The following is a 45,048-nucleotide window of genomic DNA, read 5'->3' as shown; positions in this document are numbered from 1 at the left end:
GATCGCGAAAAGCAATCCAAGTTGACCAAATCACAATCGGATTAATAGTAGGCGCAGCTAATAAAAAGCCAATGGCCACAGAAATCGGTACTCGCTCTAAGAGTAAACGTCTGGCAACGGGAACGTTTCCACATTCACAAACGGGAAAAAGAAATCCCACTAAGCTTCCCATTAAAGCTCCTAAAACTGGATTTTTAGGCAGAACATGAATCAGTTTAGCTTCATCAATAAAGAGGAGTAAAAGACTAGATAGAATCACCCCCATTAATAAAAAAGGAAAGGCTTCAACAATTAAGCTCAGAAAAAGAGTTACACTATTGCCTAACTGATTCATAACGATTTTGCTCTTTCTGGTTTCGTACTATTTTGACTGAACCGTTGTTTAATCGGTTGCGCTGGATTCCCGGCATAAATCGTCATGGGTGCAAGGGATTTTCCCGTGACACTCCCTAATCCCAACACTGCTCCCCGACCAACCGTGACATTTGGTCCAATGATTGCCCCAGCAGCGATCCAACTCCCTTCTTCCAGAGTAATGGCAGCGGTAATTAATGAAAAGTTAGGGTCACTCCAGTCGTGATTACCGGTACACAAATAGACGCCTTGAGAAACGCAAACATGATTTTCAATGATAATCGGAGCAAGATTATCTAACCAAGCCTTTTCACCCAACCAAACATAATCACCAAGGGTGAGTCGCCAAGGAAATTTAATCCGAACACCGGGCTTAATTCGGACCTGGGAACCAACTTTTGCACCAAATGCGATTAATAAACGGACTTTCAATGCAGAGAAAGGGATCCAGTAACTTTCGAGCAGCGGGCTTCCCAAAAAATACCATAGAAGTTGCTTCCAATAGGGAGCACCAGGCGTGTAGGAACCAGTCGTATAGTGATTCAGTTGCATGATCGTCTCCTTTTGAGGTAGCCCATCTCAACTATTTATCTCGTACCATTCATCTCGATCAAGATTTGACTTAGATTGATGATGATTGGTATTTGACTTTAAATGATAAAGCAGTGAGTTAGAAATCAATTGCTTCAATTGTGGCGATGGGCACGATTATTGTTTCCTAACTGACCTCAGCGCGACTCCAAAGTTCCTCAATTTCCCGAATCGGATTTGTCAGACCACATAATCATCTTCGATCACAATTCAAGAATCACGGGTGTATGATCACTGGGTTTTTCTTGTTGACGAGGAACAATGTCAATCCAACAATTGGCTGCTTTTTGATACAGTCCTGGGGTTAAAAAATGATGATCAATCCGCCAGCCTCGGTTTCTAGAGAAGCCACGGGTGCGATAATCCCACCAACTATAATGTCCACCTTCAAGATTAAATTTGCGAAATGCATCTTGGAAACCTAATGACTTGATCATTTCCAGTGCTTTTCGTTCTGGAGGAGAAGACATAATATGATTGTCCTTTCCTTTGGGATCATAAATATCTCGGTCCTCAGGCGCAACATTAAAGTCACCGCAGAGACAAACTTCTGTTTCTGTGACCAGCTGCTGAAGATATTGCTTTAAAATTTCAAACCAAGCCAGTTTATACTCATATTTTTCACTACCCACACTGCTACCGTTAGGAATATAAAGATTAACAATCCGAATCCCATTAATGATGCCACTAATTACGCGTTTTTGTTCATCGTAAGGGTCAGCAATATCTTCCCCCAAAATGGGGCTAAAACCTGCCGCAGGAGAGTCTAAAGGTTGCTTGCTAAAGATTGCCACACCGTTATAGGATTTTTGCCCAGAAACGTATACTGAATAACCCAATTCTTCAAAGGGTGTTCTTGGAAAATCTTCATCAACGACTTTCGTTTCTTGTAAACAAAGAACATCCACTTCATGTTGTTTTAACCAGTTCAAAACTTGGTCTTTGCGAGTGCGAATTGAGTTGACATTCCAGGTGGCAATTTTCATGTTTGAGTTCATTAACAGCAAGATTGCTTTTAGCCGTGAGTTTCGCTTTGAGGTCGAAAATCGACCCGTAGAGAGCGCACACCAGCTTTAATCACCACTTTATTATTAGTGACTCCCAGATCACTTGTCAAAGATTCGTCCTCGTTTCACCTTTAATCAATTTTCGCTGTTTGCTCGATCGCGCTGCTGTTTGATGCCACACTTTGCCAGAAATCGAGAATAGCATCTCCCACTAGCTGGGGATGATAATAATGAAAGAAGTGATGTCCAGTGCGACATTCCCAATTGCGATCAGTGGGTTTAAAGTAATTTTTCCAACCGTTGAGGGCATTGGGATCAACAATAACGTCATCTTGACTGCCACAAACGAATAAAGGAGAAGTAATGGTTTGGGCTTGGAGGCGACTTCGTTGCATCAGAGAGTGGGGAGAAGGCGTGGCTTGTAAGTCTCCGGCTAAGAGTTTGACAAATCCTTTGGTGCGCTTTTGATCTTGCCCTCCAAATAAAGCTCGTACCATTTGCGCTAAGACAATTTCCTGACTACACGCAGATAAAAGTTGACGATACGTATAATAATGGGCGTGCCAGTCAATTAAAGGATTGACCCCAACGCCCAACAGGGTTAGCGATTGCACCCGTTCTGGATATCGCAGCGCATAGAGAAAGGCGACGACGCCGCCGGTACTGTGTCCGAGGAGATGGACTGGATGATTGGCATATTTGAGATAATCATGCAATAAAGTGAGGGGAATATCTAAGCTACAAGGTTCATCTTCTGCTTGCTGATAGGCCCATTCTTCAATGGTAACTTGACGAGAAAGGTAAGTTTGTAAGGGACGGTGAAATCGCTTTAGGGTAGGACTAACACTGATCCAAAGGGCTTTTTGTGACATGAGGAACGTTTTTACTCCGGCTAATTATTGCAAATTAAGTTCAATAAGAGGCATGAGATATAGAATAGCAGATTTGGGGGCAATTCAGGCAACCGATGAAGCTGAATCGTTATCATTCCTTAATATTGAATGAATTTGAGGAGGTCACGGTGTTAAGAACACTAGAAATGCGTTGGTTTAAGCAGGGAGAAATTCCACTTTCAATGAGTCGCTGGTTTAATCAAGATTGCCCTGGGAAACGATTAGAGGAAGCAGACCCCCGTACCGATTGGTATCTACAACTGATCGCGCCCTGTGATTATTTGAATATCAAGTTTCGCCAAGGACGGTTAGAAGTGAAGTGGCGAGAACAACAATTTCCTCCGCTTGCTTTAGGGCAACAAGGAGAGGGCATTGTGGAACAGTGGGTGAAATGGCTGTGTGAAGCCGAGAGGATGCAAGACTTTTTACCGCAAGATCCGACTTGGGTGGCAGTGGAAAAGGCGCGATTACAACGTCAATTTGTGTTATCACCGGAAGCATTTTGTAATCTGGAATTAACCCAACTGCGCGTCCAAGAGCAAAACTGGTGGACCCTTGGTTTAGAAAGTACTGGAGACCAAGATAGTTTGTATCAAATTGTGTGGGAAGTGGGTCAAAACTGCCCAGAAACCTTCACGAAAGAAGACGCAGCAGCTTATCCCCATTGGCTAACCCACCAGTTCGGTCAGAATCCACAAAATTAGGGGTAAACTGATAAAACTCAACAAGGTAGAAACGACCACAGTCCGGGCAGCGCGATCAGCTTCGCCACCAAATTCTCTCACTATTCTTACCCTCCACCAAGTATCTGCTAATTTTCAAGCAAAGAAATGACAAGTCCCAATATTTGAATCAGGCTGGGTTTAGACTAGAGAATTGGGAACAACTGAAGATAGCAATCCAAACAATAATTCAAGAAAACGAAGCGATAGAAGATGTGTTCATTTGTATCTTTTAATACCATAAGATATTATTTCAAGCAAGTTTTTTTTAAAATGTTATACTTATATTATGAAAAAACAAAATATTCCGAGTACCATCACCCTTAAAAAAGATAAGGTAATAGCGCATCATATTAGTGATGGAAGTGAATTAATCCCTGCTGAGATACAAGCAAATACACAAGAAGAAATTAATCAATGCCTGAATAAGTCTTTGAAAGGTGGATACACTATTGATGACGAAGGTATCATCAATAACTACGCAACTGAACCCGATGTATCTGAAGCAGACTATCCATCCCCAGAACAACAAAAACGTTATTTCTTTTGGGGAGCTGGGGCTACACTACTTATTACTGTTGGCTTACTGATTTCATTTGCTGTCAGCTAGACATAAGCAAAGCTAGGTATTTCAATTCTTATCTTAGTCCTAAATACCTAGCGAGAATCGATCCCACCATTTTCGCCCTAGTTTTGGCATCAAGAGTAGTAATGAATCAACCAACCCAATTATCTTTAGAACAGGAATTTCAACTCAAAAAATTTGCCGCTCAAGTACAGCATTTGTCTCACGAACATGCTCAAGAATTATTAATCGATCTATATCGGCAAATGATGATTAAGGAAAAAATGTATCAGCATTTTCTGCTGCATGAATGGAATCTAGATTCAGGCATAGTCTCTAAATAAATTCGACAAAAGGCATTACCGTACTTAAGAGCTATTAATCCTGTCTCCATCAATCAAGAATGCGATCGATAATTACAAACTGTCAAAACCTTCAATGCTTGCATTGAGGGTTTAGTCAAAACATTACCAAAGGTTTCTCATGGCTGTATTTTCTAATCTTATTCCTCTTCCCGAACCAATTCAGAATCAGTCCAGTGTTAGTTCCCTGAAGCAGCGCCTTGATTGGGGTGAACCAGCCCTAACTATCATTGATGTCAGACCCAGAGTACTCTTCAATATTACTCATATCATGGGTTCTATTTCGATGCCGATGGATGAGCCTAACAATTTTGCTCCTAATGGTGCTTTGCAACCGCCCTTCCAAAAACCAATTATTGGTCGCCAAGCCATTCTCACCTATATGGGGGAAGAATGCCAGGGACTCAAATTGATACCAGAGCGAGGCAGAATTGAGTCAATGGACGAGGGCTATACCTCTATTAAACTTACAGGCAAAGTCCAAACGCCTTAGTTTGGTTCTAGTGTTGGTATGAATATCGCCTGGCGGTTTTTACTCGATCCTCAAGACAATATTTTCTTCGTAGCGGTTGATTTACTGGCATCACCAAAAGAACTACTCAACCTAGTACCTCAGAAAGTGAATTAGTATCTTGACCGGGCGTTGCTGAATCAAGGTATGATCAAATTTAATCTGCGCAATGGCTTAGCCGGTTCCCGCAGGGAACATCGCGCCAGTTCCTCGAAATCGCATCTGGGAGGAACAGGCACTACTGCATAAGACTTGACCTATGGTTGCTGTTTTAAGTTCGCGATGTGGCGAAGCCACCCTCTTTCGGGGATCGCGCTTACCATATCATACTCTAATTCAGCAACGCCAAATATATCTCCGTTAAATTAAGCCTCAATGACCACTTTCAAATTTCCTCGTTTCCGCACCACCCGACAAGCAGTTGCCCCATTTGATCGTTCAAATTCTAAATCTAATACAGTACCACCCACTTTCAGATTATTGAGACATAAGGATTGGATAGATTCCGGTAAGGTGGGGTGAACAATCCGTAAACAATTGCCAGAGGCATTGGGTTTTAGGTTCACCATCGACTGCAGGAGTTGGAAAATAGCTCCGGTTGCCCAAGCTTGAGGAGAACAAGCTACAGGATAGCGCACTGGAGAACGGTTGGGCGTGCGTTTGTACCCACAAAATAATTCTGGGGGACGCTGGTAGGGTTGCTCGCTACACATATCAATAATAGCTTGACTAATTTCTAAAGCCTGTTCCACAAAGCCTAAAGATCGTAATCCTGTGACAATGAGACCATTATCATGGGGCCAAACTGCGCCTAAATGATAGCCCATGGGATTATAGGCAGGAGAAAGACTGCTCAGAGTACGAATCCCCCAACCACTAAACAAATCTGGAGCTTGTAATCGTTCAGCAACACTACGGGCTTTGTCCAAATCGAAAATCCCTAATCCCAGACAGTGACCAGGGTTAGAAGTAATACTATCAAGGGGTTTCTTATTTTCATCAAGGGCGAGGGCGTAATACCCTTGTTCGGGAAGCCAAAAGTCTGAGTTAAATCTTGCTTTAAGCGCTTGTGCCTCCTTATACCATCGTTCTGCGAGATCATGGCGTTGTTTTAGGGGTGCGAGTTGGCTAAGGCGCATTTTTGCCGCATAAATATAACCTTGAACTTCACAGAGGGCAATACTACCAGTTGCCAAATTGCCTTCTTTATCAACCATGCAATCCCCTGAATCTTTCCAACCTTGATTTTGTAATCCGCCCGCAGATTCGCAATGGTAATACAAATAGCCATTTTCTTCGCAAAAACGGTCAATCCAAGCCATTGCCGCTAAAGCATTGTCCCACAACTCGTTAAGCAACCATTCATCATTCGTCCAAGCATAATACTCGCAATAGAGAATTAACCATAAGGGGGTGGAATCCACCGTCCCATAATAGGGAGTATGAGGCACTTCTCCACAACGCGCCATTTCTCCTAAGCGCAGTTCATGGAGGATTTTCCCGGGTGCTTCTTCTTGCCACTGATTATCAACTTTTCCTTGATATTCTGCAAGTGTCAGCAAGGTTTGCCGAGCAATTTGGGGGGCTAAAATAAGGGTTTGCCAAGCCGCAATAAGGGAGTCACGACCGAATAAAGTGGCAAACCAAGGAATTCCAGCAGATAGAATTTTTCCCTCGCCAAAGGTTTGACCCAACAAATAAATGTCATTTTCGGCACGTTCAATAATTTGGTTTAAGGCTCGATTATCCGTCCGAATTTGAGTAATATCCTGATGCCATTGCGCTTGTTCATTGACGGCTGAACCATGAGCTTGCTGTAAGGTCATCGGTGCGCTAACAACAGAAGCAGATTGATTATCAAGCATAGGTTGTAACCGATAACCAATTTTCTGTGTTTCGTGAGCCTTCAATGTCAAATCCCAAATTGCTGTGTAGCCTTGGAAACGATTCGGAGGCTGATGAGAGAATTGAATCCGTGATTCCATTAAAACTTGGTCTAAGCCTCGATACGCTAAGATGAATTCTCCTGTTTTCTCAACTAAGAATTGGATATTATCACTATTTACTTGTTCTGGAATGACTTGTCGCATTAACTGTCCCACTTGGGGGCGCACCCGTCCTCGGATTTCAAATAGGTCGGCAAAATCAGCGTTAAAACTGAGGCTCATTTGAAACTGAACCGTTTCAGTGTTGTAATTGGTCAGGGTAATTTCTTCAAAAAGTCCTCCCTGTAACATGAGATCGCGCTTGATCCCAATCGTTTCTGCTTTTAAGTGATTCGGTAAGTAAGGATTGGTACAAAGTACAGAGAGAGCAAACCCTTCCTGCGCGGTACTACTGAGGAGAATGGGGGGATGTCCTTCAATTTGAAATTCTAGACGGTTGAGAAAGCGAGTATCTTTGCAAAAGAGTCCTAAGCTGACATCCACTTGCTCATTTTGACAGGTAATATTGCCAACGGTGTCGGTAATTAAGAAAATGTCGTCTGCTTTTAGGGTGAGGGTGGGTTGGAGGCGTTCAGTTTGACTACATTGCCATTCGGGGAGGGGTATTTGTTCGGCTTCAGCAAAGGTTCTACCATGAGATTCGATGAGATGAAGGGGAAGGATTTCTGGGGACATTTTTTCTCCTATTTGGTGGCATTCATGGCAATTGCGGGGATTTGCAAGCGACCATTCCCTTGTTGTTTCTTTTGCAGAATCGTTTGATAAATGGCTTCGTAGTCATCGGTCATGCGCTTGAAGTTATACTTTTCTTCAACTCTGGCACGACAGGCGTAACGAGAGATTTGGTTTAACTGTGAAACAGCAATAACACACTCAGCAACACTATGACAGAGAAACCCAGTGACACCATGGGTAATGACTTCTGGTGCTGATCCCATTGCCATGGCAATGACCGGCGTTCCACACGCAAGAGATTCAATCATGACTAATCCAAAGGGTTCTCGCCACTGAATCGGAAAAAGTGTCGCGATCGCGCCTCCCATGAGGACATTTTTCTGTTCGTGATTGGCTTCTCCCAGAAACTGAATTTGTTCACCGTCAAGATGAGGGGCAATTTCTTGTTCAAAGAAGGTTTGATCCACAACATCAATTTTGCCGGCGATTTTCAATTGATATCCGGTTTGTTTGGCAATTTCGATGGCGAGATAGGGGCCTTTTTCCGGGGAAAGTCTGCCGAGAAAGGCAAGGTAAGGGGGATCATTGGGTTGAGGATAAAATTCAAATCCTTGCGGCGCGATCGCGTTATACGCCGTTCCCACATAATTTAAACCTAATTCGGGTCGGCGTTGCGAATTGGAAATACTAACAAAATTTTGCTGCCCATGCTGTTGAAAAATGGGTTCCATCCATGTCGGAATAATGCCATGTAGCGTATGCACCACTGGGGTTTTACTTAAATTCGCGTAGGGAAAGCTCATGTAACCGAGATGAGAATGAAGGAGATCAAAGTCCTGGGCTTGAGTAAAAACTTTGCTCAGTTGCATTTGCTCATAGAGATTATACTGCGAACTAGGAACGTCTGAGTTGCGTAGAGATTGGTCACAGCAAGGATCAAGTTTGGCGAGGGTTTCGGAATCTCCGGCAGCAAAAAGTGTGACCTCATGACCCCGTCGCACCAATTCATTTGTTAGTAAACTAACCACTAATTCAGTTCCTCCATAAGTAATCGGAGGCACTTTTTCCCATAACGGCGCAAGTTGAGCAATCTTCATTATGATTAATTTCCTGAAACGAAGGGATTACAGTCTAGCTATTTAGGTGTAAATTTTTGACGCCTGAGATGAATCCAACTTTTATGGATTAAGTGATAATACTGAATGATCTCTTCTTCTATCTTAGAGTTTAAAAACCTATTCTCACTGTCTCTAAGGGATTAGATTAAAATGACATCGCAAAACGTGAAAAATATTCAATAAGCTAAGATGCAAACAAATTCTAATTCGCCAAGACCATAGCGAGCACAAGAAAACATCGTGATCGCGCAATTAGCAACTAATAAATTAGAAAATTGATGAGCAGGTTTATAAACCTATTTTCCGAAGACCCTCTGACTGGAGACGATTGGATGCAACGGAGGCTCCTTTTAGAAAGTAATGTAGCATTCCAGCAATCTTTTGATGCTGCCTCATTAATTGGTCTAAAAATTCAGCTGTTTTGTAATTCTGAGTTTGATTATTATAGTAATCATAATATTGGCATAACTTACCTACGATCTCTTCATGATCTTTTAGGAGTTGAGAGATAATAGCGATGGCAACAGGAATTCTCTCTGCTTGTTGTTTAAATGAAGCAATTCTGGCAATTCCTTCCATGATTCCTTTGGGATTGCTCCCTAATAAGATAATCTGCTCCTCAACTTCATCAATTTCGACAATTAGGGCGTGACAATGCTCTTTCCAAGATTTGTAAAGGGACATAAATTGTAATTGTTTCCCCACCATCTCCCGGTGATATCTTCGGGTTTTAACCAACACTAGATAACTGTAAGTAATCATTAAACTCTGGTTAATTAGATCAATCATGTCTTGACATTCCTCATTGATCAGTCCCATATTGATTGGCTGCATGGATAATCTACTGATGGTCACAGTTTTTAACATAATGTTAATGACTTGATTCCCGTGTTTTTACGTTTGCCTTTTGCTTTGCCATAGCGAATATGGATCATTTAAATCCCTTAAGTCCCTTTGCGGGATACCAGTCCATAAAGAAAAATTGCAATAATTGCCCCAATTACAGCCAGAATTAACCCAAAAATGCTTAATTGTGGTGCAATTAATATGAGAGATCCAGTTTGTATTAATGTGTGCAACGTTCCACCAATAAAAGCTCCAATAACCCCTAATAACATGGTTGCTATCCAACCTCCTCCTTGATGACCGGGGACAATTGCTTTCGCGATCGCGCCGGCTAATAGTCCTAAAATAATCCAAGCAATAATATTCATAGTCAAAGTCCTTTAAATTAAGTTGAATGCTGATTATTTCTTAGATTGTTGTAATCGCGAAGGAAAGAAAGCGTGATTTTATTGATAACTAGGCTTCTAGCTCAGAATAGTGATCTAGCTAGAAACCTAGGAAGAATGCTAGCCTGATGTTATAAATGTTGCTATTTCGCGATAGGAAGAACGTTTTATGCTCTCTTTAATCACTAACAGAGCATCTAATTGACTAGTCAATAGCGTCTTTGGTTTTATCTTTGACATCTTCAACAGATTCACTCATTTCTGCCTCTGTTTGTTTGGCTTTTCCTTTAGCCTGAGCTTCATGATTGTCAGTCACATCGCCTGCTGCTTCTTGAACCTTACCTTGGACTTTTTTGACTGCTGCTTTCGCTTTATCTTGTAAACCCATATCATTAGGCTCCTTAGTAACTTTCAAATTAGATACTGGAGTTGATTCTCCGATATCTAAATCTAACGATGACAGGTAGAGGTTCGATTTTCTGAGTGAATTGGTTGATATGATTTCAACCCATTTAAAATATACGTAGTTATAATTAATTATTGCCCTGCCATTCTCGGTCTTCGAGTTCTTTTTGGGGCATCAGTAATGTCGCTTCAATTTCTTGGCGAATGGTGCTTGTAATCTCGGCGTTACTATTCAAACAATCCACTAATAACTGATTGGCATCGTAATAGCATTTTAAGATTATTTGTTGTTCAGCATTAAACTCCCAAGGATGGTGGATATTGCGCTCATCAGTAATTGTAGCCTGCAACCGCTCCTTCCAGTTAGAGTGATTCTGTTGCCACCAAGTTTGTATTGCTTTTTCGCTGTAATTGGAGGTGGGTAGTTCATTTTTTAGTTGTTGCAAGGCTTTATAAAAGCTATTATCTCGAACCATCACTAAGATATTGCTAAGGGCTTCTCGACAGGCTTGGATATGGGCAAAACTCTGATTTTGATCCAGGGCAAATTCAGTCAGAAAGTTTTCTAAAGCAGCATCTAAGAAGATTCCTTGATCCAAGGTACTAGCTAAGGCAAAATGATCGGCTATGTGAGAGTTTTGTGCCAGAGTCAGGTAAAAGGCTCGGTTGGTGGCTATTTTGGGTTCAGTGGAAATCGTTTGAGATTTTTGGTTCGCCCACTCTAAGAATTTTTGCAAATAGGGATCGTCAGCAACAAGGGCATCAATTTCTTGTTTCATTAACTGGACAAGAGAATCAGCACTGCGCAACATCGACGCTGTCAGCAGGAAAATTTCATGCCAGTGGGGATCAGTAATATGTTGAGCTAATTCTCCTAAGGCGTTTTCTAATGATCGAAGATTATGAGTAGCGACAATTTTTCGGGCTGTCAAATATTCTTGAAATACGAGGTAAGAAAAGGAAAAAATGCCTCGCGCTCGTTCGATAAGGAGTCCATGTTGAGCCTCAATGGACTTTAGAATTGCCTCACTTTCCAGTTGTAATTCTTCTGAGTCGAGGTTTGTATCTGGCAGATTTTGTAAGTAATCTTCAATGTATTGTTCAATGGTGCGTTGCTCGAAAAAATATTGTCCTTTTTCAAACGTAATCGCTGCCAGTTGACTCAGTAGTTTCATTTTTTGCGGTAATCGAAACTCTCGATAGGCGTTATCCCGTTCCACGCCTTTGGTTTCATCCCATTTTCCCAGTAGGAGATCTAACCCCTGTTTATAAAAGGTGGTCTGCTTACTGGGAAGTTTCCCTTCTCCGTGAAATACCCAACAAGCAAGATGTAGAAAAAGTGGGGTTTCGACGAGTTGACGGAATTTCCAGTTTTCTGGTGATTCGAGTTTTTGAATAAATTGAGCGGCTTGGGCTTTTCCGGAGGGAGTTGCGGTTCTGCTGAGTAGGGTAAACCATTTGTGGGCAAAAGTGGTAATTTGTTCTTCCGTAAAGGGGGCAATTTCCACATCTGTAAAACCACGGAGGCAGAACTTTTGGGCGGCGGTTCGACAGGAGGCGACAAAGCGATTGCGATGATATTTATCGGAGAAAGCTCGAATTTCTTGAATAATGGGGGTGATGTCTTGGCTTCTGACTTCGTCCATCCCATCCATTAAGATCAATACTCGCCCTTGGGTGAGCAGCGTTTCTAAAACAGATGGATTGGAAATGCCAGAGGTAGCAAAGGTTTTGCGGATATAGTTGAAGAGGCTAAAGTCCCCTTGACGTTTGGCAAATTCTGCAAACTCTCTCAAGGTGATATACACTGGCACTTGTTCGGCAGCAAAGTTCCCTTGATTACACTGAATGGCTAAATGTTGTAAAAATGTGGTTTTCCCGACTCCCGGTCTTCCTAAGACTCTCAATTTGGAGTGGATTTCGACGGCTTGCATTCCCGGGATTTGGGTTTGTTCCACTAAGCCTAATCCAACGCGATCAAATTCTGTGGGCTCTAAGTTATTGAGCGCTGTGAGTTCAAATGATTGTTGATTTTGTACCGTTTCTAAAATATTGACATCGACATAAATATCATCAATTCGCACCGGATAGTTGATGTCGAGGAGTTGGAGAATGCCACAGCGATGTTGAATGGTATCTCGGTGCTGCGATCGCGCTTGTTGAACCAGTTGATCAATATCTAAGGGGGGAGGGGGATTATCGACTTCAGGAAATTCTGTTGGTGGATTGAGCGCAATCTCTCGCCAATCTAAATCTAAAACATGACAAATTTCCATAAAAACCTGCCGATCTACGGGTTTTCCGGTAAAAAATCGCCAGATTGGTTGACGGGTTTTGAGATTAACTTCTGCGGCTAAATTGTCTTGAGTCCACCCGATAAGAGCAAAGGCACGTTTCGCCTGTTGAATGCCAGCGGGAGACGCTTGCAGCGATCGCTTAGCCATGATATTGATATGAAGTCCTGATGTGTGCGTTAGGTAAACACAAAGAAAGGTACTTTTACTATAGCTGTTTTTTGGCTTGTTGCCATAATGCTTCTAACTCATCTAAATAATATTCACTTAACGAACGTTTCAGGGGGAAACTTTAACAAGATTTGCCAGCGATAACGACGGGCAAAGTGATAAGACAGCGAGACATCACAATGAGGGCATTCAAGTTATTTTGACAGAGGCGAATTGATGTGATCGACGAATATGGAACATATTAGCAAGTCATTGGCGAACTAAAAGGAATCAACAATCGAAAGTTACCTGTTATTACAGTTTGGCAAAAACGCAAAATTGACAATAAGTTTTACTTTATAACCCTAAAACCTTATCGAGGATAGAATCATGGATTTAGAACTCTATCAAGAAGTTGCACTAACCCGTAACTTTCCTGAATACCAACTCCAACAAGGAGATATTGCTACACTGATCGATTTTGTTCCTCACCCCACAGGAGGTGAAATGGGCTGTGTTTTAGAAGTATTTAACGCTATTGGCGAATCACTGAAAGTCATAACGGTTCCTATCTCCGCCATTAAACAATTAAGTGACAAGGACATTTTAAGCAGCCGACAACTGATTCAGAAAACATGACCGATGATGCTTTGGAAACAGTGGGGTTTTTGACCGGCGACCACTATCCAACTGGCTAGCCTACCAGTTCGGTCAGAATCCCCAAAATTAGGGGTAAACTGATAAAACTCAACAAGGTAGAAACGACCACTGTCCGGGCGGTGCGATCCGCTTCGCCCCCAAATTCCCCGACCATCAAGACGGTATTCACTGCCGCCGGCATGGCTGTTTGTAGAACTAACACTTTGAGATCAAGTCCGGTTAATGATAATGATAATCCGACGCCAAGCGCGATCGCGGGAGCAACTAATAATCGTAACCCCGATGCCAACAGTTCATATTTTCCCAGGGCAAAACGAGTACTCGCTAATTGCATCCCTAAAATGAGTAAAGCAATGGGAATGGACGCTCGTCCTAACTGTTCAATGCCCACATCTAAACGATAGGGAAATTCCACTTGCAGGAGATGAAACGTAATCCCGGCAATCATCGCCCAGAATAAGGGTAATTTGAAGGTCATGCTGATACCATAGCGCCAGCCTCCGCCTTTAATGACAGCAGGGGCAACGCCGAATAAAAGAATTGCTGAGGTAATCAAGCAAATAATTGCTCGTTCTAATCCACCATCGCCAAAAGCAAAACTATTCAAGGGGAGTCCTAGATTGCCCACATTGCCAAAAATTGTCGTAGCAAGGAGGCTTTTTCCCACTGTTGCGGGTGGCTTTACCGAATAATTGATTCCTAACACGATCAAATACAATAAAGCAGAAGTGATGACGAAACCAGTGACTAATCCCATTGCTCCCTGGGGAGAGACAGTGGTGCGATATAATTTATCTCCCACCAAAGCTGGAATCAGAATATAGAGGGCGAGTTGAGAAAGGGTAGTGCGGTCAAGGGAGAGATAGCGTTGCGCGATCGCGCCGATCAAAATAATCAGCGCCACCGGGACAACAGCAGGTAAAAGAACAGTCATTCGGGGAACTTAATTTAGAGGTTGAGTAATTTTTAAGGTTTCCTCAAGGTTTGAGGACTTATGATTCATTATGCTTAGCCAAACATGATGGCAAAAGATAGGAATTGTTAATCGTTTGTCGCGAAATTGTTAAGCACTCGCATGGAATTTTCATTTTTTTAGTAATACAAATCACGATTTTAAGTTTCAAAACGTAAAAAAATCCCGAAATGTACTTAATTTAATGGTTTTGACGATCCACAATGGGCAATCAGAGTTTAGAATGATGCAGTGAAACATAGAACATATATGTATCCTAGGCTTTTATTCATTGCCTTGCTAAACGTGTATGTTAGTAAATGCAAAGAAAACTTGTTAAGCGCAAGCAATCTGCCGTTATCGTAGAGAAACAACCTCAAATTAGGAGATTAACCATGAATAAAGGTGATTTAGTCGATAAAATTGCCGATCGCGCAACTGTAACGAAAAAACAAGCCGACGCTGTCCTGACTGCTGCCCTAGAAACCATTATGGAAGCGGTATCGGAAGGGGAAAAAGTAACCTTGGTTGGTTTTGGTTCTTTTGAACGTCGGGAACGGAAAGCCCGGGAAGGTCGCAATCCCAAAACAGGGGATAAAATGGAAATTCCTGCAACCTCCGTCCCTGCTTTTTCTGCTGGGAAATTATTTAAGGAACGGGTTGCGCCTGAGGATAAAAAGTAATCACCCCTAATCGAGTTAAACTGTTATGACACGACCAATACACGGAGGGAACTTAAACTGGGCAGCCCAAATCGCGGGATGTTCCCCCTCTGTGATATTGGATTTTTCCGCTAGCATTAACCCCCTGGGTCCCCCTGATAGTGCGATCAGTGCGATCCAACGGGGGCTTCATCGCTTAAAACACTATCCTGACCCCAATTATGTCCAACTGCGAGAAACATTGGGGAAATGGCATCATTTAGCACCCGAGTGGATCTTACCAGGAAATGGGGCAGCAGAATTACTGACTTGGGTTGGGCGCGAATTAGCAGGATTAGAGACAGTTTATGTGCTGAAACCTGGTTTTCGGGACTATACTCGCGCTTTAGAGGCGTTTGGGGCAAAAATTACGCCCTGTCCTCTTGAGGTAGAGGGAATGCTGCAAAACCCGATGCAGAAGCAACCATTGATTTTCGAGCCACCAGCGATAAAAAATTGTGGGCTGTTATTAAATAACCCCCATAACCCCACCGGTCAACTGTTCTCTCGGAGGGAGATTTTGCCTTATTTAGAACAGTTTGCTTTAGTTGTGGTCGATGAAGCATTTATGGATTTTTTACCGCCCGATGACCAAGAAAGTTTGCTCGCAGATGTAGAACACTATCCCAATTTGGTTGTGCTGCGATCGCTGACAAAATTTTATAGCCTGCCTGGACTTCGCATCGGTTATGCGCTTACTCATCCGCAACGATTACAACAGTGGCAGCAATGGCGCGATCCTTGGTCTGTAAACAGCTTAGCCGAGGAGGCAGCGATCGCGGTTATTCAAGATACGGCTTTTCAAGAAAAAACATGGCAATGGCTAGCCACAGCGCGATCGCGCTTTTATCAAGCTTTAAAAAGCATTCCGGGCTTATCCCCGCTTCCGACTGCAGCAAACTTCTTTCTTGTCGCCACCGATCTCCGTGCCTCTCAATTGCAAGCCGAACTGTTGAAACACTCTCAAATTCTGATCCGTGACTGTCTCAGTTTTCCCGAATTGGGCGAGGGCTATTTCCGCATCGCGATTCGTCACCCCGAAGAAAATCAGAAACTGCAACAAGCTCTTTTAGCAGTGACTAATGACTAATGACTAATGACTAATGACTAATGACTAATGATTAATGATTAATGACTAATGACCAATGACTAACAAATAATGAAATACGATGTAATTGTTATTGGCAATACGCCAGTGGGGAGATATGCCGCGCTGATGGCGGTTTTGTGGGAAGCGCGAGTTGCCCTTGTGACACAAGAAATTTCCTTCTGTGCAGAAGCGAACTGGCTTTATCATTTTACCCTCGGGCAGTTAACGCAAATTGCTGAATCCTGGGGAAATATCCAGCCTTTAGAAACACTGCCAATCGCCACCTATCGACAATGGACACAAGAAGTCATTGAGATAGTTCAAGAAGAAACCGCCCTAGTGAAATTGGCGGCACAAGGCGTTGATGTCATTGAGGGGAAAGGAGAATTTTCTCGCTTACCCCAACAAGCTTTTGTCGTGAAGCAGGAAATGTTGCGTGCCCGTGGTTATTTAATCGCGACGGAAACCATTCCCATGTTTCCTGACCTTCCTAATTTATCCCAAATGGGGTATTTGACGGTCAGTGATTTAAGAAAAAAGCAAGACTTAGCCAACTTACCGCAAAATTTGACCATCGTTGGTGATTGCCCGTCTGCGGTTACTCTTGCTCAAAATCTCGCAAGACTGAAGAAAAATATTACATTAGCTATTAAAAAGTCTCGACTTTTTTCCACAGAAGATCAAACGATTAGTTATTTATTACAAGCCCAACTTGAAGCAGATGGTATCCATCTTTTAAAGTCGAGCCCCCTTTCTGATTGCAAGGAGATTGAAACAGAAAAATGGCTGCAATTGGGCAAACATGCGATTAAAACCGATCAATTAATTATTGTTCCGGAAACAGCACCCTACTTAGAAGGATTAAATTTAGAAGGAGTTAATGTCAAGTCGAGAAAACACAGTTTAATACTCAATGAAAAGCTACGAACTACCAATCCGAAAATTTATGCCTGTGGCAGTGTTATTGGTGGCTATTCTTTTCTGAATTTAGGTCAATACGAAGCAAAAATTGCACTCAAAAATATTTTATTTTTTCCTCGCCATACAGTAAACTATCAAGACATTCCTTGTTTGATGTCAACCCATCCGCCCTTAGCCAGAGTGGGAATGACAGAAGCACAAGCTAAACGAGCCTTTGGCGAAAAAGTGGTTGTCATTGAAGAATATTTTAAGACGAATCTTCTCAGTATTGTCCAGTCAGAAACAACGGGATTACTCAAAATAATTGTCTATCAAAATGGTGAAATTTTAGGGGGACATATTTTAGGGAAGAATGCTGATAGTTTAGTCAGTTTAATCGCGATCGCGATGGCGAAAAAGATCAAGATGAAACAACTGGCAACTGTCTCGTTTCCTGCACCCAGTATCTCAGAATTAATCTCAAAAGCCGTGCAACAATGGGATGATTGGTATTACCAAACTCATCCCTTGTGGCGAGAATTGAGAAAGCGTTATTTTCTCATCCGGCGCAATTGGATGCGGTGATTAGGTATTTTCTGACCGCGATCGCGATGATTGATGCATTATTCCAGAATCGCCATCCCTTTTCCAGGTAACGCAATGGCAAATGAATCGGTGAGAGAATAGGTTTGACCCGTCAGCACATCAGTGAGAGTGCTGTTGTTGAGTCTTTCCTTCACAGCCGAAGGAAGATTGGTGTTCGTCGCGATCGCGATCGATAAGGGACTCGGCATTTCCTCTAGCCCATTATTAATGACGACAATTTTTTCTTCATTTCCGTAGTGGCGCAGAAATGCATAAACGAACTGATCGGAATAGAGGGTGGTGAGGGTTCCATACTGGAGGGCTTCACTCCCTTTACGAATGGCAATCAGACGCTTCACAAAGTTATAAAGATCGCTCCCCTGACGGCTAAAATCCATATCCTTACGATTATCAGGATCGCTATATCCTTCTAACCCCACTTCCGTTCCGTAATAAATTTTCGGAATTCCTCGCGTAGTGAACTGTAAGCCAAACATCAGCTTCATTACCTTTTGCGCTTTGTCCGTATCACCATATTGCCCTTTAATCGCCGTCAGGATTCGGCTACTCAGGTCATGGTTATCGGTTACTGTCGCCAGTAAGTTGGGGTCGCGATAGAGTCGATCCAAGTCGAATAAGCCATCAGGTTCATTGGGAAATAATCCTTTCTTTGCAAATTTTTCCATCGAGGCATTGTAGATAAACGTATCCTTGATGGTTTGGTAAAAAGCGAAGTCAAAGACACTATCAAGTCCATCGTCATTTTGATAGGAGGCTAAGGTCCCAACATCGAATAAGAGGACTTCTCCAATCCAAATCAGATTCGGATATTTACTCCAAATCGTTTTTTTCAAGTCTTGCCATAGGGCATCTTCGAGATGCTTGGTGGTATCGAGTCGAATGCCATCAATCCCACAATCGATCCAAGCGGCTGTGTTCTTAATAAAAAAATCTCGAACATCAACGAGATCATGATTGATATCAGGCAATCCAGCCAGCGTCCCCTTAATTTCGCCGCTACCGCCACGATTAAACCAATCATCGCGAATGGTTTCTTTTGGATGGGCAGCGACTTCTGCATCATAAGCATCATTATGATAACCGGTATGGTTAAAGACCAGATCTAAGATGACCTTGATGCCTTCAGCATGCATTTTGTTCACAAAGTCCTTAAAGTAACGTAAATCCCCTTCTGGGTAAAGATCACCACTGTAGAGATGGCGATCGACGCGATTGGGGTTGGAAAACCAGTAGCCATGATAGGAAAAAGAGGGGTCTTCATTGGGACCAATTTTGCCAATTTGCTTATAAACCGGTGTAACCCACAACGTTGTCACTCCTAAATCTTTCAGATAAGGAATCGACTGAATAATGCCCTCAAAATCGCCACCGTGATAGAACTTGGGCTGGGATTTATCGACAGCTTGGTTGTTGTTCGGATCGCCATCCCGCCAGCGATCCGTAAGCACAAAGTAGATAATATCGCCACCGTTAATGGCATCAACAGCCAACGCATTGTAAGGACAGACTGTGAATAACGTAGCAAGTGAGAGGAACAAACACAGGAAAAATTTCAGCATTGTCAACTCCAAGTCGTGTGAGAGAGTATTTTTTGAGACAACCGTGGTCGTGGCGCCTGGGCGATTACAAGCCCCTAATCAAATCGTGAAACTGCTTTGCTACTCGACGATAAGCGCTATTTTTGAGGTGCAATTCATTTGCCCAATCGTCGTCATTGATGGCTTCCCGTAAATCTAAGTGATGCACTCGTGAATCAGCATTGGCAATCTCTTGAAGCATCTCGTTAAGTCGGTCAATTAGATGATTAATAATCTGTGTTTGAACAGCGCGATCGGTGTAACCTTTCTCCGTCATGGGCGGTCGTAACCAAGGTCCGATCCAAGAAAAATTGAAAACCCGAATCACAGCCCGACCATCGGGAATCGGGTAGCCGTAACCATGCGTCACAATCTGGATATCAGCATCAACTTCCCAAATGCGATGCATAATAGTTTGATACGCCCGCTTGAAGTAGTCATCGAATAAAAAGTCAATATAGGATTTGCGTAGTATGGGGAGTCCCGAACTTTTGTGATTTAAAAGAGCTGATAATTCCTGACCGGCAACATCATTACCGCCCCCAGAAAGCAAGACAATCCGAGGTTGATATTGTTGGATCGCCTGCACAGTTTCTTCAAGTGGTGGCTCGCGACGCTGCCAATTTCTTTTCTTATATTCGGTTCCCCAAGCCATGTTATCGAGAGTATCACCAGCTTCAGCAACGTTATAAATCGGGTAGCGATGGAAAATTTTCAAACAGGAAATAATATCGAGACCAGCAGGGGCATAATCAAACCAAGAATCTCCTTCGGAAACGATTGCCTCCTCGGTGAGGTTGAATTCCAAGGTTGTCTCCAGCGAGTGAGATTCTAACTGAGCAACCCAAGTTGCCACTTGTTCCGGTGTTAAACGATCAAGTTGCTCATCGCTCCAATCCTCTTTTGAGACGGCTTCCCCTTGTAAGCCGGTAGATAAAGGGACGACTTTGATGGACGGGGAAACCGGTCTTGCTGCAGACGTTGAGATCAGGGCGCTTTCAAAGAGAGCAGTTTCTTGATCGTTGGCAAGCTTATTTTGAATATCGGCGACAATGCTGCTAATGCGGACTCCCTCGTTAGCAATCCATTGAATTCGATCTAAGTCAGCCTGTGTCCCATTCCAAACACTGCCATCTTGTAGCAAAATCTGACCCTGATCGTTTTGTTTCGGAACACCGCTGTGGTGCAATGCCGCTAGTTCCCATTGCATATTCAATACAGGGGAACCCGAAGAACCGGGTTGGGTGTCGGTTTGGTAATGGAGATAGTCATCGACTCGATCAACAACTGTATTATTTTTAATCGCGATTTGCTGAGGTCCACCGCTGGGATGTTGAATAATATTCACGGGTTCTCCGATCAAGACCTTACCCGATTCAACAATGAGGGGAATATAGCCCCGTGAAGCAATGGGGACTCCCTCTGGAGAAGTTTCTCGCACTGCTACCACTGTATAGTCAAGGGCTTGATCGGTCATGAAGAAGGTTTCCGGTTCCAACCTGAACTCAAGGGTAGGACCTGTGATCCCGCTGCGCCGTTGGTAATAGTCAAAAATGAGGGTGCTGTCGCGAGTATTCATTTTGTTTTCTAGAACGTGGTTGTTGGTCATGAGGAGACGCGGCGAGATCATGAACCCTGTCCCTGAGCCCAGGATCCTACCGCTGCGCCGAATCACGATTTTGCAAACACTTTCTGCAAATTGACTCCCTAAATGGAGAAAACGGGAGGATAAAAGGTCATTTTCTTCTAAAATTCGCTCCAGAAGACCAACTTGCACATGAGGACGGCGAATTGATTCAGGAGCAGTGACACCACTCATTATTTCACCAGCTAAGGACTCCAGACCTAACGCCTGCATTCGCCTTAAGACGCGGGTTGGGGTCTCAATTTTTCTCCAATCCCAATCTTTGCCTTGCAGTATGCGCTCAGCACGATGGCGTTCTCCGGCATGAGACTGGTAACGAGCCGCTGCATCGTTTAGGCGCTTGGATAGAGAATGATCAATGTTGGCCATAGTTCCCTCAACCCGTTGAGTTCATGACTATCGTGATCAGTAAAGGGATATTTCATCACCGTCATCAATCCCTCAAATGCGGGACGGGATCCTTTACTAGATAAAGGTTTCGGGACCGCTAACGCAATCGCAAATCCATTCCAAGTCATGAGATTTTAGTAATGTTAAATCTTTGACAAACTCATTATAGGAAGTAGTTTAACAACGGCTAAATCCTAAATCCGCAAGTGTCAAAGAGTAGCAATAAAACGATTAATTTCTATAAATTTACGGAGTGAATACTGCCAGCGGTTCGTTTTTGTTGTAACAGATGAGTTATTGAGCCTAGCGTGGAATGAAGTGAGCCATCCCGTGAAACATTAAGTTTTGATCAACAATTATCTGTTGAGAAAGGGCAGGATCGTTTTCTTGGAGATAACGATGAAGCCGAATCGCATCTCCACCCGTTAAGACGACGACTGCATCCGATTGTTTTTTCCGCCAAGCAGTGACGTAATGATCAATGCCACTGATCAGAGTATGAATGATGCCACTCGCGATCGCGCTTGCGGTAGTACTTGCCCATAAGGGCGGTAACGCATCCGGTACGGTAATTTCAGGCAGGGCTGCTGTCTGTTGTCCTAAGGTTTGTAGCTGTAGCCTTAAGCCGGGTAGAATAGCGCCCCCCAAAAAGTCACGTTGTTTCCCCACTGCCGTGTAAGTCAAAGCGGTTCCCCCATCGATTACTAAGACGGGATAACCGTAGGTTTCTCCTGCACCATAAGCACAAAGCGCGCGATCGCTGCCCAATGTCGCATAGGTATTACAAAGAGGAATCTCCTCTCGAGTAATAATGATTTTATGAGGATACGTCTCCCAGAGTTTTGTTTGCTCAGCGACAACAGAAACTAAATAAACGGACACTGGTTCCGAAAGCAATTGAGCAACGTCAGCTGGGAATAAATGCGTGGGTAAACCTATGACTGGTTGTTCTAAATGTGGGCTATGCCAAGTTTGCAGGAGTTGGTTTTGGTAAAAACATCCCCAATGTAAGCGAGAGTTACCAATAATGAGAGCTAAGTTGTAATCGGAGTGGGAGTCAAATGGATTTTGCAATGCTTTAACTAATCACGACCTTAAACGGGTGCAAAATAACAATGTTCAAATCTTCTTCCAAATTCTTTATTGAGAACAGTATTTTTGTATGATTTATATCACTTTTAATTACGTTAAGTAGTTCAAAAACCTTAATTCTTATTTGTTGAATTGACAGCTTGGTACAAGTCTCTATTTATGGTTTTATTACTATTACGAGTTTTTAAAAAATGCTCAGAAATTATGCCAGTAGAGTATCTGAGGAATTGCTAGAAGTTATTTTACTGTTTATTTAAAGGTGTAGTTTGACTGTTCATCAAGCTCATAAAATAGATAAACATTAAACTGTTTTGCGACAAACATTAGAAATCATTCTATGAAGTTTTGTTAACATCTAAGCGATTCTTGTCATAATAGAAGTGTAGTTAGTTAACTTAATATTATTTTTAATCATGTCGAAAGAAAATGTACTGAATTTTTTGTCTGAAGCGGCTAAAGATGAGCAGCTTAAGGAACAATTACAAGCGAGTGCAACCCAAGATGAAGTGGTAAAAGTTGGCCAGGAAGCCGGCTATAACTTTTCCTCTGAGCATGTTGAGGAAGCATTAACGGAATTGCAAAAGCAGCCAGGATTTTTTGGCGCGCTAGCAGAAGCAGTGCTCGAGCTGTTTAGCCCTGCTCATGATGATTATCCAACCATTGGGGTACAACCCTTTAGTGGTGATTCCTATTCCAATCGATAATGATTAGAACTTAGCGGCTCTTCTGAATTGGCTGCGGATGATCGGGGTGGGGATGAACTCAGGTGTTGAGATATTTGACAAATAGCTACTCCTTGAAGCGTGTTTTCTGCTTGCAATTATTTAAAATCAAGCTTTATTAACTGAAGACACAGAAGACAGACCACAGAACGTTAAAGATCGAATAGAGGCGATTGAATTGAATAGACCTAGCTAATACCGAGTTGAGGGCACAAAAGTCTCTTCAGTCGCTTCTCTTCATCGGGTCATCCCACTGAAGGATCCAGCGTACAGCCTCTAATAAATTTTCAGCCGTGTAATTAGGAACAGTCGAGTGCTGGTAGGTACCTTGGGTAACTGCTTTCCCATAACCGGTTTGGACTAAGACACCTTTTGCCCCCGCATTGTGAGCCAAGTCAATATCGGTTGCTTTGTCTCCAACCACAATACTGGCTTGTAAATCTAAATCATATTCCCAAGCAGCAGCAACCAGCATTCCTGTATTCGGTTTGCGCCAGGTACTCCAAGCAGTAAATTCAGGATTGGTCCCGCCTGCAGAAGGACTCAAATAGGGACAATAGTACAGGGCATCTAAAGCCGCTCCTGCTTCCATTGCCAGCAGTTTCTCCAAGCGTTCATGAAGCGCTTCCACATGATCCGTAGAGTAGTAACCGCGAGCCGGTCCGGACTGATTAGAAATTAGACAAGAGAAGATTTGATGGTCATTGAGAAGACGCACTGCTTTTGCTGCGCCTGGGATAAGATGTAAATCTTCGACCTGATGGAGATACCCGGCTTCTTGGTTTAAAACTCCATCACGGTCAAGAAAAACTGCTGGTTTAGCCACGCCAAATTTTTTCAAGGACAGAATTAACTTCAATATCAGCGATCGCGCCTGTAGGAGATTTTATCCCAATGCAGGACGAATTGCCCGGTGGCAATAATTTTTTCGGGTCAGTAGGACCAAAAAGGGCAATGGTATAAGTGCCCACAGCAACCGCTAAGTGCATGGGCGCACTATCAGTACATAGCATTAAGCTCCCTCCTGCAATCATTGCTGAGAGTTTGCCAATATCGGGCGGACTGGTCACTTTTAAGTTAGGGTTCACTTGTAAGAGTTGTTCGACCCACATTTCATCTTCTGGTCCTTTCACCAAAACAATGGGCAAATTCGGCTGTTTATTTTGCAGATCGGCAATAATCTGCTGCCACTTCGTCACCGGATAAATTTTATCAATGCCTTTGTCTTGCGCCAGTTGACTGGATCCACCATGAATCACAACATAGTTGCCATCTTTAATGTCCAGACGTTGCTGTTCCTGTTCCGCCCACTGAATGTCACTTTTGGGAACATTAATTTTGAGGGGGGGACAAGGAGTACTAATCTTTAACCCTTGTAGCAAGTCATGGTACATCTGAGCAGCATATTGTTCGGTTTTCAGCGGAACCGTATGGGATAAAAACACTTTTCCAGCACTTTCATAACCGACTCGCACCGGAATGCCATTTAACCACAGTAAAAAGCCCACTGTCCAGCGACGACCCAAGGTGAGGGCAACTTCATACTCGCGATCGCGAATAATCCCTAACAGATTCAAATAATCCGCTAAACTATTCCGATTTTTGTAATCAAAAACCAACACGTCATGGACATGAGAACACACCCGATAAGCGGATTTAGCGCGGGGTTCCACTAAAACATCAATTTGGGATTGAGGATAGGCGTTTTTCAAGTCAGCGAGGGTCGGGAAAAATAAGATTTGATCCCCAATTCCTCCGGGGACAAGAGTTAGAATACGCATGATCAGGGCTAAATTTTAATTCCGTTGTTGCAATCAAGTTAATTTTAATGGCACAGCAGTCCATTAGCACGCATAACTTGGATTTTGATCAGGTTTGCCGCCTAAAACCACTCTAAACCGATCCCGCGCGCCATCATCGAGGCTAACAGGGGAATGCTGCTAAATCCCACCAGTTCAACGTTAATCATCCACTTAATCAGGTTGGTCCGAAAAGGCGTCAGTTTCGGAGGACAATTTTGCCGTAGCTTCCCCAGCCAAAGCAAATAAGAAATCGTCGGATATAGGGAAAGGGGAGCGACAGCGAAAAAAACGACGATTTTTGCCCAAAATACCGGATTGTGCGTATAAAATTCGGTGCCTTTACCAAAGTACAATAAGCGTAAAACCCCCGTAGCAAGGAGGGCAGTGGCAGCCGTCCCATAAATTCCATCGGCAATCAGAATCACCCATCCTTCCCGAACACTCAGTTCTGATTTAAAGGTGTGTCGTTCGACAATTAGTGAAGCGAGAACAATTCCAAAACTCAAATAATGGATATAAGCAACGATCGCGCTATCCCACATGATCTTAAATTAACTCCTATTTCCAATAAAATAACCATATAGCAATATAACAATTATTTAGTGTACAAGTGCTGAGTTTGGTCTAATCATGAACCGGTAAAGACGCCAGTTGATCTGCCCAGCGGGTGGTTTCGGGAAGGCGATACTTGGGCGTACAAGCGAGAACCAAATCAATGGCGCTACGGAGGCTAATGCGATGTCCTGCAGAAACGTAAAGCGGTTTGACGTTGGTGCGCGTTCTCACTACAGCGCCAATAATTTCTCCATTATCCCAGAGGGGAACCCAGGCGCCTTTTTCGGGACTCAGTTCTTCATGAGTGCCGACTAAGCGGGATTTTGCTGCACCAATGGTGGGTTGATTGATTAATACGCCGAGGTGACAAGCCAGACCAAACCGTCGCGGGTGCGCCACCCCTTGTCCGTCACAAATAATTAGATCTGGGGGGGTTTCGAGTTTTTCTAGGGCTTGGATGATTGTTGGTACTTCGCGAAACGAGAGTAAGCCAGGAATGTAGGGAAAGGTCGTCGGAGATTGCGCGATCGCGGATTCGATTTTTTCTAACGTGGGAAAACTCAACACCCCAACAGCTGCTTGCGTTATGCGATAGTGATCCTTAAATCCCACATCAACGCCTGCGACGTAGCGAATCGGTTGCGGAAATTGGTCATAAGTGATGACTTGCGGGGATAATTCTTTTTGCAGCGCGATCGCGCTGGCATAAGAGAGAGATTGCGAGGATTCCATCACGCCAACTGTCAATCTGGTTTGTGTATAACACTTTCTTAATCTTTATGTTAGATGAGCTTAATACTAATCTGCGAGGATTTACCAGTTAAACGACTTTAAGCCTCCTCTGTCGCAAAATTTAGTGATGGCTCTAACGACTTTTTTACTCGCACCGGTGGCAGCAACATCAGTAGCAGCTACAATGATGCTCCTTCGGTAGCATTAGTCATTAATGAAATCCACAGCGATGGAACAAGCGATCTGGCACAAGTAACCTATGGTGGAGAAGGGGGCAATAACCAATCCCTGACACGAGACCCAGACTTAACAGGCAACTTTGTTCAACATACCAGCGCAACTGGGTCTAGCGGGACCTCACCCCTCCTCACTAAAGCTCCGGTCCCCGATTGCCTCTGGCAGCGAATCGAAGATTCGATCAATTTGTAGCAAACATTTACCAATTTGATATTAGGTGTGATTGACGGTTTGTTGCGGTTGATCCCTTGGACTGAAATCAACCGGCTCTGTTCCATCCTTTATGATTGAGAAAGGATGCGATTGATCGCTTCATCTAAGACCGCATTTTCACTTGTAGGAATTTCCCCTCTTAAATTTTCCAAGGTATCTATGGCGAGGGCTTTTACTTCTGGATGAGTGGACTTGAGAGCAACCTTTTCAATGGATTCAATGGCTTCTGGTGCAACTCTGTTATCCTGAGATTGTCGAGCAATCATCGCGATCGCGCCCAATGCTTCTTCTGAAACAGTGGTTTGATCCGAAAGAACTGCCAGTTCTTCAATATTTTTAATCGCCATCGTTTGATTCCGCACATCCGTCGAACCAATTGCCAATTGTTCGATATCTTGAATCGCTGCTTCCAGGGAAATGGGATCGTCTGTCAGAGGCATTGCATTATTGATTGCAGCTTCCTCAACCCGCACTTTCTCTTCTTGAATCGTCGAAATCTGATTTTGCAGTTGTAAGGTATTCGATGCTGCTTCAAATACCAGGGGAAAGAATAAGCCAAAGATTAACGAGAGTCCGAAAATCTTAAACTTTGACTTCTTAAAATCCAAGAAATCTGAGAGAACAAACATCCCGATTAAGCTACTAATAATCCCCAAAAAGATACTAGAGGGCACTAAGTAACCTAAAGTGGGTAAGTTCAGTTCAGATTGATTTTGAGTCGGTTGAAGGGTTTGAAAATTTTGAGTGGAATCTTTCACCTCCATAATAATTTTTGTCAGCCCCCCTAGCGCACCGGGGACAACCACATATTGCAGCATGAAATGTTCTTTTTCTTCAGATAGAGTAACAAAATCAGATTCTTGATCCTGAAAAGCTAAAGGATTGCTAGTCATTTTTATCTCCTAAATTTGAGTTTTAATTGGGCAATTGTTCTTAGTAATTCCAACGAATTCTTCCGGGGCGTAAATCGAGGTGAACAAAACCTCTCGGCGCACCATAACCTAAAGCATGATTGGCCCAAGCCACGGTATCTAACCAATGCTGAAAATCATAAAGATTGCCTTGACTGGGTTTAATATCAACCGCTTTCCCATAGAGGTGCTGGGAATTGGTGGCACCGCCAACGGCGCGGTTAATGGCAGGCGGACGATACCAAGAGGTCACTAAAATCGGGGATCCCCAGGCTTCACGAATTTGGTCTAATTTTTGGGCAAGGGTGAAGATATTTTGTTTAATGTCATCCCGTTGCGGAATGCGCCGTGTATCACCATTGGTTACTTCTTGAACCGTGAAATATTTAGACACTTTGGCACTCAAGTCTTGCCAATTGACGGTTTGCCAACTACTGGGAATATTCCCATTGGAATTGATCGTCACCTTGGGAGTAGAATTATTGAGAACTTGCTTTGCTCGTTGCCAAAACTGAACGCGATCGCGATATCCATTTAAGCCCCCATTAATTAAACGAGTGACTCGTTCAAAATCTCCCGCATCGGCTGCCACATTAATATTGCGACTATCCCAATACCAACCTGCAACCGCTGCATTGGTGTAAGGATCTTTAACGACTAACTCAGGATTGGTTTCTAAGGGTAAATTTAAAGCCTGACCGCAAGCGCGATAGTTGGCTCTTCCCGTTAATTGAATCAGCCCTCTCAAAATGTTACGAATTAACCGTTTCCGCTAATTCTCTGCAATTTTCACTGCAGTTCAGACTATATCTTACTCCTAAGAGTCCCGGCGCTTCGAGGACACTTGCCCCCTACTCCTTAAAGGATAGTCGTTGCACTTTACCGCTATATTTCTGACAGCCGAATAACTTAAAGCAGTCTCTCTTGAGACATCGTAAAGAGAAGCACCCTCATGTACTACCCTACGGACAATATAAGGGGTTAATTCACGTTTTATACGCTCATAAGGGCGCTCAAACTTAAAAATCTCTTGATAATAACGAACTGCTCGATGGGAGCAATTAGCTTTCTCAGCAATTTCTTGCTTAGTTAAGTCAGTCGTCTTTAATAAAGAGCAAATTTTCTCTTTATCGTAGATTTGACGCCAGCTACCCATTGCCATCGGTATGTATTCAAACGAGGTTTGAATTCTATGGTCTAGGTAGTCTAGGTAGTCTGACCATGCTCTCTCGATGTCTACTGAGTCGGTTAGAAAACGATGCTGACAATTATATTGATTGTCACACCATTCTAAATTATTCAGAGAATTATTGAATCCGTTACGGTCTTTATGGTTAACTTGTAACTCTTCCCAATTTTCAACCGGATTAAATGCTGAAAGGACTAGACGATGGATCGATAATGATTGATCACCATCAATATCAACAGCTAAATAGTTTCTGTATTTTCCACGTCGATTGCCTTTAAGCATCCTGTAATATTCTCCATTTTGGCTTAACCAGATTGAACCTACATCTTTATTTCTAGGTCTTCCTTTAGTTTTTCTATAGATATCACCTTGAAAAGAAGCGAAGTAATCTGGACAGTTTATTAGCGGTCTTAGCTCAGTGTTACCCATTGTTCCATCTTGATTGGTTTAACCATATAATTGTATTTCACAAGCTTTAGGGCTTTCACTGAATTCACCGAGTTTTACAAGAGCTAGAGGTATTTAACCCTTGAATCGTTGACCATCACCTGGTTGGGTGTTCCCTAAATCTCTTCGTCCTTCGTAAGCCGCCCCGCTGGCAATTTCTTCTTTGTAGCGGAGGGAACCACTTTCATGGGCAACTTGGGCAATAAAGGCAGCGGCACGGGGAACGGTTGTCATCTCAAAGTCGGATAAGACTTGATTAATGGGAGAACAATAGGTTTCAATATCGGTAGCCGTGGCGTGAGGCATAATTCTTTTCAGATTTTCGAGGGTGAAAATTTCCGATTGTTCTTGATGGTCTTCCCACGGCAGTTCCCAATGCCCCGACCAAAGATACCAAGTCCCGGCATCATAGTCTAATTCCACTAAATAATGTCCGGCTTCTGCTGCGGAAAACTTACGGACTTTATATTCCTTGCCAACAGGAACACTCGCTCGTTGATTCACCGCTAATTCTGAAGATTGGACGGGTTCTTTTTTTAAATAAGTCGCAGTGATCGATTTAATAATCATTGATTTCATCTCCTATTGATGTCTGTTTTTTTGACGGGTGCTTTGATAGTTTTATTGATATATCATTAAACTAACTAGGGAAGAACTAGAGAAGTTTTCTTCATCCTATGTCTATTTCGATTTATATTCTTTTTCTTAGCTTGGGTCGATACAGAATAATTGAGGAGTTTTGCGACTTAATTTTTCTTACTTTAGGCAATGAAATCTTTAAATCTAGAATGATTTTTAGCAATGAATTCAGATAATCCATGCCAATAAGCCATGCTTGATGAGTAATTATCAACAGATGAAAAGTTAAGCCAGGATTCTTAATCAATCTCCTTAACTTTTCTATATCGACAGGATTGAGTTAGCAACGGTATTAGTAAGTAATCGTCTTTCTAAACTTTCTAGGTTTATTAAATACAAGAAATTTTAGACGAATAATTTGTCTCTCAATTGGAAAAAATAATGTTGACTCAAGCCTTAGAAAAGAACTTTCTCACGACTTATTCGGATCGCCAATATCGGCATACCACTTCAGTTCGGCATAATGGTATGTTAATTGCCTTTGCGATGGGGCGCGATCGCGCAATCTACTACACTGTTTTGGAACTTGATGGTCAGCAAGACCAAACTATTGATGCGAGAAATTGGTCCGCAACCCCCCGTAAGTTAAACTTTCCTCGGGAAATTGTGCAAGCGGGATTTGGCATTATTGATCCCAAACCGCTACCTTTCGTCACCACTGGCGGCGAGGAAGTCACGAAATTAGAAGCGGTGCGCCCGGAAGAGATTGATCCCTTCTTATCTAGTACAGCCCGTTTGACTGCTGATGCCCCATTTCAAGTACTTTCCGATCAGCAGTATATTTACATTTTTCGTCAAGCCATTGGCGCCGATGACCCCAATGCAGTCTTCGTGACTGTAGAAAATCAAGCCGGGGAAGAAATCGAAGTTCCCGTGGTGAATGAAACCTTACTGGTGGATCGCTTTGTCTTTGTGGAAAATCAATTGCAACTCAGTCGAGAAGTGCGGTTTCGACGCAGTGGCAACAAATATCGTCCCCTCAATGCCAATGACACCCTCGGCGCGAAAGATATGGATGAAATGCCCTTTTTCGAGCCAACCCAGGAGTTAGATTTTATTCGCAATTTGCAAGGCGGACGGTTCAGCGTTTTACAATTGCCCACCCAAATTGCCGATCTTAAGCGCTGGCAGATCTTTGCTTACAATAGCAGCAGCGATCGCGTTGATTCGTTTAATATTGAACGTTCGCCCGATGGCTGGTTTAATACGCAAGGCTCGAACCTGCTGAGTGAAGAGACGACCCCAGTTGCCGAATCTGCCTTACAACTTGATGGCGTCGATGACTATATTGCACTGGGAGAATTTAGCCCGGGCGATAACTTTACCGTGGAAATGTGGGTTCATCCCACCCCTCAAGCGGGAGAAACCCCAGAGATACTCCCCGATCAAATCCTGTTGAGTAAAACCACTGTCACGGGTGAGGATATTTTTAGCCTGGGTTACTACGCAGATGCTTTAGGCGTGAACTTCAAAGGAATTCAACTCCCGAATGCGGAAACCGAACAAGAAACGGCTAGTCAGTCAATCGCGGCTTGGCACCAGATTGCAATTACCGTTGCAACTGTTGGGAATACCCTTACCCTAACTGCCTATCAAAATGGGGCAAAAGCCTGGACCCACCAACTGAAGGATGTCACGCTTGGTGATATTAGCGGTAACGGTTGGGAAATCGGTCGTCAATTTGATGGCAAAAATGGTCGGGATTATTTTGACGGCAGTGTGGATGAAGTCCGCATTTGGGGTCGTGCTCTTTCGGAAAACGAAATCATTGACAATCGCGATCGCCGTCTCATTGGCAACGAGTTAGGTCTCTTCGCCTATTACCGCTTTGATGAAGGCGTCGGAAATCAGCTATATGACCAAACCGATCAAGCCATTCACGGTACTATTCAAGGGATGAGTTCAGGAGAAGAAACTTGGATTGCTTCTGCTGCCCCGCTTCAGGAGTCTCAGGGAATCAGCCGCACCAGTTTTGGCTTTAAACACCGCACCGTTGCATTGGGGTTATCGGCACTCCTTTATTTCCAGCAAGAAGATATGGTGACCGGGAATGACCCCACACCGAAGCCGATTAAGCAAAATGCCCGAGTGATGTTAGCGTTAGCGACTCGTCATCCTGAGGAAGAACACAATCGCATTGCCGTTCTCGATTTTGCTGTCACCCAGTCGGGGAAACTGGCGCAAATTTTGGATAATATCCCTCTGGAAACACTGAAAGCGCAAATTCCCAGTAGCTTACGGGAAATGTTACCTGATCCGAGTGAAGAAACGACGCTCATTGAGATTGCAACCGACTTAGAAAAAGAAACCATTCCTCAACTAGAAACCGAGTTAACCGCCCTTTTAGCGGAGACCGAGTTGGTCAATGCTGAGATTCGGTCCAATGAGGAAGAAACAGAGGAACGTAAGCGCCGGAAAGCGCAAATTGAGAAAGAATTGGCCAATAGTACCGCTGGTGTCACATTTTACTCCCAACAATCCTTTCGCGGCGATCGCTTCCAAATCGAACAGGGCTATGATGGAGACTTGAACGGCTTTCCGCTCAACTCCATGCAACTGGATCCGGGGGTGAAAGTGACACTTTACGCTCCCGGCGGTGTTGTTCACCCCTATACGCAATCCCGTCAACGTCTGGGAGGAACGTATACCCGTGTTCCCCCCTATAACCGAGTTGTGGTGGACTTGAGTGTTCTACAAAATGAACTCAATCAGGTAAATGCTCGTTTGTCCCAGTTAGCAACTGCTCTAACTGAGTTACAAGCCCAAATTCTGAGTTTGCAAGAGCAGTTAATGGCCAAGCGCAACGCACTACAACTGAAACGAGAGCAACTGGCGGGGATTCGGAAATTATTACTCAGCGATCGCGCTTTACCGATGCCTCTGGTTCATTTAGATCCGATGGGAATGACCGTATTTGGGGGCATCTTAGACTTTGCCCAAACTGCCGATCATCCGCAATTATTTGAGAGTGGGACCGGTCAAATTGCCTTGTATTTTCGTGGGGTTAATGATGAATTTCTCGCTGCTTATTATGACACCCATACCGCCCGAGGGGAACTGGCGCTCAATCCTAATCTCATGCTCTATGCGCGAGTGCCTGGCGAGGATTTTGGGCGCACACAGGTCATCATTCGGGAAGGGAGTCAACCCGATACTTGTACGGTTGTCTTAGAAACTGTTCTCTCCAACAATGTGCAAGAGAGAATTCGTGAGCTTGAGCAACAAAAAGCGAATTTAATTGCAGAGCGCGATGCCATTGCTACCGATCTCGCAGGGAAAACCGCATCTCTCTATGCTCAATCTTTCTTCCAAGGTGAGGCAATCTCTTTACAACCGGGTTATCAAGGGGCAATGCCACCCGAATTGATCACTAATCTTCGTTCCTTCCAACTCGACCAAGGGGTGCGCATTATCTTTTACGAAGAGGAAGATTTTACCGGCATGGCCATTCCCTATACACAGTCGCAGCAACGTTTGGGCGGAACGTTTGGGCTATTACCAACTTACCGTAGCCTGAAAGTGGAACTGACAGCCGAGGCAATGAGTGAGGAAGCGCTTGCCCTTGAACGTCAATTATCAGCAGTGAATGCAGAAATTGCGCGACTCAGTCTCACAATGCAAGAAACTTGGATGGATGTCTCTCGCGATCCCGAACAGTTTGTGGCCATTTTGAAGGGACAAGATCCCAACTACGACTACACCCAAGTGGAACATAACCGTCGTGCCTACAATATCGAGCAGGGTTCCTTCTTAGTGCAAGGGGTTGCGCGCCCTGGAGAAGCGGTTCAAGATACGGATGCCGATGGGAAACAACTGAGCGGTATTGCCGCCGTTCCCAGTTGGGTGGCGAACCCGCCGGGAAATACCATTGCCTTTGTGAATCAAGACGAGGAAAACAGTGAACTTTATTTGAAAAATTTGCCTGGAAGAGCCGATAACTTTGCTCACACCGGCGATTTGACCATAGAAACTTGGCTCAAAGCAGAAGGCTTAGAACAAACCGCCCGAGTGATTGACTACTCCTCTCCCGAGTCTCGGTATGGGTTGGGGTTAACGCGATCGCCGTCTGCTTTAAGGTTTGATGGTATCAAGGATTATATTGAAGTCAAAGGAGGGATTACCGGTATTAGCGATCAAATTACCATTGAGCTTTGGTTCTACAAACCCGATCAATGGGACGATCAGTATCAAAAGTTATTTGGCTTGGGAACAAGCCCGTCTAACTTTGGTCTCATCATTTCTCAAGGCAGAGGCGATTTAGGGCTGTATTTTGGTGTGACAAACAAAGCAGGTGACTATGTCTTTGTTGATACCCCACGACCCGCCTTGAATCAGTGGCATCATCTGGCAGCTGTTTACGATGGGGCAATGCTCAAACTTTATCTCAATGGAGAACTCGTTGGGGAAAAAGCGCAATCTGGCAGTATCCGTACCTTAGAAGACCTATACATCGGTTGGCTGTACAACGAAGAATACTTCCGAGGCGATCTCGATGATATTCGGATTTGGAACTATCCCCGCTCAGAAGCTGATCTGCAAGCATTTGCTAAACGTCGTCTCAAAGGCAATGAATCTGGGTTAGTGGGCTACTACCGTTTTGCCAATCAAACCGCTCTCGATTACTCTGATCAAGCCAATCATGGCACGATTGTGGGCAACCCCACTCCGGTTGAATCTCCCATCCCGAACTACCGAGTTTACGCCGGTGTCGGTAACAAGTGGGTACAAACGGAACAAGTCTTTCTCACCCAGCAGTGGGAGCATTTTGCTGCCGTTTACAATCAAGCGTATGCCCTGCAATTTGACGGTGTCGATGATTCTATTGATGTAGGCAACAGCACCGGGTTAAATCTCAGCCAAGATTTAACCATTGAAGCACAAGTGACGCTCACGGGTCGTCTCACTAACCAAGGCATTCTCAGTAAAGGGGTGATCAATGCCGGAAACCAACAACAAAAAGTGCCTTACGCGCTCTATATTGCCAATGATGGGCGGGTTGTCTTTGCCAGTGAGGATCAAAATCATAACTTGCTCACCCTCAGTTCCCCAGCGGATGCGGTAGCAGTGGGAGAAACCTATCATCTAGCTGTGATTCGGAAAAAACACACTGAGGGAGTACAGGAAGGCCATGCTGACTTAGACGTTCTGGGGATTGAACAGGATATTCAACAGATTGATTTAACCAATCGCGCCGATCTTCATGACGAGGAGAATCAGAGCGCGATCGAGCAAGCCATTTGTGCCGATTATGTTCAATCGAGACAGCGACAACAACGATTGCGCAACCAGCGGATGGAAAATAACCGCTTACCCGCAACCAATCTTGCAGCGATTACCAGCGGTAGCATTGTTGAATACCTAGAACTGCAACTCTATATCAATGGGGTATTAGTGGCAGAAGAAACCTTCCCTGCCACCGAGATGGGAATGAATGATCAGCCCTTAGAATTGGGGAAAGCTTATGGACTGCCCACAATTGGCGATCAACCGTCAATTTTCGGGAATGGACCACTGCATTTGCGAGGGATGATGAGCGAAGTTCGCTTATGGAATGTTGCTCTTAATGCCAGTGAACTCAACCGCGATCTCAATGGCACTGAACGGGGATTAGTCGCTTGGTGGCAGTTTGAAGCCGGTTCAGGCAGCGATCTTAACGATACGTTGGGCAACAATAATGGGGCCATTAAAGGGGCAACTTGGATTGTCGATCCCAATCCTGACAACTCCACTTTTATGATTTATCATAATGGCGATGTTACCCCCACCGCACCCATCAGCCCACTTCCCCCCATTGATACCGAAGAAGCACGGTTCCGCATGGGACAAGGCTTTGCCGGAAATCTTGATGAAGTCCGCATTTGGAAAGTTGCGCGCAGTGAAGAAGCCATTCTCGATAACCTCTTCAGTCGTCTCAAAGGAGAAAAGCGGGATTTACTCGCCTACTACACCTTTGATCAAGATAATGCCAACGCGGAAACCTCAATCTTAGATCATTCTTTGCAAGGAAATCTGTTAGAACCCAATCCCACGGCAATTAATGAACTGACCCGTATTGACTATATCTTCTCAACCGCCCCCATCTGTGATGATATTCCTTTGGTACGCAATGCCCTAGAAGGCGTAGTTACCAGTTTCCAAGACACCCTCCATGCTCGTCCAGCAGTGGAAGAATATGGCGATTTGCAATATACACCATCGGGTGAGTTAGTGGGTGCCCTGAAGCGGTGCTATAGCTTTATTAAACAGGGACAATGGCATCTCTACACCGGCTTTAAAGTGGGGAATATTATCACTGAATGGATTGGTCAAGTCCAATTTGACCCGCAAGTCATGGGATTTGTGGAAGGCGCACCGCCAATTCCCAGTGAAAACTTAACCGAAGATATGGGAGATGACTTTGACGATGCAACTGCGTTAGAAATCATTGAAGCGGAAACGGTTAGCTACACGATTTCTTCGGAAAAAGAACAGGGTTACAGCACCGCTCTTTCCTTTTCTGCCAGTATTGGCGTAGAAGGGGATATTGACAGCTTACTTGCCCCCCTCGGATTTGGGATTAGTTTCCCCATTGAATTTAGCCTCAATGCTAGTACAGGCGGTAACTTTGAAAGCTCTCAAGGTTGGTCGAGTGCGGAAAGCCAAGGCGCTGCCATTAATACCACTCGCAATACCAGCGTTTCTCTGCGCGGAGAATGGGAAGATCCCGATCAACCGGTGATTCCCGAAGCCTTAACCAGTTTAGGACGACGTTATCTCCCAGCGAATGTGGGCTTTGCCGTCGTTCAGTCAGAAACAGCGGATGTGTTTGCCTTGCGGATGGCACACAATGGGGCGTTGGTGTCTTTGCGTTTCCGTCCCAATCGTGATATTCCTCGGAATACCAACTTGATTCCTTTCCCGATCAATCCCCAATATACGAAGCAAGGGACTTTGGATGGCACAGTAGGATACAGTTCCCAAGGTCGAATTGTCGATCCTGACTATCAAAATACCGATGCAGCGGATCAACCCAGCTACTTTAAACCTCGGGAAGCCTATGCCCTGCGCAATCGCATTCAGCAGGAAGAACAGCAACTGAAAGCCTATTATGAAAACTTCCAAACCAATCCCATGAATCGGGCGTTAGGGGCTTCAGTGGCAGCAACTCAGGGCGCGATCGCGCAAAACCTCGGTAACAGTACAGCCAATGCGATTACCAATTTGATGCCTCCTATGAACGGACGAGATCCGGTAGCTGAAGGCTTTGCCAAGCGGAATTTGGTCAATACTTACATCTGGACAGCCGAAGGTGGGTTCTTTGCCCAATCCACGCAAACTTCCGCCGTGCGCCAGGAAGTAACCGGTAGTTCCTACGGTTTCTCCACCGCTACCGATGTGGGTTTTGGTTTAGAGTTATCGGGTTTAGGACTCTCCGGCGGATTCGAGTTTAATGCCACCAGCAGCGGACAACTGAATATCACCAAAACAGCAACTAAAGACTCAGAAACCAGCTATGAACTCAGTATCAGCCTTGATTCCCCTGGTAATCCCCAAAAACCAGGTACTGTCGATGCCTATCGCTTCTTTACCTTCTACCTTGAACCTGCTGTGGCAAACTTTGATCAGTTCTTTGGTTACGTGATCGATCCGATCTGGTTAGCCGAAAGTAATCATCCCAATGCAGTAGCCCTGCGGCAAGCCAATAACACCGAGAAAAAGCCCCCCTGCTGGCGGGTCTTCCATCGTGTTACCTTTGTCAGTCGAGTTTTACCTGAGTTTCCGGATGACACCATGCCAGCGTTAGATCAAGCCTTAATGGCAGCGGATGTTTCCAGTAACTGGCAATTGATTCAACGTCTCGATCCCCTAGTGCATAGCCAAAAACACGACTTTGCTTTATTAGCCGAAGCAATCAGAAAAGCAATTCGTCGCTACCTCCCTGAGTTGCAACCTTATGAAGCAGAGATTATCGAGTATATGGCAGCTTACTACGGATTGTTATAAACTTAGCAGCGATCGCGCGAAAGAGAGAGAAAAGCAATCATGATCACTGCTTCGCTTTTCTCTCCCCTAAGACACAATGAACTTACTATTTATTGTTAAACAGCAGACTCGACAAACACAAAGTCATCAGCGCTTAGTTGCTCAGCCTCTACTCCCAGAAGTTGTGCTAAAGGTGTATTTTCATCTAAACCAATTACAACTTGGGTTTCTTCTTGAGTAACACGAAGGTCATCGAAACTAAGATCGCGAAAGCCAGCAATGCCCATGACATCTTCTCCTAATGTCAAGTCAGTGATGATATTCGGAGTATTGGGAATTTCTGCATTGGCAATCCAGAATTGGTCAGCCCCTGTTCCACCAGTTATCAAGTTGTTGCCGCCAGCAAGGGTAAAGAAGCGATCGCTGCCCTCATTGCCAATTAAGCGGTCATTGCTACCGAGGAAGAAGTCATCGTTCCCTGAACCGCCATAGAGACGGTTATTGCCGCTTCCAACAGATGCATCAAGGATATCATCGCCGGTTTCGCCAAAGAGACGATCTTCAGTCCCAGCGAACAGTTCATCATTATCACTGCCACTGTAAATGCGATTTCCCCCTTCTCCTTGGGAAGCAAAAACGCTATCTTCTCCTGCCCCGGTAAAAACAAGATTGCCAGCGCCGTCAAAATCGATTCCCGCTTCGAGGGTGTCGTCCTCTGGGCTGCCAAAGACCGGAACTGAGGCCTCATCCTCATCGCCGGGTGTGGCTAAGCTTGCCTCGTAGACGCGGCCATCGCGCTCGCTGGGATCATCGTTGTTATCGACCCGCGCATCGGCAATGTACAAGCTGCTGAATGATTGATCAGAGTTGTCAGATGGAGGGGCAAAGGTCAAACCTTGGGCAGCGATTTGGGCAGGATCAAGATTCCCGAGGGGATACTCACGGATAAAATCTCCTTCTGCGGTAAACTCAGCAATGATCTCGTCCACTTCCGAAACCACAAAGAGATTCCCCGTCGCCGGATCAACTGCCATGCCCTCAGGGTCGCTGACAAAAGTTTCCTCAGCCGTGTTTAGCTCGAAGCTATCGACAAACTGGAAGCTGTTGTTCTGGTATTCCAAGACAACCACCGCTTGACCGCTGCCATCCACTGAATAAATCAACCCGGTGTTGGGGTTGATCGAAATGCCCTCAAAATCCCCCGTTATGCCTGGCAAGTTAGCCGGGAAGTCATCAATTCCAATTTCGTCTTCGACGACAAAGGTATCTCCTTGTAATTCGTAGCTGAAGATGCTCTCGGTATTATCGTTACTGATGTAGAAGCGATCATTCTCAGCATCGTAGGCAATGCCAGTGGGCTCGTCATTGACTGCACCCGTAGTTGCTTCGTCGGTGAGGTCAAAAGCCCGTACTAAGGTTTGCCCATCGGGGGTAACTTCAAAGAGATTGAACGAGATGGTGTCGGGAAAAATGTCCAACTCGGCAATTTCGGAATCGGCAATGAACAGATTGCCTGATGGCTCGTAGAAAGCGATTCCGGCTGGGTCAGTGCTGGGAATCGTTAGCGGGCTCTGGTCATCAATGAATCCGGTTTCAAAGGTGTTGAGTTGGGTTAACCCTCCGATTCCTGAATCGGCCAAGGTGCCATCGGCATTGGTTCGGATCGTGATTTCATCGCCATAAACTCGGCGCTCGGTATCGACTAACTCATAATTGGAATCAAGAATAGGGAAGCTATAGACAGGGGTGAGAGTAATTTCTGCTGCGGACCCTTCGCCCGTCTGTTCCAGGTTGATTTCTAGGTGACCATAGTGCTTCCCGCCGGCAACATTTTGGAGAACGCCATCGACTTCTTCCCAGAGTTCTGGTTCCCTTTGGTCAGCGGTCCACTGACTAAACTGATTATAGCTAAGGAGTTCTCCGTCATCCGTTTGACGTTCTCCTCGCATGCCATCGCCAGCAACACCCACATCGTAGTAATTAACTCCAATCCCGTCGCCATCTTCATCAACGAAACTGCGCTCAAACATTTCACTATGACCGGAGAAAACTGCTGCCACTTCATACTCTTCAAAAAGCGCGTGATATTTCCGCAGCGGTGTTCCCCCTTGACCCGAAGAATCTTCATGATTCATCGGTAGACCGTGGGTTCCGCTGGAATAGGGAACATGGTGGAATTGGGCAAAAATAATTTGACCTTGTTCTCTTGCCTCTTCTAGCTGCTCGATCACCCAGTTCCATTGGGGACTACTCGGGTTAAAATCAGCTAAATCGGTTCCTCCTGCTGCTTCATACTGCTCGCGAGTAAAGTTTTCTTGGGTATCCGTTCCCGGTTCAGTAAATTCCCGACCGCTAATTTGTGGCGGTTGTCCTTCCCCACCATAGTTATCTCTACTGTCGTCGGGTTCCCCATTGGAACTGTCAAGGGTGAGAATCGTGATTGGACCATAGTCAATGCGATAATAATTATCCTGGTGCTCAGGGGTGCCATTAGGCGGCGCATCGAAGTAGGCATGAAATTTATCATGACCCAATTTAGGTCCGAAGCGTCCTGCTTCGTCGGTTCCATATCCGCCATTGAGAGCGCCAAAGTTTTCCCAGTTTCCCAGCGCCGGTAAAATCGGATAGTCGGAAAGACCGCTATCAAACTCACCGGCATTGTGACGGAAGAACTCATCCCAACCGGGCTGATAACCGCCGCCTTGCACTAAATCTCCCGGCATGACCATGAAATCGGGTTCTCGACTGTTAATGATTTCGAGATTGTTGCGATAGCCCACATTTTCGGTCAGGGGATAGTTAAGGCGATCGCCGCTAACGCCTAAAGTTTCTGCCCAGAGACTATCTTCTAAACTGGGACGCCCAACCGATTCAGCGTCTTGCGCACCTTCTTGCCAATCCCGCTGACGGACGCGACCCCGAGGTTCCGTTTCGCTATCGGAAAGGGCAACAAAGCGAACTTGATCCCAGTCTTGGGAGGTTGGTGCTGTTTCAAAACTCGATTCAAACACGCGATCGCCGACTGTGACCGTATATTCATAGGTGCTATCGGGCAATAAACCGCTGACATCAACCGTGTGCTTATAGTTTTCGTTTCCTAATAACCATGAACCTTGTTCGAGTCCATCAATCTCTTGATTTGCTTCAGCAGAAGTATAACTTAAGACAGGCTCAAATGTCGGATCGCTTGTGAAGCTTAAGGGACTCTCTAATCCGGGTCCCGTGATCGTCAGTTCTCCTGAAGTATCCTCTTCAGTAAACCAAGTCAAATACATTCCATCACTAGAGGGTTGTTGCAAATAGGGGTTAACACGGAAGGTAGACATAACGAGAAATCTCCTCGAAAGGATTAGATTGCAATATTAGAGATACAGACTGTGACAATTCTACGAAGGTAAGATTACGGAGAACCTAAGTAGAGATTAATTTCTCTTTATTGCTCCTTCCGCACATTGATTAATGGCAACACCAACTACTTTTCAAGTTGAATGCAATAAGAATTGCTGACCGGGTTTAGGAAAAAATTATAGGTATGGTTGGGCTTCACCCGTCGCTTTCTGTGAAGACAAAATTTTACAATAGAAGAAGTAATGATGAGTCGTGTTGTAACTGATATTAAATAAGGACTAATGCCTAACTCTCCTCAATATCTCAGCGGTAATCAAATTCGCCAAACTTTTTTAGATTTTTATGCACAGCGCGGACATGAAGTCTTACCCAGTGCGTCTCTCGTTCCAGAAGACCCCACGGTTTTACTGACCATTGCGGGAATGCTGCCATTTAAACCCATCTTTTTGGGACAAAAAACCGCTCCCTACAATCGCGCGACAACATCCCAAAAGTGTATCCGCACTAACGATATTGAGAATGTCGGACGCACTAAGCGTCACCATACCTTCTTTGAGATGTTAGGTAACTTCAGCTTTGGCGACTACTTTAAAGAAGAAGCCATTCAATGGGCGTGGGAACTTTCGACAAAAGCGTTTGGTTTAGACCCAGAACGGTTAATCCCCAGTGTCTATAGAGAAGATGAAGAAGCCTTTGCCATTTGGCGGGATAAAATTGGCGTTGCCCCCCATCGCATCCAACGGATGGGCGAAGAAGATAATTTTTGGGCTGCGGGTCCCACCGGTCCTTGTGGTCCCTGTTCCGAGATTTACTACGATTTTCATCCCGAGTTAGGCGACCAAGACATTGATTTAGAAGACGATTCTCGCTTCATTGAGTTTTATAATCTCGTTTTTATGCAATTCAATCGGGATAGTGAAGGCAATTTAACGCCGTTGCAAAATCAAAATATTGATACCGGTTTGGGATTGGAACGCATGGCACAAATTTTGCAACAAGTCCCGAATAACTATGAAACTGACCTCATTTTCCCGATTATTAAAACCGCTGCGGAAATTGCGAACTTAGATTATGCGCAAGCGGATGAAAAACAACAAGTTTCCCTGAAAGTCATTGGCGACCATGTCCGGGCGGTCGTTCATATGATCGCGGATGGTATAACTGCTTCTAACCTGGGACGAGGCTACATTTTGCGCCGTCTCATTCGTCGTGTGGTGCGTCATGGTCGCTTGTTAGGCATCACTAGAGAATTTACCCAAGATGTTGCCGAAACGGCAATTTCTCTAATGGAAGAACATTACTCCAACTTGCGCGAAGGCGAGAAGCTAATTAAACAAGAACTGCAGCGAGAAGAGTCCCGTTTCTTAGAAACTCTAGAACGAGGTGAGAAACTGTTAGGAGAAATTTTGCAAAAAGACGGTCAACAGATCTCTGGGGAAGATGCCTTTGTTCTTTACGATACCTACGGCTTCCCCTTAGAGTTAACCCAAGAAATTGCCGAAGAAAAAGGGTTAACCGTGGATCTCGATGGCTTTGAACAAGAAATGGAAAAACAACGGCAACGATCGCAAGCCGCACACGAAACTATTGATTTAATGGTACAAGGCAGTTTAGACAAGTTGGCGCAAACGGTTCATCCCACCGAATTTCTCGGCTATACAGATCCTCACGCTACAGCGAGAGTGGAAGCCGTGTTAGTGCAAGGGAAAACGGTGCAAGAAGCAGAAGCTGGCGATCAGGTGCAACTAGTGCTCAATCAAACCCCATTCTATGCCGAATCGGGCGGACAAATTGGCGATCGCGGTTATCTCTCTGGGGATAATCTCTTAGTGCGCATTGAAGATGTGCAGAAAGAGTCCAGCATTTATGTCCATATCGGACGCATTGAACGAGGAATCATCCGCGTGGGCGATACCCTCACTGCAACCATTGATCGTGCTTGTCGCCGTCGCGCCCAAGCCCATCATACGGCAACGCACCTGCTGCAAGCCGCCCTCAAACAAATCATTGATCCCTCTGTCTCGCAAGCAGGTTCTTTAGTCGCCTTTGACCGCTTACGGTTTGACTTCAACTGTCCGCGTCAAATTACCCGGGAAGAATTGCAACAAGTGGAAGATACTATCAATACTTGGATTGCCGAAGCCCATGATACGCAATCGGATGTGATGCCCTTTGATGAAGCCAAAGAAAAAGGCGCGATCGCGATGTTTGGGGAAAAATATGATGATGTAGTTCGAGTGATTGATGTACCCGGTGTTTCCATGGAATTATGTGGTGGCACCCACGTTAACAACACCGCTGAAATTGGACTGTTTAAAATCATCTCCGAAACCGGTATCTCTTCCGGTGTGCGGCGGATTGAAGCGGTCGCCGGTCCCGCAGTTCTCGAATATCTTAACCTGCGCGAAAAAATTGTGCGCGATCTCAGCACCCACTTCAAAGTCCAACCGGAAGAAGTGCCGCAACGCATTGAAAACTTGCAGTCGGAACTCAAACAAACGCAAAAACAACTGGAAGCAGCGAAACAAGAACTCGCCCTTGCCAAGTCGGATCAACTCTTAGCGCAAGCCGAAGCCGTGGGAGAGTTCCAACTCTTAGTTACTCAAGTCGAAGCAATGGACGCCAAAGCCCTACAAACGGCAGCGGAACGTTTACAACAAAAACTAGGGGAAGCAGCTGTGGTCTTAGGATCCGTTCCCGCTGAAGGAAAAGTCAGTTTAGTTGCCGCGTTTAGCCCGAAAGTGAATGAAAAAGGCTTACAAGCCGGTAAATTTATTGGCGGTATTGCTAAAATTTGCGGTGGTGGCGGTGGTGGACGCCCTAATCTTGCCCAAGCGGGCGGGAAAGATGCCTCGAAGTTAACAGAAGCCCTAGAAACGGCACAAACTCAACTGCGAGAACAGCTGCAATAATGCGATTCGGTTTCAATGGGATGAAGCGCTGAGCAATATTTAGGTAAAAAGAAAATGTAGAGTGGAGAAAGACAAAATCAGTAAAATACCCCCTCTGCGCTTGGGAAGAGGGGAGAAATTAATCACTTAAGAGGTCATCGCTTTACGACTGTTGGCTTCCTGCGATGGCTTGGTTAGACTGACCACCGAGGTTAATTTTTACCTTGTGGTTCACTGCATCTTCCACTTTCGGTAGACGTAGACTGAGGATACCATTACTGTAATCCGCTTCTACCTGATCTTGTTTGATCCCAACGGGTAAGCCAATGGTACGGCTAAACTTACCATATTTGGAACTCAGAATCATAGCTGTGCTCATTCTGATTTTCATGGCGATATTCGCCACTAATGGTTACAGAATCGCGGTTGACAGTAACATATGTCATCAGGATTAAGACCCGGTAGTTGCGCTTTTAGCATGAGGTTTTCCCCAGCGTCATTTAGCTCGATCGCGGGATTCCATTCTTGGAGATCAAATGCGCCGCTGCGATCGCCGGTCATTTCATCAAAGAGGCGATCCATTTGACGACGGAAAAGTTCCATATCAGCCGTAGGACTCCAGCGTGCAAGTGCCATAGCGCTTTCACCTCCTAAAGGTTATTCACCATTTACACTGCTTTGCATAGCCTCTTAGTTCAATTTTTATCTTGGCAAACCGAAAGAGAAAAAAACAGTGAGGTGAACCGAAATAGGAGAGTAGGTTTCACCATAATGGGGGAAGGGAGAGGGGGAGACCATTGGTGACAAGTTAAGGCTGTAAACCAAAAGTCAAGGGGGTTTGAGCAGAAGACTTGAAGAAAAAATCTCGACTTCCCCTTTGTTTTGCGGGGAAAGGAGAAACAATCAGACGAACCCTTCGTTTTCGTTTCTGCTTAACCACTCCTACAGGTGCGCTTTCCAAT

The 45,048-nt window shown here is 44.6% G+C and carries 32 protein-coding genes and 3 pseudogenes; 11 read left to right on the top strand and 24 right to left on the bottom strand.

Annotated elements, in window-relative coordinates:
• The 4 genes from GVY04_20865 to GVY04_20850 form a co-directional block, all read right to left on the bottom strand.
• Positions 1-334 (bottom strand): permease (locus GVY04_20865; GenBank protein NBD18488.1); only part of this gene is annotated, 334 nt, incomplete at its 3' end.
• On the bottom strand, positions 331-906 hold the full coding sequence (gene wcaF, locus GVY04_20860) for a colanic acid biosynthesis acetyltransferase WcaF (protein NBD18487.1): 576 nt from the start codon (positions 904-906) through the stop codon (positions 331-333). The genes wcaF and GVY04_20865, both read right to left, overlap by 4 nt.
• Positions 907-1,148: 242 nt before the next feature.
• Positions 1,149-1,931, bottom strand: coding sequence for an exodeoxyribonuclease III (gene xth, locus GVY04_20855; protein NBD18486.1), 783 nt, complete (start codon positions 1,929-1,931; stop codon positions 1,149-1,151).
• Positions 1,932-2,083: 152 nt separating this feature from the next.
• Complete coding sequence (locus GVY04_20850) at positions 2,084-2,824, bottom strand: alpha/beta fold hydrolase (protein ID NBD18485.1); 741 nt, start codon at positions 2,822-2,824, stop codon at positions 2,084-2,086.
• Positions 2,825-2,973: 149 nt separating this feature from the next.
• Between GVY04_20850 and GVY04_20845 the strand changes: the two genes are divergently transcribed.
• The 4 genes and pseudogenes from GVY04_20845 to GVY04_20830 all read left to right on the top strand — a co-directional run bounded on the left by GVY04_20845 (position 2,974) and on the right by GVY04_20830 (position 5,122).
• Positions 2,974-3,549, top strand: coding sequence for a hypothetical protein (locus tag GVY04_20845; protein NBD18484.1), 576 nt, complete (start codon positions 2,974-2,976; stop codon positions 3,547-3,549).
• Positions 3,550-3,856: 307 nt separating this feature from the next.
• Positions 3,857-4,177, top strand: coding sequence for a ssl1498 family light-harvesting-like protein (locus GVY04_20840; protein NBD18483.1), 321 nt, complete (start codon positions 3,857-3,859; stop codon positions 4,175-4,177).
• Between the two features lie 101 nt (positions 4,178-4,278).
• The gene (locus GVY04_20835; protein ID NBD18482.1) at positions 4,279-4,476 is read left to right on the top strand and encodes a phycobilisome degradation family protein; all 198 of its coding nucleotides are present in this window, start codon (positions 4,279-4,281) and stop codon (positions 4,474-4,476) included.
• A 139-nt stretch (positions 4,477-4,615) separates the two neighbouring features.
• A pseudogene (locus GVY04_20830) lies at positions 4,616-5,122 on the top strand (hypothetical protein).
• Positions 5,123-5,370: 248 nt separating this feature from the next.
• Here the strand turns inward: GVY04_20830 and GVY04_20825 are convergent.
• The 6 genes from GVY04_20825 to GVY04_20800 all read right to left on the bottom strand — a co-directional run bounded on the left by GVY04_20825 (position 5,371) and on the right by GVY04_20800 (position 12,825).
• The gene (locus GVY04_20825) at positions 5,371-7,626 is read right to left on the bottom strand and encodes an amylo-alpha-1,6-glucosidase (protein ID NBD18481.1); all 2,256 of its coding nucleotides are present in this window, start codon (positions 7,624-7,626) and stop codon (positions 5,371-5,373) included.
• An 8-nt stretch (positions 7,627-7,634) separates the two neighbouring features.
• The gene (locus tag GVY04_20820) at positions 7,635-8,723 is read right to left on the bottom strand and encodes a glycosyltransferase (protein NBD18480.1); all 1,089 of its coding nucleotides are present in this window, start codon (positions 8,721-8,723) and stop codon (positions 7,635-7,637) included.
• 309 nt (positions 8,724-9,032) lie between these two features.
• On the bottom strand, positions 9,033-9,611 hold the full coding sequence (locus GVY04_20815; GenBank protein NBD18479.1) for a DNA starvation/stationary phase protection protein: 579 nt from the start codon (positions 9,609-9,611) through the stop codon (positions 9,033-9,035).
• Positions 9,612-9,688: 77 nt separating this feature from the next.
• Positions 9,689-9,958, bottom strand: coding sequence for a GlsB/YeaQ/YmgE family stress response membrane protein (locus GVY04_20810; GenBank protein NBD18478.1), 270 nt, complete (start codon positions 9,956-9,958; stop codon positions 9,689-9,691).
• 223 nt (positions 9,959-10,181) lie between these two features.
• On the bottom strand, positions 10,182-10,364 hold the full coding sequence (locus GVY04_20805) for a CsbD family protein (GenBank protein ID NBD18477.1): 183 nt from the start codon (positions 10,362-10,364) through the stop codon (positions 10,182-10,184).
• A 145-nt stretch (positions 10,365-10,509) separates the two neighbouring features.
• Positions 10,510-12,825 (bottom strand): NACHT domain-containing protein, encoded by a 2,316-nt coding sequence (locus tag GVY04_20800; protein NBD18476.1) that lies wholly within the window; start codon positions 12,823-12,825, stop codon positions 10,510-10,512.
• 390 nt (positions 12,826-13,215) lie between these two features.
• Here GVY04_20800 and GVY04_20795 point away from each other — a divergent pair, with 390 nt between their 5' ends.
• Positions 13,216-13,464 carry a DUF4926 domain-containing protein gene (locus GVY04_20795; protein ID NBD18475.1) on the top strand — a complete coding sequence of 83 codons (249 nt, stop codon included), beginning with the start codon at positions 13,216-13,218 and terminating at the stop codon, positions 13,462-13,464.
• A 55-nt stretch (positions 13,465-13,519) separates the two neighbouring features.
• Here GVY04_20795 and GVY04_20790 read toward each other — a convergent pair whose 3' ends face one another.
• Positions 13,520-14,419 (bottom strand): AEC family transporter, encoded by a 900-nt coding sequence (locus tag GVY04_20790; protein ID NBD18474.1) that lies wholly within the window; start codon positions 14,417-14,419, stop codon positions 13,520-13,522.
• A 413-nt stretch (positions 14,420-14,832) separates the two neighbouring features.
• On the opposite strand from GVY04_20790, the gene GVY04_20785 reads away from it, so the two are divergent.
• The 3 genes from GVY04_20785 (at position 14,833) to GVY04_20775 (ending at position 17,713) form a co-directional block, all read left to right on the top strand.
• Positions 14,833-15,120, top strand: coding sequence for a DNA-binding protein (locus tag GVY04_20785; GenBank protein NBD18473.1), 288 nt, complete (start codon positions 14,833-14,835; stop codon positions 15,118-15,120).
• 25 nt (positions 15,121-15,145) lie between these two features.
• Complete coding sequence (locus GVY04_20780) at positions 15,146-16,228, top strand: threonine-phosphate decarboxylase (protein ID NBD18472.1); 1,083 nt, start codon at positions 15,146-15,148, stop codon at positions 16,226-16,228.
• Positions 16,229-16,297: 69 nt separating this feature from the next.
• On the top strand, positions 16,298-17,713 hold the full coding sequence (locus tag GVY04_20775; protein NBD18471.1) for an FAD-dependent oxidoreductase: 1,416 nt from the start codon (positions 16,298-16,300) through the stop codon (positions 17,711-17,713).
• Between the two features lie 38 nt (positions 17,714-17,751).
• Here the strand turns inward: GVY04_20775 and GVY04_20770 are convergent, their stop codons facing one another.
• From GVY04_20770 to GVY04_20760, 3 genes are all read right to left on the bottom strand, one after another.
• Positions 17,752-19,293: a hypothetical protein gene (locus GVY04_20770; GenBank protein ID NBD18470.1), complete on the bottom strand. Its 1,542-nt coding sequence runs from the start codon at positions 19,291-19,293 to the stop codon at positions 17,752-17,754.
• Between the two features lie 64 nt (positions 19,294-19,357).
• Complete coding sequence (locus GVY04_20765) at positions 19,358-21,325, bottom strand: hypothetical protein (GenBank protein ID NBD18469.1); 1,968 nt, start codon at positions 21,323-21,325, stop codon at positions 19,358-19,360.
• A 324-nt stretch (positions 21,326-21,649) separates the two neighbouring features.
• Positions 21,650-22,420 carry a pantothenate kinase gene (locus tag GVY04_20760; GenBank protein ID NBD18468.1) on the bottom strand — a complete coding sequence of 257 codons (771 nt, stop codon included), beginning with the start codon at positions 22,418-22,420 and terminating at the stop codon, positions 21,650-21,652.
• 431 nt (positions 22,421-22,851) lie between these two features.
• Here GVY04_20760 and GVY04_20755 point away from each other — a divergent pair, with 431 nt between their 5' ends.
• On the top strand, positions 22,852-23,142 hold the full coding sequence (locus tag GVY04_20755) for a Nif11-like leader peptide family natural product precursor (GenBank protein NBD18467.1): 291 nt from the start codon (positions 22,852-22,854) through the stop codon (positions 23,140-23,142).
• Between the two features lie 241 nt (positions 23,143-23,383).
• Here GVY04_20755 and GVY04_20750 read toward each other — a convergent pair whose 3' ends face one another.
• The 8 genes and pseudogenes from GVY04_20750 to GVY04_20715 form a co-directional block, all read right to left on the bottom strand.
• Positions 23,384-23,986, bottom strand: a complete 603-nt coding sequence (locus GVY04_20750) for an HAD-IIIA family hydrolase (GenBank protein NBD18466.1) — start codon at positions 23,984-23,986, stop codon at positions 23,384-23,386.
• A complete protein-coding gene (locus GVY04_20745; GenBank protein NBD18465.1) occupies positions 23,979-24,941 on the bottom strand; it encodes a lipopolysaccharide heptosyltransferase family protein in 963 nt (320 codons plus the stop codon). The genes GVY04_20750 and GVY04_20745 overlap by 8 nt, the downstream gene beginning before the upstream one ends.
• A gap of 101 nt (positions 24,942-25,042) precedes the next feature.
• Positions 25,043-25,504, bottom strand: a complete 462-nt coding sequence (locus tag GVY04_20740) for a DUF2214 family protein (protein ID NBD18464.1) — start codon at positions 25,502-25,504, stop codon at positions 25,043-25,045.
• A gap of 82 nt (positions 25,505-25,586) precedes the next feature.
• A complete protein-coding gene (locus GVY04_20735) occupies positions 25,587-26,249 on the bottom strand; it encodes a deoxyribonuclease V (GenBank protein ID NBD18463.1) in 663 nt (220 codons plus the stop codon).
• A gap of 518 nt (positions 26,250-26,767) precedes the next feature.
• On the bottom strand, positions 26,768-27,592 hold the full coding sequence (locus GVY04_20730) for a hypothetical protein (protein NBD18462.1): 825 nt from the start codon (positions 27,590-27,592) through the stop codon (positions 26,768-26,770).
• Positions 27,593-27,632: 40 nt separating this feature from the next.
• Positions 27,633-28,370: a DUF882 domain-containing protein gene (locus tag GVY04_20725; GenBank protein NBD18461.1), complete on the bottom strand. Its 738-nt coding sequence runs from the start codon at positions 28,368-28,370 to the stop codon at positions 27,633-27,635.
• Positions 28,371-28,427: 57 nt separating this feature from the next.
• Positions 28,428-29,081 carry a hypothetical protein gene (locus GVY04_20720; protein NBD18460.1) on the bottom strand — a complete coding sequence of 218 codons (654 nt, stop codon included), beginning with the start codon at positions 29,079-29,081 and terminating at the stop codon, positions 28,428-28,430.
• A 243-nt stretch (positions 29,082-29,324) separates the two neighbouring features.
• Positions 29,325-29,507, bottom strand: a pseudogene (locus GVY04_20715) (peptidase M15).
• A gap of 759 nt (positions 29,508-30,266) precedes the next feature.
• Here GVY04_20715 and GVY04_20710 point away from each other — a divergent pair.
• Entirely contained in the window at positions 30,267-37,868 is a 7,602-nt protein-coding gene (locus GVY04_20710; protein NBD18459.1) for a hypothetical protein, read from the top strand.
• Positions 37,869-37,963: 95 nt separating this feature from the next.
• Here GVY04_20710 and GVY04_20705 read toward each other — a convergent pair whose 3' ends face one another.
• Entirely contained in the window at positions 37,964-41,173 is a 3,210-nt protein-coding gene (locus tag GVY04_20705) for a hypothetical protein (protein NBD18458.1), read from the bottom strand.
• Positions 41,174-41,476: 303 nt separating this feature from the next.
• Here GVY04_20705 and alaS point away from each other — a divergent pair, with 303 nt between their 5' ends.
• Positions 41,477-44,107 carry an alanine--tRNA ligase gene (gene alaS / locus GVY04_20700; protein NBD18457.1) on the top strand — a complete coding sequence of 877 codons (2,631 nt, stop codon included), beginning with the start codon at positions 41,477-41,479 and terminating at the stop codon, positions 44,105-44,107.
• A 142-nt stretch (positions 44,108-44,249) separates the two neighbouring features.
• On the opposite strand, the pseudogene GVY04_20695 reads toward alaS, so the two are convergent.
• Positions 44,250-44,722, bottom strand: a pseudogene (locus tag GVY04_20695) (Hsp20 family protein).
• Between the last annotated feature and the right edge of the window lie 326 nt (positions 44,723-45,048).

The organism is Cyanobacteria bacterium GSL.Bin1, from assembly GCA_009909085.1.
Lineage (GTDB): Bacteria > Cyanobacteriota > Cyanobacteriia > Cyanobacteriales > Rubidibacteraceae > Halothece.
This window is presented reverse-complemented; position numbering and strand designations above follow the sequence as displayed.

Coding starts and splice junctions, on each gene's coding strand:
- wcaF (NBD18487.1), bottom strand. CDS start 906: ATGCAACTGAATCACTATACGACTGGTTCCTACACGCCTGGTGCTCCC.
- xth (NBD18486.1), bottom strand. CDS start 1,931: ATGAAAATTGCCACCTGGAATGTCAACTCAATTCGCACTCGCAAAGAC.
- GVY04_20850 (NBD18485.1), bottom strand. CDS start 2,824: ATGTCACAAAAAGCCCTTTGGATCAGTGTTAGTCCTACCCTAAAGCGA.
- GVY04_20840 (NBD18483.1), top strand. CDS start 3,857: ATGAAAAAACAAAATATTCCGAGTACCATCACCCTTAAAAAAGATAAG.
- GVY04_20835 (NBD18482.1), top strand. CDS start 4,279: ATGAATCAACCAACCCAATTATCTTTAGAACAGGAATTTCAACTCAAA.
- GVY04_20825 (NBD18481.1), bottom strand. CDS start 7,626: ATGTCCCCAGAAATCCTTCCCCTTCATCTCATCGAATCTCATGGTAGA.
- GVY04_20820 (NBD18480.1), bottom strand. CDS start 8,723: ATGAAGATTGCTCAACTTGCGCCGTTATGGGAAAAAGTGCCTCCGATT.
- GVY04_20815 (NBD18479.1), bottom strand. CDS start 9,611: ATGTTAAAAACTGTGACCATCAGTAGATTATCCATGCAGCCAATCAAT.
- GVY04_20810 (NBD18478.1), bottom strand. CDS start 9,958: ATGAATATTATTGCTTGGATTATTTTAGGACTATTAGCCGGCGCGATC.
- GVY04_20805 (NBD18477.1), bottom strand. CDS start 10,364: ATGGGTTTACAAGATAAAGCGAAAGCAGCAGTCAAAAAAGTCCAAGGT.
- GVY04_20800 (NBD18476.1), bottom strand. CDS start 12,825: ATGGCTAAGCGATCGCTGCAAGCGTCTCCCGCTGGCATTCAACAGGCG.
- GVY04_20795 (NBD18475.1), top strand. CDS start 13,216: ATGGATTTAGAACTCTATCAAGAAGTTGCACTAACCCGTAACTTTCCT.
- GVY04_20790 (NBD18474.1), bottom strand. CDS start 14,419: ATGACTGTTCTTTTACCTGCTGTTGTCCCGGTGGCGCTGATTATTTTG.
- GVY04_20785 (NBD18473.1), top strand. CDS start 14,833: ATGAATAAAGGTGATTTAGTCGATAAAATTGCCGATCGCGCAACTGTA.
- GVY04_20780 (NBD18472.1), top strand. CDS start 15,146: ATGACACGACCAATACACGGAGGGAACTTAAACTGGGCAGCCCAAATC.
- GVY04_20775 (NBD18471.1), top strand. CDS start 16,298: ATGAAATACGATGTAATTGTTATTGGCAATACGCCAGTGGGGAGATAT.
- GVY04_20770 (NBD18470.1), bottom strand. CDS start 19,293: ATGCTGAAATTTTTCCTGTGTTTGTTCCTCTCACTTGCTACGTTATTC.
- GVY04_20765 (NBD18469.1), bottom strand. CDS start 21,325: ATGGCCAACATTGATCATTCTCTATCCAAGCGCCTAAACGATGCAGCG.
- GVY04_20755 (NBD18467.1), top strand. CDS start 22,852: ATGTCGAAAGAAAATGTACTGAATTTTTTGTCTGAAGCGGCTAAAGAT.
- GVY04_20745 (NBD18465.1), bottom strand. CDS start 24,941: ATGCGTATTCTAACTCTTGTCCCCGGAGGAATTGGGGATCAAATCTTA.
- GVY04_20740 (NBD18464.1), bottom strand. CDS start 25,504: ATGTGGGATAGCGCGATCGTTGCTTATATCCATTATTTGAGTTTTGGA.
- GVY04_20735 (NBD18463.1), bottom strand. CDS start 26,249: ATGGAATCCTCGCAATCTCTCTCTTATGCCAGCGCGATCGCGCTGCAA.
- GVY04_20730 (NBD18462.1), bottom strand. CDS start 27,592: ATGACTAGCAATCCTTTAGCTTTTCAGGATCAAGAATCTGATTTTGTT.
- GVY04_20720 (NBD18460.1), bottom strand. CDS start 29,081: ATGCTTAAAGGCAATCGACGTGGAAAATACAGAAACTATTTAGCTGTT.
- GVY04_20710 (NBD18459.1), top strand. CDS start 30,267: ATGTTGACTCAAGCCTTAGAAAAGAACTTTCTCACGACTTATTCGGAT.
- GVY04_20705 (NBD18458.1), bottom strand. CDS start 41,173: ATGTCTACCTTCCGTGTTAACCCCTATTTGCAACAACCCTCTAGTGAT.
- alaS (NBD18457.1), top strand. CDS start 41,477: ATGCCTAACTCTCCTCAATATCTCAGCGGTAATCAAATTCGCCAAACT.